49 protein-coding genes, 1 pseudogene and 1 riboswitch (2 of these 51 only partly in view) are annotated in these 57,671 nt (G+C 70.0%); of the genes and pseudogenes, 31 read left to right on the top strand and 19 right to left on the bottom strand.

Features of this window, described 5'->3' with window-relative positions; translation table 11 throughout:
- The 3 genes in view from OG729_RS10010 to OG729_RS10000 are tightly spaced (at most 47 nt apart) and all read right to left on the bottom strand, a layout consistent with a single transcriptional unit that may run on beyond the window.
- Positions 1-1,040, bottom strand: the 5' end (the start) of a protein-coding gene (locus tag OG729_RS10010) for a Swt1 family HEPN domain-containing protein (protein ID WP_405805606.1). The gene continues 2,350 nt to the left of window position 1, outside the view; 1,040 of the gene's 3,390 nt are visible here — the first part of the coding sequence; its start codon is at positions 1,038-1,040; its stop codon lies off the left edge, out of view.
- 47 nt (positions 1,041-1,087) lie between these two features.
- On the bottom strand, positions 1,088-3,889 hold the full coding sequence (locus OG729_RS10005; RefSeq protein WP_405805605.1) for a DUF1156 domain-containing protein: 2,802 nt from the start codon (positions 3,887-3,889) through the stop codon (positions 1,088-1,090).
- The gene (locus tag OG729_RS10000) at positions 3,886-7,401 is read right to left on the bottom strand and encodes a helicase-related protein (RefSeq protein WP_405805603.1); all 3,516 of its coding nucleotides are present in this window, start codon (positions 7,399-7,401) and stop codon (positions 3,886-3,888) included. Before OG729_RS10000 ends, OG729_RS10005 begins: the two co-directional genes overlap by 4 nt.
- Positions 7,402-7,928: 527 nt before the next feature.
- Here OG729_RS10000 and OG729_RS09995 point away from each other — a divergent pair.
- Complete coding sequence (locus OG729_RS09995; RefSeq protein ID WP_405805602.1) at positions 7,929-8,744, top strand: S1 family serine peptidase; 816 nt, start codon at positions 7,929-7,931, stop codon at positions 8,742-8,744.
- Positions 8,745-8,942: 198 nt separating this feature from the next.
- On the opposite strand, the gene OG729_RS09990 is transcribed toward OG729_RS09995, so the two are convergent.
- Positions 8,943-9,173: a hypothetical protein gene (locus OG729_RS09990; RefSeq protein WP_307660675.1), complete on the bottom strand. Its 231-nt coding sequence runs from the start codon at positions 9,171-9,173 to the stop codon at positions 8,943-8,945.
- Positions 9,174-9,606: 433 nt separating this feature from the next.
- On the opposite strand from OG729_RS09990, the gene OG729_RS09985 reads away from it, so the two are divergent.
- From OG729_RS09985 to OG729_RS09965, 5 genes are all read left to right on the top strand, one after another.
- Positions 9,607-11,724 (top strand): DNA topoisomerase IV subunit B, encoded by a 2,118-nt coding sequence (locus tag OG729_RS09985; RefSeq protein ID WP_360870118.1) that lies wholly within the window; start codon positions 9,607-9,609, stop codon positions 11,722-11,724.
- 150 nt (positions 11,725-11,874) lie between these two features.
- On the top strand, positions 11,875-13,035 hold the full coding sequence (locus OG729_RS09980) for a sensor histidine kinase (protein ID WP_405805600.1): 1,161 nt from the start codon (positions 11,875-11,877) through the stop codon (positions 13,033-13,035).
- A complete protein-coding gene (locus OG729_RS09975) occupies positions 13,032-13,706 on the top strand; it encodes a response regulator (protein ID WP_405805598.1) in 675 nt (224 codons plus the stop codon). The genes OG729_RS09980 and OG729_RS09975 overlap by 4 nt, the downstream gene beginning before the upstream one ends.
- A 96-nt stretch (positions 13,707-13,802) precedes the next feature.
- Positions 13,803-14,300 (top strand): DUF485 domain-containing protein, encoded by a 498-nt coding sequence (locus tag OG729_RS09970; protein ID WP_360870127.1) that lies wholly within the window; start codon positions 13,803-13,805, stop codon positions 14,298-14,300.
- Positions 14,297-15,889, top strand: coding sequence for a cation acetate symporter (locus OG729_RS09965; protein ID WP_360870130.1), 1,593 nt, complete (start codon positions 14,297-14,299; stop codon positions 15,887-15,889). The genes OG729_RS09970 and OG729_RS09965 overlap by 4 nt, the downstream gene beginning before the upstream one ends.
- A gap of 108 nt (positions 15,890-15,997) precedes the next feature.
- On the opposite strand, the gene OG729_RS09960 is transcribed toward OG729_RS09965, so the two are convergent.
- The 3 genes from OG729_RS09960 to OG729_RS09950 all read right to left on the bottom strand — a co-directional run bounded on the left by OG729_RS09960 (position 15,998) and on the right by OG729_RS09950 (position 19,700).
- Entirely contained in the window at positions 15,998-16,690 is a 693-nt protein-coding gene (locus OG729_RS09960; protein WP_360870509.1) for a response regulator, read from the bottom strand.
- Positions 16,691-16,722: 32 nt separating this feature from the next.
- On the bottom strand, positions 16,723-18,366 hold the full coding sequence (locus OG729_RS09955; protein WP_405805596.1) for an ATP-binding protein: 1,644 nt from the start codon (positions 18,364-18,366) through the stop codon (positions 16,723-16,725).
- Positions 18,367-18,470: 104 nt separating this feature from the next.
- Complete coding sequence (locus tag OG729_RS09950; protein WP_405805595.1) at positions 18,471-19,700, bottom strand: citrate/2-methylcitrate synthase; 1,230 nt, start codon at positions 19,698-19,700, stop codon at positions 18,471-18,473.
- Between the two features lie 90 nt (positions 19,701-19,790).
- Here OG729_RS09950 and OG729_RS09945 point away from each other — a divergent pair, with 90 nt between their 5' ends.
- Together OG729_RS09945 and OG729_RS09940 are read left to right on the top strand one after the other, a co-directional pair.
- Positions 19,791-20,951 (top strand): citrate synthase/methylcitrate synthase, encoded by a 1,161-nt coding sequence (locus OG729_RS09945; protein WP_405805593.1) that lies wholly within the window; start codon positions 19,791-19,793, stop codon positions 20,949-20,951.
- Positions 20,952-20,962: 11 nt separating this feature from the next.
- Positions 20,963-22,006: a CobW family GTP-binding protein gene (locus OG729_RS09940; protein ID WP_405805592.1), complete on the top strand. Its 1,044-nt coding sequence runs from the start codon at positions 20,963-20,965 to the stop codon at positions 22,004-22,006.
- A 24-nt stretch (positions 22,007-22,030) separates the two neighbouring features.
- Here OG729_RS09940 and OG729_RS09935 read toward each other — a convergent pair whose 3' ends face one another.
- On the bottom strand, positions 22,031-24,481 hold the full coding sequence (locus OG729_RS09935) for a DNA topoisomerase (ATP-hydrolyzing) subunit A (protein ID WP_405805591.1): 2,451 nt from the start codon (positions 24,479-24,481) through the stop codon (positions 22,031-22,033).
- A 167-nt stretch (positions 24,482-24,648) separates the two neighbouring features.
- On the opposite strand from OG729_RS09935, the gene OG729_RS09930 reads away from it, so the two are divergent.
- From OG729_RS09930 to OG729_RS09915, 4 genes are all read left to right on the top strand, one after another.
- Positions 24,649-25,989 (top strand): pitrilysin family protein, encoded by a 1,341-nt coding sequence (locus tag OG729_RS09930; protein WP_360870148.1) that lies wholly within the window; start codon positions 24,649-24,651, stop codon positions 25,987-25,989.
- Complete coding sequence (locus OG729_RS09925; protein WP_360870151.1) at positions 25,986-27,383, top strand: pitrilysin family protein; 1,398 nt, start codon at positions 25,986-25,988, stop codon at positions 27,381-27,383. The genes OG729_RS09930 and OG729_RS09925 overlap by 4 nt, the downstream gene beginning before the upstream one ends.
- Before the next feature lie 227 nt (positions 27,384-27,610).
- A riboswitch (cyclic di-AMP (ydaO/yuaA leader) is annotated at positions 27,611-27,773 on the top strand.
- Positions 27,774-27,785: 12 nt separating this feature from the next.
- Positions 27,786-28,544, top strand: coding sequence for a M23 family metallopeptidase (locus tag OG729_RS09920; RefSeq protein WP_405805589.1), 759 nt, complete (start codon positions 27,786-27,788; stop codon positions 28,542-28,544).
- Positions 28,545-28,732: 188 nt separating this feature from the next.
- Positions 28,733-29,410 carry a GntR family transcriptional regulator gene (locus tag OG729_RS09915; RefSeq protein ID WP_360870157.1) on the top strand — a complete coding sequence of 226 codons (678 nt, stop codon included), beginning with the start codon at positions 28,733-28,735 and terminating at the stop codon, positions 29,408-29,410.
- A gap of 219 nt (positions 29,411-29,629) precedes the next feature.
- Here OG729_RS09915 and OG729_RS09910 read toward each other — a convergent pair whose 3' ends face one another.
- Entirely contained in the window at positions 29,630-29,911 is a 282-nt protein-coding gene (locus OG729_RS09910; RefSeq protein WP_360870160.1) for an HPr family phosphocarrier protein, read from the bottom strand.
- A 97-nt stretch (positions 29,912-30,008) separates the two neighbouring features.
- Between OG729_RS09910 and OG729_RS09905 the strand changes: the two genes are divergently transcribed.
- From OG729_RS09905 to OG729_RS09890, 4 genes are read left to right on the top strand one after another with little or no spacing between them, the layout of a single operon-like run.
- The gene (locus OG729_RS09905; protein ID WP_405805588.1) at positions 30,009-32,873 is read left to right on the top strand and encodes a GNAT family N-acetyltransferase; all 2,865 of its coding nucleotides are present in this window, start codon (positions 30,009-30,011) and stop codon (positions 32,871-32,873) included.
- A gap of 37 nt (positions 32,874-32,910) precedes the next feature.
- On the top strand, positions 32,911-33,495 hold the full coding sequence (locus OG729_RS09900; RefSeq protein ID WP_328667560.1) for a DUF5998 family protein: 585 nt from the start codon (positions 32,911-32,913) through the stop codon (positions 33,493-33,495).
- A complete protein-coding gene (locus OG729_RS09895; protein WP_405805587.1) occupies positions 33,495-34,700 on the top strand; it encodes an alkaline phosphatase family protein in 1,206 nt (401 codons plus the stop codon). Before OG729_RS09900 ends, OG729_RS09895 begins: the two co-directional genes overlap by 1 nt.
- A 53-nt stretch (positions 34,701-34,753) precedes the next feature.
- Positions 34,754-35,422: a thymidine kinase gene (locus tag OG729_RS09890; protein WP_360870170.1), complete on the top strand. Its 669-nt coding sequence runs from the start codon at positions 34,754-34,756 to the stop codon at positions 35,420-35,422.
- Here the strand turns inward: OG729_RS09890 and OG729_RS09885 are convergent.
- Positions 35,397-36,167, bottom strand: a complete 771-nt coding sequence (locus tag OG729_RS09885) for a VOC family protein (protein WP_360870173.1) — start codon at positions 36,165-36,167, stop codon at positions 35,397-35,399. The genes OG729_RS09890 and OG729_RS09885 overlap by 26 nt on opposite strands.
- A 224-nt stretch (positions 36,168-36,391) precedes the next feature.
- Here OG729_RS09885 and OG729_RS09880 point away from each other — a divergent pair, with 224 nt between their 5' ends.
- Complete coding sequence (locus OG729_RS09880; RefSeq protein ID WP_405805586.1) at positions 36,392-37,219, top strand: sulfurtransferase; 828 nt, start codon at positions 36,392-36,394, stop codon at positions 37,217-37,219.
- Positions 37,220-37,449: 230 nt separating this feature from the next.
- Here OG729_RS09880 and sepH read toward each other — a convergent pair whose 3' ends face one another.
- The 3 genes from sepH to OG729_RS09865 all read right to left on the bottom strand — a co-directional run bounded on the left by sepH (position 37,450) and on the right by OG729_RS09865 (position 41,496).
- Positions 37,450-38,499, bottom strand: a complete 1,050-nt coding sequence (gene sepH, locus OG729_RS09875) for a septation protein SepH (protein ID WP_405805585.1) — start codon at positions 38,497-38,499, stop codon at positions 37,450-37,452.
- Between the two features lie 476 nt (positions 38,500-38,975).
- The gene (locus tag OG729_RS09870) at positions 38,976-40,295 is read right to left on the bottom strand and encodes a D-arabinono-1,4-lactone oxidase (protein ID WP_405805583.1); all 1,320 of its coding nucleotides are present in this window, start codon (positions 40,293-40,295) and stop codon (positions 38,976-38,978) included.
- A complete protein-coding gene (locus OG729_RS09865) occupies positions 40,255-41,496 on the bottom strand; it encodes an MFS transporter (RefSeq protein WP_405805582.1) in 1,242 nt (413 codons plus the stop codon). Before OG729_RS09865 ends, OG729_RS09870 begins: the two co-directional genes overlap by 41 nt.
- Positions 41,497-41,604: 108 nt before the next feature.
- Between OG729_RS09865 and OG729_RS09860 the strand changes: the two genes are divergently transcribed.
- Together OG729_RS09860 and OG729_RS09855 are read left to right on the top strand one after the other, a co-directional pair.
- Positions 41,605-42,732: a ferrochelatase gene (locus OG729_RS09860; RefSeq protein WP_405805581.1), complete on the top strand. Its 1,128-nt coding sequence runs from the start codon at positions 41,605-41,607 to the stop codon at positions 42,730-42,732.
- Between the two features lie 19 nt (positions 42,733-42,751).
- Positions 42,752-43,552, top strand: a complete 801-nt coding sequence (locus OG729_RS09855) for an inositol monophosphatase family protein (RefSeq protein WP_360870191.1) — start codon at positions 42,752-42,754, stop codon at positions 43,550-43,552.
- A gap of 111 nt (positions 43,553-43,663) precedes the next feature.
- On the opposite strand, the gene OG729_RS09850 is transcribed toward OG729_RS09855, so the two are convergent.
- Positions 43,664-43,831, bottom strand: coding sequence for a hypothetical protein (locus tag OG729_RS09850; protein WP_360870193.1), 168 nt, complete (start codon positions 43,829-43,831; stop codon positions 43,664-43,666).
- A gap of 310 nt (positions 43,832-44,141) precedes the next feature.
- Between OG729_RS09850 and OG729_RS09845 the strand changes: the two genes are divergently transcribed.
- From OG729_RS09845 to OG729_RS09830, 4 genes are all read left to right on the top strand, one after another.
- The gene (locus OG729_RS09845) at positions 44,142-44,795 is read left to right on the top strand and encodes a response regulator transcription factor (protein WP_142213241.1); all 654 of its coding nucleotides are present in this window, start codon (positions 44,142-44,144) and stop codon (positions 44,793-44,795) included.
- 5 nt (positions 44,796-44,800) lie between these two features.
- Positions 44,801-46,033, top strand: coding sequence for a HAMP domain-containing sensor histidine kinase (locus tag OG729_RS09840; protein WP_360870197.1), 1,233 nt, complete (start codon positions 44,801-44,803; stop codon positions 46,031-46,033).
- A 394-nt stretch (positions 46,034-46,427) separates the two neighbouring features.
- Complete coding sequence (locus OG729_RS09835) at positions 46,428-46,724, top strand: DUF4193 domain-containing protein (RefSeq protein ID WP_005310959.1); 297 nt, start codon at positions 46,428-46,430, stop codon at positions 46,722-46,724.
- 13 nt (positions 46,725-46,737) lie between these two features.
- The gene (locus tag OG729_RS09830) at positions 46,738-47,655 is read left to right on the top strand and encodes a hypothetical protein (RefSeq protein ID WP_405805579.1); all 918 of its coding nucleotides are present in this window, start codon (positions 46,738-46,740) and stop codon (positions 47,653-47,655) included.
- A 96-nt stretch (positions 47,656-47,751) separates the two neighbouring features.
- Here the strand turns inward: OG729_RS09830 and OG729_RS09825 are convergent, their stop codons facing one another.
- Positions 47,752-48,210: a DUF3093 domain-containing protein gene (locus OG729_RS09825; protein ID WP_405805577.1), complete on the bottom strand. Its 459-nt coding sequence runs from the start codon at positions 48,208-48,210 to the stop codon at positions 47,752-47,754.
- Between the two features lie 115 nt (positions 48,211-48,325).
- On the opposite strand from OG729_RS09825, the gene OG729_RS09820 reads away from it, so the two are divergent.
- From OG729_RS09820 to OG729_RS09795, 6 genes and pseudogenes are all read left to right on the top strand, one after another.
- Positions 48,326-48,889: a PaaI family thioesterase gene (locus OG729_RS09820; RefSeq protein ID WP_360870206.1), complete on the top strand. Its 564-nt coding sequence runs from the start codon at positions 48,326-48,328 to the stop codon at positions 48,887-48,889.
- Positions 48,889-49,401: a dUTP diphosphatase gene (dut, locus tag OG729_RS09815; protein WP_360870209.1), complete on the top strand. Its 513-nt coding sequence runs from the start codon at positions 48,889-48,891 to the stop codon at positions 49,399-49,401. Before OG729_RS09820 ends, dut begins: the two co-directional genes overlap by 1 nt.
- 1 nt (position 49,402) lies before the next feature.
- Entirely contained in the window at positions 49,403-50,176 is a 774-nt protein-coding gene (locus OG729_RS09810) for a DUF3710 domain-containing protein (RefSeq protein ID WP_360870212.1), read from the top strand.
- Between the two features lie 126 nt (positions 50,177-50,302).
- Positions 50,303-50,407: pseudogene (locus OG729_RS09805) on the top strand (winged helix-turn-helix domain-containing protein); the annotation flags it as partial.
- Positions 50,408-50,482: 75 nt separating this feature from the next.
- Positions 50,483-50,890 carry an OB-fold nucleic acid binding domain-containing protein gene (locus tag OG729_RS09800; RefSeq protein WP_360870215.1) on the top strand — a complete coding sequence of 136 codons (408 nt, stop codon included), beginning with the start codon at positions 50,483-50,485 and terminating at the stop codon, positions 50,888-50,890.
- 3 nt (positions 50,891-50,893) lie between these two features.
- Positions 50,894-51,700, top strand: coding sequence for a DUF3159 domain-containing protein (locus OG729_RS09795; RefSeq protein WP_360870218.1), 807 nt, complete (start codon positions 50,894-50,896; stop codon positions 51,698-51,700).
- 145 nt (positions 51,701-51,845) lie between these two features.
- On the opposite strand, the gene OG729_RS09790 is transcribed toward OG729_RS09795, so the two are convergent.
- Together OG729_RS09790 and OG729_RS09785 are read right to left on the bottom strand one after the other, a co-directional pair.
- Complete coding sequence (locus OG729_RS09790) at positions 51,846-52,523, bottom strand: TrkA family potassium uptake protein (protein ID WP_360870221.1); 678 nt, start codon at positions 52,521-52,523, stop codon at positions 51,846-51,848.
- Complete coding sequence (locus OG729_RS09785; RefSeq protein WP_405805574.1) at positions 52,523-53,191, bottom strand: potassium channel family protein; 669 nt, start codon at positions 53,189-53,191, stop codon at positions 52,523-52,525. Before OG729_RS09785 ends, OG729_RS09790 begins: the two co-directional genes overlap by 1 nt.
- Before the next feature lie 242 nt (positions 53,192-53,433).
- Here OG729_RS09785 and OG729_RS09780 point away from each other — a divergent pair, with 242 nt between their 5' ends.
- Together OG729_RS09780 and OG729_RS09775 are read left to right on the top strand one after the other, a co-directional pair.
- Complete coding sequence (locus tag OG729_RS09780) at positions 53,434-55,482, top strand: APC family permease (RefSeq protein ID WP_360870226.1); 2,049 nt, start codon at positions 53,434-53,436, stop codon at positions 55,480-55,482.
- 85 nt (positions 55,483-55,567) lie between these two features.
- Positions 55,568-56,896 (top strand): class I SAM-dependent RNA methyltransferase, encoded by a 1,329-nt coding sequence (locus OG729_RS09775; protein WP_405805573.1) that lies wholly within the window; start codon positions 55,568-55,570, stop codon positions 56,894-56,896.
- A gap of 419 nt (positions 56,897-57,315) precedes the next feature.
- Here OG729_RS09775 and rpsR read toward each other — a convergent pair whose 3' ends face one another.
- Together rpsR and OG729_RS09765 are read right to left on the bottom strand one after the other, a co-directional pair.
- Positions 57,316-57,564 carry a 30S ribosomal protein S18 gene (gene rpsR / locus OG729_RS09770; protein ID WP_405805572.1) on the bottom strand — a complete coding sequence of 83 codons (249 nt, stop codon included), beginning with the start codon at positions 57,562-57,564 and terminating at the stop codon, positions 57,316-57,318.
- Between the two features lie 48 nt (positions 57,565-57,612).
- Positions 57,613-57,671, bottom strand: the 3' end of a protein-coding gene (locus OG729_RS09765; protein WP_405805571.1) for a CobW family GTP-binding protein. It continues 1,096 nt past the right edge of the window; 59 of the gene's 1,155 nt are visible here — the last part of the coding sequence; its start codon lies off the right edge, out of view; it ends in the stop codon at positions 57,613-57,615.

The following is a 57,671-nucleotide window of genomic DNA, read 5'->3' as shown; positions in this document are numbered from 1 at the left end:
AGGGCGGTGCCGGGGCTGGTGCTGGTGCGGTCGGCTTCGGCAATGATGTCGTACGCCTGCCTGCCGCCGAGCCCCCAGGCGAGCTGGCCCCACATGGTGTTGACCGTGGTGCCGTCGGCCTTGACGTCGGCCTGCCCGATGCCCAGCTCGTTGCCGACCAGCACGGCCCGGTGCACCGGCCCGCCGGGCAGTCCGCCGCCCGGCGCGGCAGCGATCAGCTCCTGAAGGTCCTGCGGCAGCCGGTTCACCTTCAGACCCGGCGCATACAGGTGGTACAGCGCCATCATCGAGTGTGTCTTGCCGCCGCCGAAGTTGGTCTGGAGGTTGATGACGGGGGCGGCGTTCGGGTCACCGCTGATCCGGCGCAGCGACTTGGCGAGCAGTTCCTCAAGGCCCTCGGTGAGGTACGTCCGCTGGAAGAACTCCTCGGGTTCGGTGTACTCGGCGGCGCCCTCGCCGCGCGCCACCCGCCACAGGTCGGCGGCGAACTCGGAGGCGTTGAAGTCACCGCGCGCCACGTCCTTGTGCGGGGTGAGCACCTCACGCCAGGGCCGCAGCCCCTCGGCGGCCACGCTCGGCACGGCACGCGCCCGGCGGGCCGCCTTCTTCGTCTCCTCCTCCGTCACCTGCCGGTGCAGCGTCTGCCGGGACTCCCGGACCTGGTCGACGAGGGCGGTGTCCGCGTGCAAGGCCCGCAGCAGCCGCTCCGCCGTGTCCAGCGCGCGCAGGGTGTCGTCCGCGGTGAACGACTCGTGGTGCGCCCACCGGTTGCGTACGTCGTTCAGCTCGCTAGCGAACCCTCGGGCGCTGCCTGGCAGGAGGTGCCGGAAGTAGTTGCTCCAGTACCGCTGGAGCAGGTTCAGCAGGAACTGCGGATCATTCTTGCCGATCTGCCTCCCCTGTCCCTTGGCCTCGCTCTCCGCGTCCTCGAACCAGCCGTCGCCCTGCCGCTTGACCATCTCCCGTTCCAGGAAGGGCAGCAGCCCCTCCGCGAGGATGTCGATCATGCGGGTGACACGGTCTCGGTTGTTCACCGCCATGGTGCGGGTGTCCTGCCTTTCCGGGTGCCTGTGGGTGGGCCGGGCGTTCAGAAGAGGGGCTGGTGCTGGGGCTTGCGCGGGCCGCGCTTCTCGGCCGCGCGGGCCTCGGTCTGGAGATCGGACCAGGCACTGGCGAGGTTGTTGAACCGCTGACCGCTCTCCGACCAGCGACGCCGGTCACAGACGCTGTACAGCAGGTGGGCAAGGTCACGGATGGTGTCCTCGTCGAACTCCCCGCGCCGCCGGATCCCGGCGAGCAGCTCACCGGCCGGTCCTACGCCGGACTGCGCGCCCTTGCCCTCCAGCACCCGGGACAGGTGCATGGCGGCTTCCCACACGGAGATACGGGCATCGGTCTCCGGGTCGTACGACTCCGGCAGCTCGGCCGGCGCGACGAGCCACACCTTGCTGTCGCCGGACGCGGTGATGTGGGCGTCCTGGAGCCCCTTCACGGACACGTTGTACGCCTTCGCGAGCGTCTCGGCGTCCCCGAACGTGCCCTTGCCCCACTGGAACTGCTCGAACCAGCGGATCGCCCACCGGGTGTCCTGGTCGAACTCGCCCTCTTGTTCGTTGAGTACGTCCGCGAGTACGTCGTTGATGAGCCCGAGTGCGGTGCGTACGCGCATCGGTGAGCCGTCGGGCTCGGTGACCTTCGCGTAGCGGGAGAACACGGCGATGCCGGGGCCGATCGCGGACTGGGGGAGGTCGACGGGGGCGAGGTTGCCCTCCTGCAACTTCCGCAGCTTGTCCGGGAGTTCACTGCGGAGGGCGCGGAGGAAGCCTCGGCGGTCGGTGGAGCCGGCTGTTACGTGGCGAGGGCGGCAGGCGAGGACTACGGAGGAGGCGAGGGCGTTGGAGCCGATATCGCGGGACCGGCCGGTTCTCTCGGTACGGACCGGCCAGGTGCCGGTGACGGACCAACCGGCCTCGATCAGGCCGCTGAGTAGCGTCTCCCAGCCAGTCGAGGCTGTGCCGTCCTCGGCGTCGGTCTCCGCCTGCTTGAAGGCGTAGTACACGGTGAGCGGGTAGTCCGGGTGGTGGCCTGCCCGCATGTGCGAGAACGTCTCGACGAAACCCCGCTCGAAGTGCCTCTCGGCGGCCTCCCAGTTTCCGTTGTGGCGGAACGGGGTGGCGATGAGCTCAGGCTCCTTCGGGGTGAGGATCGTGCTCATCACCTCGGGGTAAATATCGCCGAGGGATCGGCGGAGCCAGACGTAGAAGAAGTCGGCGAGATCGGCGTAGCCGATGTTGTCGTAGTAGGGGGGGTCGGTGGCAACGACAGGATTGGCCGAGAGGTCAACAGTTCGGGCATCCGCCTGCTCCGCTAGCCCTGAGCCTGTTGCTGGCAGAGCGTCGATGGCCCGACCGATTGATACGACGGCTGTCTCCAAGTCGCCAGCTGCACCAGCGAAGGGGTTCGACTCGGCAAAGTCCCAGACCATGGGAAGAGCTTGGCGAGCGAAGGTGGAGCGGGTAGCACCCGTGCCGTGCGAGGAACGCCAAGAACAGATGGTGGACAAGTCGTCCGCCACAGCGCTCACGAGGAACCCGAGGTACAGCGCCACGGCCTTCCCGTACTCGGCCGCCTCCGCCTCTCCCATACCAGCGTCCCTGGCATCCCGCACAACCTTTTCACGGGCGTCGCCCACCAGATCACTGAAGGTTGTCAACCCAACCAGTTGCCGGTTAGTAAACAGGTCCGCATGCTTCCGCATGCCATAACCCTGCACCCTGAACCCCAGCGCCTGCTCAGGCAGTTCGGACTCGGGCACATCGACAGGCCGCCCCACGTCCGCCGCCCCCACATCCTCCGCCGTCGGCGCCAGATAGATCCGCTGTCGCTTCCCCTCCGCGACCACGGCCATCATCACCGCGCCCATCCGCCCGGCCACCCCCTCGGCGCGGACGTACTTCAGCGTGGCCCTGTTACCGCACACCAGGCACTCGGCGCCCTTGCCGTCAACAGTTCCCTCACGGGGCTCGCCCTCGGGGCCGCCGATCGTGAACGTCACCTGCCCGTCCAGCGACTCGGGGATGACGTAGGAGGACCGGTCCTTCTTCTTGCTCAGCCAGAACGATCGCACCAGCGGCATCTCCGTCCCACAAGCCGGGTCGGGACAAGCCACCGTCCGCGCCCACAGCCAAGCGATGACCGGCGCCTCTCTCCCGTCCTCCAGCTTGGCCTTCGGATAGTGGGTGCCGATGCGCGCGTACGCCTGCGCCCGCATCCACTTGCCGTACTGCCGCACGTCCTCCGCGAGACCACTCGCCCCCCGCCAACTGCCCTCATGGCGCAGTTCCGCCGTCGGCGACACCGGCTTGCGCCCCGCCCACCTCGGCGGGATCTCGATCAGCGCCTTGTTGATGACGACCGGAACCGGATTCAGGTCACTGGCGTAAGCCTGGAGCCCCAGCCGATGCGCCTCCAGTGGAATCGTGCCGCCGCCCGCGAAAGGGTCGAGCACGGGCGGAAGCGGGCCGTCGCCATGCGACTCGGCGATCTTCTCCCGAACCTTGCGCATGATCCGCTCATCGCGGGTGGCCTCCCAGGGGACCATCTCCTCGATGAGATCGAACAACTCCTGCCGCGCCGCCTTCTGCTCCTCCTCCCCCGGATAGAGATCGGGCCGCGCGGACGGGTCGTCGACAAGCTGGGCGAAGAGCATCGCGCGGGCAGCCGCCAGCGGGCGCCGGGCCCACCACAGGTGGAGGGTGGACGGGTGCCCGTGGCGGATGGACTTCTCCCGGGCGGACTCCCTGTTGATCGCCTCCAAGGGGAGGGAGACCTCGATGAGCTTGGTGCGGCGCTCCGGGGCTGGGGCCGTGTCTTCCGTTGCACCGCTCACTGCGGGGTTCCTCCCTTGTTCCAGGCATCCTGCCAGGACAGCAGGAGACCCTCGGTCTTCAGGTCGCCGAAATCGGTGTCGGCGAAGGCGTCGGTGAGGTATCGGATCTCGTCGTGGTCCGGGCCGAGCGGGCTCACGGAGGCCAGGGCGAGACGATGCTGCTCGCCCCGGTTCTTGGCGACGAGGACCTCGTTGCGGCTGACGTAGAAGTGCTCCGCTCCCTCCCGGCGGCCCTTCACCTCGATGTGCACGAGGTGACCGTCAAGACTAAGCGATCGGATGTCGTAGCCGGGGTTGTTGTGGGCCATCTCCTCGGGGACGCGGCCCAGGCGGCGCTCAGCACGAAGCACGGCAGCTACAGCTCGACGGTCGGTCTCGTAGCCGTCAGCCGCGTGCAGCGCATCAAGTACCGCCTTCTCAGCCGGGCTCTCGGCAGGGCCGAGACGGCGGACGATCCAGCCGACCGGGACGACGAGCGCGCAGCCGGCGACGACGGGCGGACGGGCCTGGAGAGACTGATCCTTGTCCAGGGTGGCGAGACGCTGCTCACGGCGCCGTTCCAGGTCCTCGGCCCAGGCGCGGGCGGTCTCGGGACGGTGGCGGACCTTCTTGCCCTCGGCCTGGTCGAGTTCGAGCTTTCCGGCCTGGGCGTACCAGAAGCTGATCTCCTGGCGCAGGCGCTGCTCGACCTGGGCGCGGGTGCGCTCGATGACGGGCAGGAGGCGTTCCCTTGTCCGGTTCAGGTGCTGAGGTACCGCTTCGCGGATCGCCCAGTCCATGGCGCGGGCGGGGCCACCATCGCGCAGCCAGTCCTCCTTGAGGAGGGTCTCCACCGCCTCGGTCTCACGCGGAGTCGGCGGGCGGTAGTCCAGGTAGGGGGCAGGCCCGGCATCGTGGGCCGTACCGTCGGGACGGAGTTCCACGAACGCGAAGGAACGGTCCACCGACCGCCCGTGCCCGTCGACGACCTCCTGGACCAGCGCGGTCAGCAGCCGGGGGCGGGTACCCGCGTCAGAGGCGTCGACCAGGACCGTGCCCCGGGTGAGCAGGTCCCCATGGCGGTGGACTGTCTCCTCCAGTACGGCGTCGAAGAGCGGGTGCCCAGGAGCGATCAGGTCGGCGCGGGCGGCCCCGGGGATCGTGACTCGTTCACGGTCGAAGCACACCCGCTCGTATCGCCGCTGCACGACCCCGCCGAGGCCCCGCCCGAAGCGGCCCGTGTCACGCAGGACAGCCGGGATGTGGGTGATCTCGTACCGGCCGCTCTCCCGCGCCCTGAGATGGCCGCCGAGGCGGTCGAAGGCGTCGCGGAAGAAGGCCCGTACGTAGTGTGGGTGGAGCCGCTTGGCCTGGGCCTCCTCCATGCGCAGCCGTACCGCCTCGACGTCCTCCAGGCCCATGACGTGGGCGTCGAGCGCGAGACCCTTGATCAACTCTACGGCCCGTTCGCCGACCCGGGCGTCGATGACCTGGTCGAGGCGGCTCTTGACCTCGGGCCGGTCGCCGTAGCGGATGGCCTCCAGGAGGAGGCCGCGCAACGGCTCGCCTTCGAAGAGCTCGCCCAGGACGTTGTAGACCTTGCCGTCGTACGCCTTCGACTGCTGCTCGATCTTGTCGAGGAGCCGTTGGAAGACCTGGCCCTCGCGGGTGTCGGCGGCGACCAGGTTCCACAGGTGGCAGACCTCGGTCTGGCCGATGCGGTGGATGCGGCCGAAGCGCTGCTCGATGCGGTTGGGGTTCCACGGGAGGTCGTAGTTGACCATGAGGTGGGCACGCTGGAGGTTCAGGCCTTCGCCCGCAGCGTCGGTTGCGACGAGGACTCGGACATCGGGGTCCTGGTTGAAGGCGTCGCGGATGTCACGGCGGTGTGGGCGCGGGGTGCCGCCGTGGATCGCGACGACCGCCTCCGGCCGGCCGATCAGGTTTCTGATGCGGCGGGACAGGTAGTCGAGGGTGTCACGGTGCTCGGTGAAGACGATCAGCTTGCGCGGCAGGCCCTTCTCGTCCCGCAGCAGCGGGTCGTCCTGGAGCAGGCCGGACAGTTCCCGCCACTTGCGGTCGTCGCCGGAGGCCAGGACCCGTGCGGCGAGCCGCTCCAGCTCGCTCAGCGCGGCGATTTCCAACTCCAGTTCCTGGAGGGTGCGGGCGGCGGTCGCGGCGTCGACGACCTGCTCCTCCAGCTCCTCCAGCTCGCCGCCGGTCAGGTCGTCCAGCTCGTCTTCAACGGGGACGGACGGCACGGACGCGACACCGGCGTTCGCCACGCTCTGGCCCGACAGCATCTCCTGGCGCCGGACCTCCAGCCTCAGCCTCCTGCGCTCCAGGGAACGGTGGATCGCCGCCGGGCTGGAGGCGAGGCGGCGCTGGAGGACGGTGAGCGCGAAACCGACCTGGTTGCCGCGCCGGCCGTCCAACCGCTCCGCCCGGTTCATCTCCTGGCGGACGTACTCGGTGACCTGCTCGTACAACTCCTGCTCGGCGAGCGACAGTTCGTACGGCACGGTGTAGGCGCGGCGCTCGGGAAAGAGCCTGCGGCCGTCGAAGGTGAGCAGGTCCTCCTTGATCATGCGGCGCATCAGGCCGGAGACGTCGTGCCGGTGGATGCCCGCCCGGTAGCGGCCACTGAACCGGTCGCTGTCCAGCAGCGTCATGAACAGCTGGAAGTCCTCCTCCTTGCCCGCGTGCGGGGTGGCGGTCATCAGGAGCAGGTGACGGGTGAGGCGGCCGAGGAGACGGCCCAGCTCGTAGCGCCTGGTGGTCTTCAGCTCCGTACCGAAGTAGCTGGCGCTCATCCGGTGGGCCTCGTCTACGACGACCAGGTCCCAGCCGCTCTCCCCGAGCAGCCGCCGCAGGTCCTCGGAACGGGCCAGGGCGTCCATGCGCGCGATGAGCCGGGGGTGCCGGTCGAAGACGTTGCCGTCGATCGTTGCGTCGGTCAGCTGCCGAGTAAGCAGGGTGAAGTCCAGGCCGAACTTCTCCAGCAGCTCGTCCTGCCACTGCTCGACCAGCCCGCCCGGCACGACGATCAGGCAGCGCTCCAGGTCACCGCGGAGCGCCAGCTCCTTGATGTAGAGCCCGGCCATGATGGTCTTGCCGGCGCCGGGGTCGTCAGCGAGGAGGAAACGCAGGGGGGTGCGCGGCAGCAGCTCGTTGTAGACGGCCTGGATCTGGTGGGGCAGCGGGTCGAGGAGGCTCGTGGACACGGCGAGCATCGCGTCACCGCGCGCCGCCATCCTGATCCGCAGCGCTTCGGCCGCCAGGCGGAACAGCCCCGGGTCCGCGTCGAAGCCGCCGCCCGCCGTGCTGGGGGTCACCTCGGCCAGCCGCTCGGCGTCCTCCTCGTAGAGGATCCGCTCCTCCACGGTGCCGTCGGGACGGCGGTACGTCACCTGGGCAGCGGCTGTTCCGAACATCTGCAACGCGACTATTGCGACGTCCACGCCGGGGGCGATGCCTGCCACCACGCGGCCAGGGGTGAGGTCTTCAAGCCGGAGGGGGCTTCGCCCAGACATCCTTAGCCTCCTGCTGACTGAAAACCCGTGGTCACGCGTATAGCGAAGTCCAATGATGCCCCAGCTGGAAGCTCCTGAGTCCCGAGATACAGATGTCTCGTCTATGACTCGCTTTCTCCCTGTGGCCGAGGCCTCCAAGCGGGATCGCTGAGAGAGCGTTTACTTCCCCGGCTTCTCGGCCGAGTAGGTGGAGGCGTCCGTGATGGTGCGTGATCCGGTCCCTCCGGGTCGCGACTGCTAGCGCGAACGTGTCCGCCTTGAACTCGGTCAAGGCCCAACCCAGGATATTTCCAGGCTCACGCTTCCAAACGACCTGCGCGTATGGACGCCAAGCACAGCGCTCACCCATCCATACTGCGCGACTACCTGGACTAGGCCGCAGCGATACGTCGAGGCCAGGGCCCGGATCCCGTCAGGGACCGGGCCCTGGCCCGTTTGCGGGACCCTTGCTTGGTTGCGCGGGTGCGGAGTGCGGCATGCTGGCTGACTCTGGGTGGACTCAATTCAACGCAGAGTCAGGAGGCCCAATGCGTCGTTCCCCCGCCCGAGCCCTGACCGGGGCGCTGGCCCTGATCACAGCGTCAGCCTTGGCGCCCTTGGCATCGCCCCATCCCGCCCTCGCCGACAGCGTGGTCGTCGGCGGCTATCCGGTGCGCGTGGACGAGAGCCCCTGGGTCGTCGCGCTGTCCAGCCGTGACCGGTTCGGAGTAGCGCGAGCCGGTCAGTTCTGCGGTGGCGTCGTGGTGGCGCCGACGAAGGTGATGACGGCCGCGCACTGCCTGAGCCGGACCGTACTCGGCCAGGAGGTGAGCGAGGTCCGGGATCTGCGGGTCATCTCCGGGCGCGCGGAGCTGACCGGTACGGGTGGCCAGGAGATCGCGGTCAGCGGCAGCTCGGTCGCGCCCGCGTACAACCCGCTGACGAACGGCTCGGACATGGCCGTGCTGACGCTGGCAGAGGCGCTGCCCGCCTCGCATGTGATCGAACTGGCGGGAGCCGGCGATCCGGCGTACCAGGCGGGGACGAGCGCCACCGTCTACGGCTGGGGCGACACGAGGGGCGACGGCAGTTATGCGTCCGCGCTCCATGCCGCGCAAGTGTCGGTGCTGTCGGACCAGGCGTGCGGACAGGCCTATCCAGGGGGTCTGAGCGGGCGGTACGTGGCTGCCACGATGCTCTGCGCCGGAGACCCCACGGGAGGGCGGGACGCCTGCCAGGGGGACAGTGGAGGGCCGCTGGTGGCCGGCGGGAAGCTTATCGGCCTGGTCTCCTGGGGCACCGGCTGCGGGCGGCCCGACAGCCCTGGGGTGTACACACGGGTCGGCGCGGTGGCCATGCCCTAGCGGGATCCCGGGGCCATGGCTGCCGATGGCTACGAGCGGCCGGGGTCCTTGGGCCGCCGTCGGCTTCGGGATTTCCGAGATCCTGACCGGAGTGCGGCGGTCACGGTACGAGAGCGGGCGGCCGCCCCTGGTGTTCAGGGGCGGCCGCCCGTCAGCCGGTCCAGGACCGGCCCTGTGGCTCGTCGTGGATGCGAGGTGTCAGTGTTCCTCTTCGCCGACAGCGGCCGGTACGGCCGTGAGTCGGTCGGTCTCATCCTGTATTTCCGCGGCGATCTTCTTGAGTTCCGGCTCGAACTTGCGCCCATGGTGGGCACAGAAGAGCAGTTCACCGCCGCTTGTCAGGACGACGCGCAGGTACGCCTGGGCGCCGCAGCGGTCGCAGCGGTCAGCGGCCGTCAGCGGGCTCGCGGGGGTCAGAACAGTAGTCACGTCGCCTCTTCTCTAGCTCGACGAGCTGTCGTACCAGGGTCAACATCCAACCAGGCCGAAAACGTTCCCGCTCGTGGCTTTTCCTTGAAACTTCTCTCAAGGTGGCTGTCTGCTGCCGGTTGGCGGCGAATGAGCCGTATTGCTTCGCTCTACGGATTTCGCATTACTTGTCTCGTTTGGCCCTCCCGGCTGGGTTGCCGGTTGTTCATGAGGACGTGCCCGGAGCCTAAATGGTTCATGCCTGGAAGGGAACGTGATGTGCACGTCACCCCAACGAGGGATCGAACATGTATGCGAGGCTGGACTAGCATGAGAAATCACGAGGGTGGCGTTACATCGGCTCTACCAGGCCTCTGTACCCTCTGACCGGTGACCGACGCCGGCCCTTTACCCCACCGGGCCATATTTGAAATTCAGCGAGGAGCGAACCCGCGTGACCGCCGAAACGTCCGTGCCGTCCAGTGCGGTGCTGACCGCAGACCGTGACGGCTCCAACTACACCGCGCGGCACCTGCTCGTACTGGAGGGGCTCGAGGCGGTCCGCAAGCGCCCGGGCATGTACATCGGGTCCACCGACAGCCGCGGCCTGATGCACTGCCTGTGGGAGATCATCGACAACTCCGTCGACGAAGCCCTCGGCGGACACTGCGACCACATCGAGGTGATCCTGCACGAGGACGGGTCCGTCGAGGTCAAGGACAACGGCCGGGGCATCCCGGTCGACGTCGAGCCCAAGACCGGACTGTCCGGCATCGAGGTCGTGATGACCAAGCTGCACGCCGGCGGCAAGTTCGGCGGCGGTTCGTACGCCGCGTCCGGCGGTCTGCACGGCGTGGGCGCCTCCGTCGTCAACGCTCTGTCGGCCCGCCTCGACGTCGAGGTGGACCGCAGCGGCGCCACCCACATGATCAGCTTCCGGCGCGGGGTCCCGGGCATCTTCACCGAGTCGGGCCCGGACGCCCCCTTCGACCCGGCGAACGGGCTGCTCAAGGGCAAGCGGGTGCCCAAGACCCGGACCGGCACGCGCGTACGGTACTGGGCGGACCGGCAGATCTTCCTCAAGGACGCCAAGCTCTCCCTGGAGCACCTGCACCAGCGCGCCCGCCAGACCGCCTTCCTGGTGCCCGGCCTGACCATCGTCGTCCGTGACGAGCGGGACCTGGCGGGAGAGGGCAAGAGCCAGGAGATCTTCCGCTTCGACGGCGGCATCAGCGAGTTCTGCGAGTACCTGGCGCAGGACAAGGGCGTCTGCGACGTGCTGCGGCTGACCGGGCAGGGCACCTTCAAAGAGACCGTCCCCGTTCTCGACGACCGCGGCCACATGACCCCCACCGAGGTCACGCGCGAGCTCGGCGTCGACATCGCACTGCGCTGGGGCACGGGATACGACACCTCCGTCAAGTCCTTCGTGAACATCATCGCCACCCCCAAGGGCGGCACCCATGTGACGGGCTTCGAGCGCTCGGTCACCAAGACGATGAACGAGGTGCTGCGCTCGGCGAAGCTGCTGCGCGTCGCCGAGGACGACATCGTCAAGGACGACGCTCTGGAGGGCCTGACCGCCGTCGTCACGGTGCGGCTTGCGGAGCCGCAGTTCGAGGGCCAGACCAAGGAGGTCCTCGGCACCTCCGCCGCCAACAGAATCGTCGCCAATGTCGTCGCCAAGGAGCTCAAGGCCTTCCTGACCTCCACCAAGAGGGACGCCAAGGCGCAGGCCCGCGCGGTGCTCGAGAAGGCGGTCGCCGCCGCCCGTACGCGTATCGCGGCGCGCCAGCACAAGGAGGCGCAGCGCCGGAAGACCGCGCTCGAGTCCTCCTCGCTGCCCGCCAAGCTCGCCGACTGCCGCAGCGACGACGTGGAGCGCAGCGAACTCTTCATCGTCGAGGGCGACTCCGCGCTCGGCACCGCCAAGCTCGCACGGAACAGCGAGTTCCAGGCGCTGTTGCCGATCCGCGGAAAGATCCTCAACGTACAGAAGTCGTCCGTCTCGGACATGCTCAAAAACGCCGAGTGCGGCGCGATCATCCAGGTCATAGGGGCCGGCTCGGGCCGGACCTTCGACATCGACGCCGCGCGCTACGGCAAGATTGTGCTTCTGGTCGATGCCGATGTCGACGGCGCCCACATCCGCTGTCTGCTGCTCACGCTCTTCCAGCGCTATATGCGGCCGATGGTGGAGGCGGGCCGGGTCTTCGCCGCCGTGCCGCCGCTGCACCGCATCGAGCTGGTCCAGCCCAAGAGGGGCCAGGACAAGTACGTGTACACCTACTCGGACAACGAACTGCGCTCGACCCTGCTGGAGTTCCAGCGCAAGGGGGTCCGCTTCAAGGACTCCATCCAGCGCTACAAGGGTCTGGGTGAGATGGACGCCGACCAGCTTGCGGAGACCACGATGGATCCGCGGCACCGCACCCTGCGCCGGATCAACATCGGCGACCTGGAGTCCTCCGAGCAGGTCTTCGACCTGCTGATGGGCAACGAGGTCGCGCCCCGGAAGGAGTTCATCACCAGCTCCGCGGCGACGCTGGACCGTTCGCGGATCGACGCCTGACGGCGCAACGCCCCCCGTGAGCCCCCAGTAAGCCCCCTGTGAGCCCACCCAGGGGGCCCCACCCAGGGGTGGAGCTGTCGGCTCCACCCCTGATCCGATCCCAGGTCAGGTCCTGCTCCGTAGCATCGAGGCGACGGAGGAGGACCTGAGGTGTTCAGCAGCCAGTGGACCGCATGGCCCACGCGCGAAGCGCTCTCCCGCCTCGGCGTACCGCGCGTCCGCGTCGCCATCGACATCGCTCTGCTCGTCGCGCTCTCGGGATGGGCGGTGTACAGCGCCTACGACTCGGACGCCTTCCGCGGCTGGCGTGTGGTGCTCCCGCCGTCGGGTCTGTTCTGCTGCGCCGCCGCGGTCCTCGGCTACCACCGGATGACGCTCGCCAACAGACTGCTGCCCTCGCTCGGTTTGCTCGTCGGCATCTCCGCCTGCGGAGCGGGCGCGTACGCCGCCGGGGCACCGATTCCCGCATCTGTGCTGTGGATCTGCGTCTCCGTCATGGCGATGGAGCGCCTCCCGCTCGTCTTCGGGCTGGGCACGGCCGCGCTGATGTTCGTGGGCTTCGCTCTGACCGACGACAGTGAGCTGGGGCCGGTGATCACAGCCGCGGCGGTGCTGCTCGGCGGATACACGCTGCGCCTCGACGGCCAGGCCAGGGGCGCCGGATTCCGGCTGCTCGCCCAGGAGCGGGCAGCCCGCGAGGCAGAGGCGTCATCGGCGGCCCTGGCCGAACGGGCCCGTATCGCACGCGAGATCCACGACGTCCTTGCGCACAGCCTCTCCGCGCAGCTGGTGCATCTGGAAGCGGCCAGGCTGCAGATCGAGAGGGGGCCGGAAGGGCCGTTCCGGGAACAGATCCTGGGGCGGGTGGTCGCGGCCCGGCTGATGGCCCGCGAGGGACTGGCCGAGACCCGGCAGGCGCTCTCCGCGCTGCGCGGCGAGATGGCTCCCGTCGAGGACTATCTGCAGGAACTGGCGCTCGCCGACGGAGCGGAGACGGAGGTGACGGGGGAGCGGCGGCAGCTGACCGCCGAGGCCTCGCAGGCGGTACGGCGCGTGGCACAGGAGGCGCTGACGAACGCGCGCAAGCACGCGCCCGGCGCCAAGGTGCGGTTGCTGCTCGCGTACGCGGAGGCTGAAGTGGCCCTGGAGGTACGGGATTCGGGCACCACCTCTCAGGCCGGTGAACTCGGGACTTCCGGTTCCGGGTACGGTCTGCTGGGGATGCGTGAGCGGGCCGAACTGCTCGGCGGCAGCCTGGAGGCGGGACCGGACGGAAAGGGCTTCGTGGTGCGGCTACGGGTGCCGGCATGACCGAACAGATCGCCAGAGTGATCGTTGCCGACGATCAGGCGGTGGTGCGCGAGGGCATTGTGATGCTCCTGGGACTGCTGCCGGGCATCGAGGTCATCGGCTCGGCGAAGGACGGTGAGGAGGCGGTCGCCCTCGTTGCCGAACTCGCCCCCGACGTCGTCCTGATGGACCTTCGGATGCCCCGCTGCGACGGGATCGAGGCGACCCGCCGTATTCGCAGCGAACACCCCGGCACCCAGATCGTCGTGCTCACCACCTATGCCGACGACGACTCGCTCTTTCCCGCGCTACGGGCGGGAGCGCGCGGCTATCTCACCAAGGACGCCAACGGCGACGAGATCGTACGGGCCGTGCAGGATGTCATGGCCGGTCGTGCCGGGCTCTCACCGGTCGTCCAGCGACGGCTCCTTGAGCAGGTCGCATCGGCGCCGGAACCGTCCGGGCCGAAGCTGCCCGACGGGCTGACCGCGCGCGAGGGCGAGGTGCTGGCCCTGATCGCGGAGGGCCTCACCAACGCGGAAATCGCCCGGGGACTGCACATCTCCACGGCCACCGTGAAGACCCACATCAACAACCTCTTCTCGAAGACGGGCATTCACGACCGCGCCCAGGCGGTGCGGTACGCCTACCGCGAAGGACTTACGCGGCCACCCGGGTCGAATATCACCTAATGGGGTGAAGACCGGCAGGAGAAGAGTCCGGGATCTTCCTGCTCTGTCCATCCTTGTGCACGCGGCCGAAACGGTTCGCTGACAAGGAGAGTTGCGGTGGAGAAGCAGGAAGGGCGGGATGCTGCGGCGGTGCGGCTCGACGACCCCTGGTACGACGCGCTGGCCTCCGGCTGGGGCGAGCTCGACGGTACGGGTGCCCCGGCGCCCGGCGTCCCGCCGCAGCCCACGGACCGGGAGCGCGCCGGGCTCGGCACCGCCGGCATCTATCTGGAAGTGCACCGCAGCGCCGCCTTCCAGGAGGTGCGCAGCCGCTACCGGAGGTTCGTCGTCCCCGCCGCTTTCGCCTTCCTCCTCTGGTACTTGGCCTATGTCGTCGCGGCCACCACGGCACCCGGGCTGATGGCACGGCCGGTGGCCGGCGCGGTGAACGTGGCGATGGTCGCCGGGCTTGGACAGTTCCTCACCACCTTCCTGCTGACCTGGGCGTATGCCCGGCATGCGCGACTGCGGCGGGACCGGGCCGCGCTCGATCTGCGCTGGCGGGTGTTCGACCGGGCGAGAATGCAGGAGACGAACCGGGGGTTCGGACATTGAGCGGCGACCACCAGACCCTGGCGCTGTTGCTGTTCAGCGCGTTCATCGCGGTCACCCTCGGGATCACCACCTGGGTGAGCCGCAACAGGCGTGGTTCAGCGGAGGAGTTCTACGCGGGCGGGCGGCTGTTCTCCCCTCTGGAGAACGGGTTCGCCATCGCCGGCGACTACATGTCCGCCGCCTCCTTCCTCGGCATCTCGGGACTCATCGCGCTGTACGGCTACGACGGAATGCTCTACTCCGTCGGCTTCCTGGTCGCCTGGCTGGTCGTCCTGCTGCTCGTCGCCGAACTCGTGCGCAACTGCGGCCGGTTCACGCTCGCCGACGTCGTCGCCTCCAGGATGAGCGAGCGCCCGGTCCGTATCGCTGCGGGAACTTCTTCGGTCGCCGTGTCCGTTCTCTATCTGGTGGCGCAGATGGTGGGGGCCGGCAGCCTCGTCGCGCTGCTTCTCGGCGGTACGAGCGAAGCCGCGCGCTCGTGGACCGTCATCGGAGTGGGTGCACTGATGGTCGTCTATGTGTCGTTGGGAGGGATGCGAGCCACCACCTGGATCCAGATCGTGAAGGCCGTGCTGCTGATGCTGGGCGCGATCGCCATGACCGTGCTCGTCCTCGTCCGCTTCCATGGCGACGTCAACCAGCTGCTCAACTCCGCCGCCGAACACAGCGGTCACGGCAGGGATTTCCTCTCGCCCGGCCTCAAGTACGGCGGGGACTGGACCGCGCGCTTCGACTTCATCAGCCTCGGCCTGGCGCTCGTCCTGGGCACGGCGGGGCTGCCGCACATTCTGTCCCGCTTCTACACCGTGCCGACCGCGCGGGCCGCCCGCCGCTCGGTCGTCTGGTCGATCGGTCTCATCGGCAGCTTCTATCTGATGACGATCGTGCTCGGCTTCGGCGCGGCCGCGGTGCTCGGCTCGGACGAGGTCCGGACGTCGAACGCCGCGGGGAACACCGCGGTTCCGCTGCTCGCGCTGGACCTGGGAGGAGGTGCGGGCACCACCGGCGGCACGGTGCTGTTCGCGGTGGTCGCCGCCGTGGCCTTCGCGACCATTCTCGCCGTCGTCGCCGGGATCACCCTCGCCTCCTCGGCTTCCGTCGCGCACGATCTGTACGCCTCTCTCAGGCGCCGTCGTGGCAAGCGGCACAGCGAGGTGGCGGTGGCCAGGGTCGCCGCGGCCGGCATCGGGGTTGCCGCCATCGGGCTCGGCCTGCTCGCCCGCGATCTGAACGTCGCCTTCCTGGTGGGGCTGGCCTTCGCGGTCGCCGCCTCCGCAAATCTGCCCGTACTGCTCTACTCGCTGTTCTGGCGGAACTTCACCACGCGCGGCGCGGTCTGGTCGGTGTACGGAGGGCTGATCCCCGCTGTCCTGCTGGTGGTGCTCTCGCCCGTCGTCTCGGGCAGCCCGGAGGCGCTCTTCGCGGGGGTGGACTTCCATGTCTTCCCACTGCAGAACCCGGGCCTGGTGTCCATCCCGCTGGGGTTCCTGGCGGGCTGGATCGGCACGACCACCTCTACGGAGCAGCCGGACGAGGCGAAGCATGCGGAGACGGAGGTGCGGGCGTTGACCGGGGCGGGCGCGGTGTGAGGGCCAGGGGCGTGGACGGAAGGCCGGGGGGCGCGGGCGGCAGGCCGGAGCGTGGACGGAAAGCCCGGAGCGTGGACGGAAGGCCCGGGCCGTCCGGGGGCTTTGTCGTCAATTGCCGGACGGGCTTGAAAATCCCCAGAGGTAGCGGTGTTCCGGGCGGCCCGTCTCGCCGTACTTCAGGCTCAGCCGCACCCGGCTCGTACGCTCCAGCAACTTCAGATAGCGCTGCGCCGTCTGCCTGCTCACGCCCGCGCGGTCCGCGATCTCCTGCGTGGACAGTGGCCCGTCCGCGGCCAGCAGCACCTGCCGCACCAGCTCGGCGGTGGTCGGCGAGTGCCCCTTGGGCAGGTCGGGGGCGACCGAGCCGGCCGACAGTGCCCCGAAGATCCGGTCCACCTCCGCCTGTTCCGCCTCGCCGCCGCTCTCCAGGGTGCGCCGCAGCGTCGCGTACGCCTCCAGCTTGGCGCGCAGCCCCGCGAAGTTGAACGGCTTCACCAGGTACTGGAGCGCGCCGTGCCGCATCGCGGCCTGCACGGTCGCCACGTCCCGCGCCGCCGTCACCATGATGACGTCGGTCTGGTGGCCGAGCCGGCGCAGCTCCCGTACGACCGCGAGACCGTTCCCGTCCGGCAGATAGTGGTCCAGGAGGATCAGATCCACCGGAGCGTCGGCGATCCGGGCGAGCGCCTCGGCGGCGGAGTGCGCCTTTGCGGAGACCCGGAAGCCCGGGACCTTGGAGACATAGGCCGCGTTGATGTCGGCGACGCGGACGTCGTCGTCCACCACCAGCACGTCGATCAGGTCCGTGGCCGCCTGTTCGGCATGTCCCTCGGTCATCGCGCCTCCCCGGCGGTGGCCAGCCCCGGTTCTGCCAGCGCCTCCGGGAGCACGACGGTGAACTCCGCGCCTCCGCCGGTCGCCTCGCGCACCCGCGCGCTGCCGCCCTGCCGTTCGGCGAGCCTGCGCACCAGCGCGAGACCCAGGCCGCGCTTGCCGTGGGCGGGGAGTTCCTTGGTGGACCAGCCCTCGGTGAAGATCAACTCGCGCTGTTCGGGCGCGACTCCGGGCCCGCTGTCCGCGATCCGCAGGACGACCGCGCGGCCCTCAGCGCGCAGCTCTACCTCGATCCGCGGCTGCGGTGAGCCGGCGGCCGCGTCCAGCGCGTTGTCCACGAGATTGCCGACGACGGTCACCAGACCGCGCGGGTCGACGAGCCGGTCGGGCAGCAGGGTCCCGGGCGCGATGAGCAGCGATACGCCGCGCTCCGCCGCGACCGTCGCCTTGCCCACCAGCAGCGCCGCCAGCAGTGGATCGTGGATCTTCTCGGTGACCTGTTCGGCCGTGGCCCGGTGCACCCCGACCACCTCGGTGACGAACTCCACCGCCTCCTCGTGCATCTCCAGCTCGAGGAGTCCGAGCAGGGTGTGCATCCGGTTGGCGTGCTCGTGGTCCTGGGCGCGCAGCGCGTCGATCAGCCCGCGGGTGGAGTCCAGCTCACGGCCGAGCTGCTCCAGCTCGGTCCGGTCACGAAGGGTGGCCACCGCGCCGCCGTCGTCGGTCGGCATACGGTTCGCGATCAGCACCCTGTTGCCGCGCACGGTCAGCAGATCCTCGCCGGTGACCCGGCCCGCCAGCACATCGGTGGTGCGGCCCTCGCCCAGTACCTCGTCGAGCGGCCGCCCCGTGGCCTCTTCGCCGAGGCCGAGCAGCCGCTGCGCCTCGTCGTTCATCAGCCGGACCCTGCCCGCCGCATCGAGCGCCACGACCCCCTCCCGGATGCCGTGCAGCATTGCCTCGCGCTCGGCCAGCAGCCCGGAGATGTCGGAGAAGGCCAGGTCGCGGGTCTGCCGCTGCAGCCTGCGGGAGATCAGATAGGCGGCCAGGGCTCCGACGGCCAGTGCCCCTCCGGCGTAGGCGAGCAGTCCGGGGATCGCCGCCAGCAGCCGGGCGCGCACGCTGTCGTACTCGATACCGACCGAGACCGCGCCGACGATCGTGCCGTCGTCGACGCGCAGTGGCACCTTTCCACGGGCTGAGCGGCCGAGCGTCCCGCTGTCGATCTCCATCACCTCATGGCCCGCGAGCGCCGCGCTGGGGTCGGTCGAGACGACCCGGCCTATCTCCTCGCGGGAGGGGTGGGACCAGCGCACCCCGCGCTTGTCCATGATCACGATGTACTCGGCGCCGGTCGCCCGCCGAATGCGCTCGGCCTCGGCCTGCACGGGACCGCCAGGGGTCGGCTGTGATCCGAGCAACTCGTCCGCCACCTCCGAGGAGGCGGTGGTCTCGGCGATGGCAAGCGCGCGGCGCATCGCCTGGTCGTCGAGCTGAGAGCTGAGCGGGGCGAGGAAGAGGCCGGTGGCAAGCACGGTGACACCGGTGGCGATGACCAGCTGCATCAGCAGGACCTGCGAGTAAACCCGATGCGGCCAGCCGAACCGCCGGCGTCGGGCGAGGGCGGTCGGTACGGGACTCATGTCTAGGCACGGTAGAGGGCGGGGGGCCCTTTCTGAAACCTCCGGTTCCACGCGCACCGCCTCGGCGGCCGACGGCCCCCATATCGCCGCAGGCCGTACCAGAACTATGGCAGCGGCCTGGGCGGGCGGGGCCCGTTGTACTGCCCGCGCGGGCGCATCCGCAGCGGGCGCTCCTCGTACTCCTCCAGCGCGTGAGCGATCCAGCCCGCGGTACGCGCCACGGCGAAGACGGTCTCGCCCGCTTCGGCAGGCATCCCACAGGCCACCGACAGCACCGCGAGCGCGAGGTCGACATTGGCGTGCAGCTGCACATGGCGAGCCGTCGTCGTCTCCACCTGGCGGGCCGCCTCCAGGGCGGGGCGGGCGGCGGGGATGTCGGCCAGTACGCCGAACAGCGCCTCTGCCCGCGGGTCCGGGCCGGGGTAGAGCCGGTGGCCGAGGCCCGGCACCCGTCGTCCGGCCCGCAGATGGTCCGCCACGACGGCCGCCGCGCTGCCGCGCTCCAGCACCTCGCTGAGCATCCGGTGCGCGAGACCGCTCGCGGCTCCGTGCAGCGGACCTTCCAGCGCGCCGAGACCGGCGGAGACGGCGGCGTACGGATGGGCACGTGCCGAGGCCGCAACGCGTACGGCGAGTGTCGAGGCGGCCAGATCGTGGTCGATCAGCAGCGAGAGCGCCATGTCCAGGGCTCGTACGGACTCCTCGTGCGGGCTCTCGGCGGTCAGCCGTGACCACAGCCGCCAGGCGATCCTGCCCGTGCCGCGGTGCCGCCGGCCGACTGTGGGGAGCGCGTCGACCAACGTGGGGATCAGCGTGCGTGCGCTGCCGAGCACCGCATCCCGGTCCAGGTCGAAGCGGAGCGGATCGGCGATCGCCGCGGCGATCGCGGCCACCCGCAGCCGGTCCGTCGACCCGGTCTCCGCGGGCAGGGCATCGACGGCACGGCGGGCGGCCGCGAGTGCGTCGTCGGGGGCGGTGAACCGGACGCCCGCCCGCAGGGTGCCGGTCCAGAGCCAGTCGGCGATCTCCTCGTAGTGGTAGCGGAGGGCGAGTTCGGTCGCGTCCACTCCGCGGAAGTAGTAGCGGTCCTTGTCGATCAGCGTAATGCCGGTACGGAAGACGAGGTCGCCGGAGGGCTGGGAATCCCGCCTGGTCCGGCGCGCCAGGGCGTCGACCTCCTGGGCGTCGAAGGTACTGCCGCGGCCGCCGGGACTGCGTCGGCTGGTGAGCTGGCCCCGGCTCACATACGCGTACACCGTCTCGGGTTTCACACCCAGCCGCTCGGCGGCCTCCCGAGTGGTGAGCCGGGGTCCGTCCGCCGCTTGATCCGTCATGAGGCCACCGTATCCATATTGATTCAATCAACATTGACAATGATCCAGTCCAGCATAGACAGTCAAGTCAAGGACGACTGGAGGAAAGACATGTCGATCACCGGAACCACCGCATCCCTCGACGTACCGCGCGGACTCGCGGGTGTCGTCGTCACCGACACCGCGCTCGGCGACGTACGAGGACGGGAGGGCTTCTACCACTACCGCCAGTACTCGGCCGTCGAGCTCGCGCAGAGCAGCGGCTTCGAGGACGTATGGCATCTGATGTTCCACGGCCGGCTGCCGGACGCCTCGGAGCGTGCGGCCTTCATGGCGCACACGGCGTCACTGCGCCGACTGCCGGACGACGTACGCGACGCACTGCCCGCCATCGCGCGCTCCTGCGCCCCCTCGGGCCCGCTCGCCGGACTGCGCACCGCGCTCTCCCTGCTCGGGGCGTCGGCAGGGCTGCGACCCGTCTACGACCTGGACGGCGACCGCCGAACGACGGACGCGCTCGCCGCCTGCGCGGCCGTTCCGACGCTGCTCACGGCGCTGTACCGGCTGGGCCAGGGACTTGAGCCCGTCGAGCCGCGCGACGATCTGCCCTGTGCCGCCAACTACCTGTACATGCTGACCGGTTCGGAGCCGGAGCCCGCCCGCGCCCGAGCGGTCGAGCAGTACCTGATCTCCACCGTCGACCACGGTTTCAACGCCTCGACGTTCACCGCTCGCGTCGTCGCCTCCACCGGCGCCGACATGGCCGCCTGCCTGGTCGCGGCGGTGGGCGCGCTGTCCGGCCCGCTGCACGGCGGGGCGCCGAGCCGCGCGCTGGACACGCTCGACGCGATCGGCACCCCGGACCGCATCGAGCCATGGATACGGGAACGGGTGCTGGCCGGTGACCGCATCATGGGCTTCGGACATCCCGTCTACCGCACCGAGGACCCCCGCTCGCGCATGCTGCGCGGCATCGCCGAGAGCTTCGGCGGACCGCTGGTGGAGTTCGCGGTCGAGGTCGAGCAGCGGGTCGAGGCCATCCTCGCCGAACTCAAGCCGGGCCGTGAGCTGCACACGAATGTGGAGTTCTACGCGGGCGTCGTCATGGAACTGTGCGGGCTGCCGCGGGAGATGTTCACCCCGACCTTCTGTGCGGCCCGGGTCGTCGGCTGGAGCGCCAATATCCTGGAGCAGGCGGCCGATTCGAAGATCATCCGCCCGGCGGCCCGCTATGTCGGACCCCCGCCGCCGCAACCCGTACCGCACATGTGAGGAAGGCCCCGTTGCCGTCGCCGAGCCAGCAGATCCCCGTCATCGTCCTCGCGGGCTTCCTCGGATCGGGCAAGACCACCTTGCTCAATCATCTGCTCAGAGCCAGCCGCGGCACCCGGATCGGCGCCGTCGTCAACGACTTCGGCTCCATCGAAATCGACGCCATGACGGTGGCCGGACAGCTGGGCGACTCCACGGTCTCACTCGGCAACGGCTGCCTGTGCTGTGCCGTAGACGCGAGCGAACTCGACCTCTACCTGGACAAGCTCACGGGGCCCTCCGCCCGCATCGATGTCATCGTCATCGAGGCGAGCGGGCTCGCCGAGCCCCAGGAGCTGGTGCGCATGCTCCTCGCGAGCGAGAACGAACGGATCGTGTACGGGGGACTGGTCGAGGTCATCGACGCGGCGGAGTACGAAGCCACGCGCGAGAAGCACCCCGAGATCGACCGGCATCTGACCGTCGCCGACCTGGTGGTGCTCAACAAGACGGACCGCGTATCCGCCACGGAGCTCGCCCGCATCCGCCAGAGCCTCGGTACCGCCGCCGCGGTGACCGAGGCCTCGTACGGCCGGATCGACCCGGACCTCCTCTTCGACCGCAAGCCGCTCACCGAGCGGGTCGGCCAGCTCTCCTTCGAGGATCTGTGCGCGGACGAGCACGATCACCGGCATGCGGACCATCTGCACGCCGCGTACGAGAGTGTCGACTTCGCGGCGCGGGCGCCCATGGACCCGCGCCGGCTGATGGACTTTCTCGACTCCAGGCCCGAAGGGCTCTACCGGATCAAGGGATTCGTCGACTTCGGCACGGCGGACCCGCGCAACCGGTACGCCGTGCACGCGGTCGGACGGTTTCTGCGCTTCTACCCGGAGCCCTGGCCGCGGGGCGCCGAGCGCCTCACACAGTTGGTGCTCATCGGCTCCGGCGTCGACGCCGACAAGCTGCGCACGGAGCTCGACGAGTGCCGGACGACCGGACCGCAGGACGCCCCCGCCGAGCACAGCATGTGGGGCGTCCTGCGGTACGTACAGTCCGAACCGGAGACCGACTAGTCCGGCAGATCCGACCGGACAGCCCTAGCTCGCCGGGCCCGCCAGCACCGCCACCGCCGAAGTCAGTGGCGTGCCCGAGCCGTCGCGGCGCGGGTCGGGCTCCGGCAGTTCGGCCGGTGAGCCGTTCTTCTGCGCCGCACGGGCCGGGGTAGCGCCCGCCCAGGCCAGCACGAGCACGTCCTCGCCCTTGAGGAAGCGCTGGCAGCGCACGCCACCCGTCGCCCGCCCCTTGCGCGGGTACTGGTCGAAGGGCGTGAGCTTCGCCGTCAGCACGGAGTCGTCCAGCGTGCCGTGCGAGCCCGCGACCGTGAACACCACCGCGTCCGCCGCCGGGTCCACCGCGGTGAACGAGATCACCTCGGCGCCCTCGGACAGCTTGATGCCTGCCATGCCGCCCGCCGCCCGGCCCTGCGGCCGCACCTGGCCTGCCGGGTAGCGCAGCAACTGGGCGTCGGAGGTGATGAAGACCAGGTCTTCCTCGCCCGTACGCAGCTCGGCAGCGCCGACGATCCGGTCACCCTCCTTGAGGGCGATGACCTCCAACTCGTCCTTGTTCGCCGGATAGTCCGGCACGACGCGCTTGACGACACCCTGCAGGGTGCCGACCGCCAGGCCGGGGGAGGACTCGTCGAGCGTGGTCAGACAGACGATCCGCTCGTCCGCCTCCAGGTTGAGGAACTCCGAAACCGGCGCTCCGCCCGCGAGGTTGGGCACGGACGCGGTGTGCGGCAGCTGTGGCAGATCGATCACCGCGAGCCGCAGCAGCCGCCCGGCAGAGGTCACCGCGCCCACATCGCCACGCGCGGTCGCCGGGACCGCCGAGACGATCACATCGTGCTTGGTGCGCCTGCCGCCTTCGTCGGACAGCGGCTCGCCGGTGACCGTACGCGCCAGCAGACCCGTCGAGGAGAGCAGCACCCGGCAGGGGTCGTCCGCGACCTCCAGAGCCACCGCGGCCACCGGCGTGCCCGCCGACTCCAGCAGCACCGTGCGCCGCTCGGTGCCGAACTTCTTCGCCACAGCCGCCAGTTCGGACGAGACCAGCTTGCGCAGCTCCGTGTCCGAGTCCAGGATCGCGGTCAGCTCCTCGATCTCGCGGTTCAGTCGGTCGCGCTCGCTCTCCAGCTCGATCCGGTCGAACTTGGTCAGCCGGCGCAGCGGGGTGTCCAGGATGTACTGCGTCTGGATCTCGCTCAGCGAGAAATGCTCGATCAGCCGCTGTTTCGCCTGCGCCGAATTGTCACTGGACCGGATGAGGCGGATGACCTCGTCGATGTCCAGCAGCGCGACGAGCAGGCCCTCCACCAGATGCAGCCGGTCGCGCCGCTTGGTCCGGCGGAACTCGCTGCGCCGGCGCACCACGTTGAAGCGGTGGTCGAGATAGACCTCGAGCAGCTCCTTGAGACCCAGCGTGAGCGGCTGGCCGTCCACCAGCGCCACATTGTTGATGCCGAAGGACTCCTCCATCGGCGTCAGCTTGTAGAGCTGCTCCAGGACGGCCTCCGGGACGAAGCCGTTCTTGATCTCGATGACCAGCCGCAGACCGTGGGAGCGGTCGGTGAGGTCCTTGACATCTGCGATGCCCTGGAGCTTCTTCGACGAGACCAGGTCCTTGATCTTCGCGATCACCTTCTCCGGCCCGACCGTGAAGGGCAGTTCGGTGACGACGAGGCCCTTTCGGCGTGCGGTGACATCCTCCACGGAGGCCGTCGCGCGGATCTTGAAGGTGCCGCGGCCCGACTCGTACGCGTCCTTGATGCCCGCCAGGCCCACGATGCGGCCGCCGGTCGGCAGGTCGGGCCCGGGGACGAAGCGCATCAGCGTCTCGAGATCCGCGCCCGGGTGCTTGATCAGATGGCGGGCGGCGGCGATGACCTCGCCCAGATTGTGCGGCGGCATGTTTGTCGCCATGCCGACCGCGATCCCGGACGCGCCGTTGACCAGCAGATTCGGGTACGCCGCGGGCAGCGCGACGGGCTCGCGCTCCTGTCCGTCGTAGTTCGGCGAGAAGTCGACAGTGTCCTCGTCGATCGACTCGGTCATCAGGCTGGTCGCGTCCGCCATCCGGCACTCGGTGTACCGCATGGCGGCGGGCGGGTCGTCATTGCCGAGCGAGCCGAAGTTGCCATGGCCGTCGACCAGCGGCAGGCGCATGGAGAACGGCTGTGCCATCCGCACCAGCGCGTCGTAGATCGACGCGTCGCCGTGCGGGTGCAACTTACCCATGACCTCGCCCACGACGCGGGCGCACTTCACATAGCCGCGGTCGGGGCGCAGGCCCATCTCGTTCATCTGGTACACGATCCGGCGGTGTACAGGCTTCATGCCGTCCCGTGCGTCCGGCAGGGCCCGGGAGTAGATCACCGAGTACGCGTACTCGAGGAAGGAGCCCTGCATTTCGTCCACGACGTCGATGTCGAGGATCTTCTCCTCGAAATCGTCCGGAGGCGGGGTCTTCGTGCTGCGGCGGGCCATCGCGGCTGCTGCTCCTTCACGTACCAGGTCTGGATCTGTCGCGGACCATTGTGGACCGTCCCACTGACAGCGCCGACCGCGACCCGGGAACTTCGCCAGGTGTCAGCGCGCTTGCATACAGTGGCAGGGCTGACAGAAAGAACAGCATCGCGATCGAAGGGACGTACATGCCCATGGGTCACACGGCCACAGCGCAGGCCGGTTCCGGCGGCCTGACAGCGACAGAGCACCGGCTGGCCAACGGCCTGCGTGTGGTGCTCTCCGAGGACCATCTGACCCCGGTGGCCGCGGTCTGCCTGTGGTACGACGTCGGCTCGCGCCACGAGGTCGAGGACCGTACCGGACTTGCCCACCTGTTTGAACACCTGATGTTCCAGGGCTCCGGCCAGGTGAAGGGGAACGGCCACTTCGAGCTGGTGCAAGGGGCGGGCGGCTCGCTGAACGGCACCACCAGCTTCGAGCGCACCAACTACTTCGAGACCATGCCCACCCACCAGCTGGAGCTCGCGCTCTGGCTGGAGGCCGACCGGATGGGCTCGCTGCTCGCCGCGCTCGACGACGAGTCGATGGAGAACCAGCGCGACGTCGTCAAGAACGAGCGCCGCCAGCGGTACGACAACGTCCCGTACGGCACGGCCTTCGAGCGGCTGACGGCCCTCGCCTACCCGGAGGGCCACCCGTACCACCACACGCCGATCGGCTCGATGGCCGACCTGGACGCGGCCACCCTCGAGGACGCCCGCGCCTTCTTCCGTACGTACTACGCGCCGAACAACGCCGTGCTGTCGGTCGTCGGCGACATCGACCCGGAGCAGACGCTCGCCTGGATCGAGAAGTACTTCGGATCCATCCCGGCTCATGACGGAAAGCAGCCGCCCCGTGACGGATCGCTGCCGGAGATCATCGGCGAGCAGCTGCGCGAGGAGGTTGTCGAGGAGGTGCCGGCCCGTGCGCTGATGGCCGCCTACCGGCTGCCGCACGACGGCACGCGCGAGTGCGACGCCGCGGATCTGGCGCTCACCGTCCTCGGCGGCGGCGAGTCCTCCCGGCTGCACAACCGTCTGGTGCGCCGGGACCAGACGGCCGTCGCCGCCGGTTTCGGGCTGCTGCGCCTGGCCGGCGCACCCTCGCTCGGCTGGCTGGACGTCAAGACGTCCGGCGGTGTCGAGGTCCCCGAGATCGAGGCCGCGGTCGACGAGGAGCTTGCGCGGTTCGCGGCCGAGGGCCCCACGCCCGAGGAGATGGAGCGGGCGCAGGCCCAGTTGGAGCGCGAGTGGCTGGACCGGCTCGGCACGGTCGCAGGCCGCGCCGACGAACTGTGCAGGTACGCCGTGCTGTTCGGCGACCCGCAGCTCGCACTGACCGCCGTGCAGCGGGTGCTGGACGTCACCGCCGAGGAGGTGCAGGCGGTCGCCAAGGCCCGGCTGCGCCCGGACAACAGGGCGGTGCTCGTCTACGAACCCGTCAACGCCGAGCAGAGCGACCAGGAAGAGGGAGCGGACCAGTGACCGACGCTGCCGCGTCTTTGACGACCATGGAGTTCCACCCGCAGCCGGCGGCCGGCCCGGCCCGGCCGTGGGCGTTCCCCGCCCCCGACCGGGGCACCCTGGACACCGGGCTCACCGTGCTGCGCTGCCACCGCCCCGGCCAGCAGGTGGTGGCGGTCGAGATCTCCCTCGACGCCCCGCTGGACGCCGAGCCCGAGGGCCTCGACGGGGTCGCCACGATCATGGCGCGCGCCCTGTCGGAGGGCACCGACAAGCGCAGCGCCGAGGAGTTCGCGGCCGAGCTTGAGCGCTGTGGTGCCACCCTCGACGCGCACGCCGACCATCCCGGCGTCCGCGTCTCCCTGGAGGTCCCGGTCTCCCGGCTGCCCAAGGCGCTCGGCCTGCTCGCCGAAGCGCTGCGCGCACCCGCCTTCGCCGACAGCGAGGTGCAGCGGCTCGTACGCAACCGTCTCGACGAGATCCCGCACGAGACGGCCAACCCGGCCCGCCGTGCCGCCAAGGAGCTCTCCAAGCAGCTCTTCCCGGCCGAGGCTCGCATCTCGCGCCCCCGCCAGGGCACCGAGGAGACCGTGGCACCGATCGACGCCGCGGCCGTACGGGCCTTCTACGAGGCGCATGTCCGGCCCGCCACCGCCACCGCGGTGATCGTCGGCGATCTGACCGGGGTCGACCTGGACGCGGTGCTGGCCGAGACCCTCGGCACCTGGACGGGCGACAAGGCAGAGCCCCGTCCCGTACCGCCGATCACCGCCGACGACACCGGCCGCGTGGTGATCGTGGACCGGCCGGGCGCCGTGCAGACGCAGCTGCTGATCGGCCGCATCGGTGCGGACCGGCACGACCGCGTGTGGCCCGCGCAGGTGCTCGGCGCGTACTGCCTGGGTGGCACCCTCACCTCCCGCCTCGACCGTGTGCTGCGCGAGGAGAAGGGCTATACGTACGGCGTACGGGCCTTCGGCCAGGTGCTGCGCTCCGCTCCCGACGGGTCGGGCGCCGCGATGCTCGCCATCAGCGGCTCGGTGGACACCCCGAACACCGGACCGGCGCTGGACGACCTCTGGAAGGTGCTGCGTACGCTCGCGGCAGAGGGGCTGACCGACGCCGAGCGGGATGTCGCCGTGCAGAACCTGGTGGGTGTCGCCCCGCTGAAGTTCGAGACGGCGGCGTCCGTCGCGGGCACGCTCGCCGACCAGGTCGAGCAGTTCCTCCCGGACGACTACCAGGCGCAGTTGTACGTCCGGCTGGCCGAGACGGGCACTGTCGAGGCGACGGCGGCAGCCGTAAGCGCCTTCCCGGTGAACCGCCTTGTCACCGTGCTCGTCGGCGACGCCGCGCAGATCGAGGAGCCGGTGCGGGCGCTTGGCATCGGTGAAGTGAGTGTTGTCACAGGCTGATTGACAAAGCCGGTGCTCCTCGGCCGGCAAACAACTCCTTACAAACAAACGGAACCCCGGCATCCATAGCGGCGCCGGGGTTCCGTGTTATGTCCGCTTTGTTGGAGAGGCTGCCTGTCTGCCCTGTGGCATGCGCTACAAAAAGGCCTGTCTGTTTGGTGATTGAAAGTGGCCCCGCCTAGCGTCGGTCCGGCTGTCCGCCAGAAGCCCGCCGCATCCGCGGCATCGGACAGTCATCGCCGAGTCCCCGTCAGGCGCGAGCCTGGGGAGCCGGGGACCCACTCAGTCCCTGGGGTGAATCGGACGCCTTCGCACCCGCGGAGGGGCCCGTAGGAGACCTTCCTGCTCCGAACCCGTCAGCTAACCCGGTAGGCGAGAAGGAAGGAAAGGACCAGCCACTTCATGGCGTTCACCCGTGCCACCGGGAAGCACCGTGCCCCGAGCCGCCTGTCGCGACGCAGCGCGAACATGGCGGGCGCAGCGGCCCTCGCCACGACCGGCGTCATCGGAACCCTCGCTTCCCCGGCGCTCGCCGCCAACACGAGCACGCCCGCGGTCGAGGACACCGGCCTGACCCAGGTGGTGACCGCCGAGACCCTTGCGGACCAGATCGCCGACCAGGCCGCCACCCAGAAGCAGGAGGCCGCCAGGGCGAAGGCCGCGGCCGAGGCGAAGCACAAGGCCGAGGCCCGTGCCAAGGCCGCCCGCGAGGCCAAGGAGCGCGCCGCCCGCGACGCCGAGCGCAAGCGCCTCAACTCCTTCGTGGCCCCGGTCTCCGGCTCGTACATCTCCACCGGCTACAAGGCCGGCGGCGCCATCTGGTCCTCCGGCAGTCACACGGGCATCGACTTCCACGCGGCGTCCGGCACGACCGTGCACGCGGTCGGCTCCGGCACCGTCGTCGAGGCCGGCTGGGCCGGCGCGTACGGGAACAACGTCGTGATCAAGATGAAGGACGGCTCGTACACGCAGTACGGCCACCTCTCGTCGATCAGTGTCTCGGTCGGCCAGAGCGTCACCCCGGGCGAGCGGATCGGTCTCTCCGGCGCGACCGGCAACACCACCGGGCCGCACCTGCACTTCGAGGCCCGGACCAGCCCCGAGTACGGCTCCGACATCAACCCGGTCGCGTACCTGCGTGCGCACGGTGTGAACGTCTGAGCGGACAGCTCGTACGGCTCGTAGAGAGGGCCCCGGCGTGCCGCCGGGGCCTTCTGCGTTTGGGGCGCTGGCCAAAAGATATCCATGGATTCCAGAGAGCCTTCGGAAAATCGTGCTCGCTGCAATAGAGTCGACCGAACAGACGTCAATCGGCTGCGTTTCGCGCGGATTAAAGCGGAGGTTCGGTCATGCGCATTCCCGCGCACTCGGTATGCACGGCGATCCGCGACGACATCGTCTCCGGTGTATTCGAGCGGGGCAGCCGGCTGACCGAGGAGCAGCTGGCGCGCCGCTACGGCGTCTCACGCGTCCCGGTGCGCGAGGCTCTGCGCACCCTTGAGTCCGAGGGTTTCGTCACCACCCGCCGGCACGCCGGTGCCTGCGTCGCCGAGCCGACCGAGCAGGAGGCCGCCGACCTGCTCGAGATCCGGATGCTGCTGGAGCCGCTGGGTGCCGCGCGCGCCGCCCAGCGCCGTACCGAGGCGCACCTCAAGGTGCTGCGTGGCCTGGTCAGACTGGGTCAGGAGCGGGCGCGCCGGGGCCAGGGCGAGGATCTGCGCTCACTGGGCGGCTGGTTCCACGAGACGCTCGCGCAGGCCTCCGGCAGCCCCGGCCTGACCGCCCTGCTCACCCAACTGCGGCACAAGATCGCCTGGATGTACGCCGTCGAGCAGCCGGCCAAGCCCGTCGACTCCTGGGCCGAGCACGGCGCGATCGTGGACGCCGTGGCGCGGGGCGACGTGGAGCGGGCCCGGGCGCTGACCAGCCTGCACGCCGAGCGTGCGGCAGCCGCGCACCGGCTGCGCCGTCCCGAGCGGGTGAGGACTTCGCAACATGCCGTAAACACCGAGAGCGTCCGCAATTAACAGTCACGCCGTATACAAAGGGAAGACAATTGAGGGCGCTGTAATTCTGCTGCCCGAATTCACGGTGCCCGGCCCCGAAATGAACGGAGCCGCGGTCTCCCGAATTCGGGATGCCGCGGCTCCGCGTTGAGCAAATTCGACTGTGGCCTCGGACTTCCGGGCTCGGACCGTTCGGTCCTGGATTCTGGGACGCAGACGGCTCGGCTCGGACTCTCGGGGTCAGACGGTCTCGGGAAGCTCCTCGAGACCTTCGGCAACCAGCCTGGCCAGCCGGTCCAGCGCAGCCTCGGCGCCGTCCGCCTCGGAAGCGAGCACGATCTCCTCGCCGCCCTGCGCGCCCAGGCCGAGCACCGCGAGCATGGAGGCCGCGTTGACCGGCTCGCCGCCGGCCTTGGCGATCGTCACCGGGACGCCGGAGGCAGTGGCGGCACGGACGAAGATGGAAGCGGGGCGGGCGTGAAGGCCCTCGGCCCAGCCGACGTTGACGCGGCGCTCAGCCATGGTGTTGCCCTTCAAGTCATAGCGGTTGTCTAGACCAGTCTCTCATGTGGTGCGGAGTGCTCGAACCGACCGCTGGGTGAGCCGTACGCTTTCTCCCATGCAGACCCAGCCGGACCATGCGTATCCCGATCACTGGGAAGCAGACGTGGTGCTGCGCGACGGCGCAACCGCGCGCATCAGGCCCATCACCACTGAGGACGCCGAGCGTCTGGTCAGCTTCTACGAACAGGTCTCGGACGAGTCGAAGTACTACCGCTTCTTCGCACCCTATCCCCGGCTCTCCGCCAAGGATGTGCACCGTTTCACCCATCACGACTATGTGGACCGGGTGGGTCTCGCGGTCACGGTCGGCGGCGAGTTCATCGCGACCGTCCGCTACGACCGGATCAACGCTGAGGGCCGTGCCGCGAGCGCCCCCGCCGACGAGGCCGAGGTCGCCTTCCTGGTGCAGGACGCGCACCAGGGGCGCGGTGTCGCATCCGCGCTGCTCGAACACATCGCGGCGGTGGCCCGCGAGCGGGGCATCCGGCGGTTCGCGGCGGAGGTGCTGCCCGCCAACAACAAGATGATCAAGGTGTTCCGGGACGCCGGCTACACCCAGAAGCGCAGCTTCGAGGACGGCTCAGTCCATCTGACCCTAGACCTGGAGCCGACCGCCGAGTCCCTCGCGGTCCAGCGCGGGCGCGAGCAGCGCGCCGAGGCCCGGTCCGTGCAGCGTCTCCTCGCACCCGGGTCGGTCGCTGTCGTCGGTACCGGCCGTGCGCCTGGCGGTGTCGGGCGCACGGTGCTGCGAAACCTCCTCGACGCGGGGTTCACGGGCCGTACGTACGCAGTGAACCGCGCACTGTCCGACGACCAGCGGGAGATCGAGGGGGTACCGGCCTTCCGCTCCGTCGGCGAGATCGTCGCCGAGACCGGGGAGCCGGTCGACCTCGCGGTCGTCGCCGTCCCCGCGGAGCGGGTGCCGGACGTGGTCGCCGACTGCGGCGAGCACGGCGTCCAGGGGCTGGTCGTGGTGACCGCCGGATACGCCGAGAGCGGCGCGGCCGGGCGGGAGCGCCAGCGCGAACTGGTGCGGCAGGCCCGCTCGTACGGCATGCGCATCATCGGCCCGAACTCCTTCGGCATCATCAGCACGGCGGAGGCCGTCCGGCTCAACGCCTCGCTGGCCCCGCACCCCCCGGCCGCGGGCCGTATCGGCCTGTTCACACAGTCCGGCGCGATCGGCATCGCACTGCTGTCGGGGCTGCACCGGCGTGGCGCGGGCCTGTCGGCCTTCATCTCGTCCGGCAACCGCGCCGACGTCTCCGGAAACGACTTCCTGCAGTACTGGTACGAGGACCCGGACACCGATGTCGTCCTGCTGTACCTCGAATCGCTCGGCAACCCACGGAAGTTCACGCGGCTCGCCCGGCGTACGGCGGCGGTGAAGCCGGTGGTCGTGGTGAAGGGCGCGCGGCACAGCGGCAGCGAGCCGCCGGGGCACGCGGTGCCGGTGACCCGGATCCCGGACGCGACGGTGGGCGCGCTGATGCGGCAGGCGGGCGTGATCCGTGTTGACACGTTCACCGAACTCGTCGACGCGGGTGTGCTGCTGGCAGGGCAGCCGCTGCCGGCGGGGCCGCGGGTGGCCATCCTCGGCAACTCCGAGTCGCTCGGTCTGCTGACGTACGACGCGTGCCTTGCGGAAGGCCTGCGTCCGATGCGGCCGCGCGACCTTACGACAGAGGCGACACCCGCGGACTTCCGGGCGGCGCTCGCCGAAGCGCTGGCGGACGACGCGTGCGACTCCGTCGTGGTGACGGCGATTCCGTGGGTCGGTGAGAACGGTGTGACGGAAGAGGGCCACGGGGAGATCCTGGCGACGGCGCTGCGGGATGCGGCGGCGAAGTCCGAGGCGAAGCCGGTGGCGGTGGTGCATGTGGAGCTGGGGGGCCTGGCGGAGGCACTGTCGGCGGCGACGAGCACGATGCCGGGGCCGACGACGGGCGTTTCTGCCCGCCCCCGCGCCGTCCTCAAGCCGGAGGCAGGCCCCCAGCCGCCCGTGTCGACGCCCGAGACCTCCGGTGCGGCCACCGCTGCCCCGCTCCACTACCGCATTCCCGCCTACCCCGCCGCCGAGCGGGCCGTCCGCGCGCTCTCCGAGGCGGTCAAGTACGCCCAGTGGCGCCGACACGCCGCCGATCCCGGCAGAGTCCCCGAGTACGAGGACATCGACGAGGCCGGCGCCGCCGCCCAGATCGAGCAGCTCCTCGGCGGGTACGACGACCCTCGCGGCTTCACCCTCGTCCCCGACGCGGCCCAGGCGCTCCTCGGCCGGTACGGCATCGACGTGCATCCCGCCCTCGCCGCCCCCGGTCCCGACGCCGCCGTCCGGGCCGCCGAACGGCTCGGCTACCCCGTCGCCCTCAAGACCACAGCCCCGCACCTCCGCCACCGCGCCGACCTCGGCGGCGTACGGCTCGATCTGGCCAATGAGGCCCAGCTGCGCCAGGCATTCAGCGAGTTGACCGACGTCCTGGGCAAGCCCGAGGAGCTGCAGCCCGTCGTCCAGGCGATGGCTCCCCGTGGTGTGGACACCGTCGTACGGGCCGCCATCGACCCCGCCGTCGGCGCCGTCCTGTCCTTCGGGCTCGCCGGCGCGGCCTCCGAGCTGCTCGGCGACACCGCGCACCGGCTCGTTCCCGCCACCGACCGTGACGCCGCCGAGCTGATCAGGACCATCCGGACCGCCCCCCTCCTCTTCGGCTGGCGCGGCTCTGCGCCCGTTGACACTCCGGCCCTCGAGGAACTGCTGCTCCGGGTGTCACGACTGGTCGACGACCATCCGGAAGTGGTCGGAATCAGCCTCGAGCCGGTCGTAGTCGCTCAGCGTGGCCTCTCCGTGCTCGGCGCCTCCGTACGCCTCGCCCCGCCCCCCGCCCGCACCGACCTGGGGCCCCGCCGACTCCCCAGCTACTGAGCGCTCACCGCCCCCACGGGCCCGTAGGATGGACCGCATGGCGAAGACCGGTACGACGACCCAGGGGCTGCGCGCGGCGATCGAGCGCAGCGGCTACTACCCGGCCCTCGTGGCCGAGGCGGTGGAGGCCGCTGTCGGTGGCGAGCAGATCGCGTCGTACCTGGTGCACCAGGAGACGACGTTCGACGCCAACGAGGTGCGCCGCCATGTCACCGTCCTCGTCCTGACGGCCAACCGCTTCATCGTCAGCCACACCGACGAGCAGGCCGCCGACTCCAGCTCCCCGACGCCGTACGCCACCACCTCCACCGAGTCGGTCAAGCTCGGCCGCATCTCGTCCGTCGTGGTCAGCCGCGTCGTCGCCAACCCCGAGTCGTACACCCCGGGCACCCTGCCCCGTGAGGTCGTCCTCACCATCGGCTGGGGCGCCGTCTCCCGCATCGACCTGGAGCCCGCCGCCTGCGGCGACCCCAACTGCGACGCGGACCACGGCTACACCGGCAACTCCACCGCCGACGACCTGAGCCTGCGCGTCAGCGAGGCCGGTGACGGCCCGGACGCCGTCCGTCAGACGCTGGCCTTCGCCCAGGCGCTCTCCGAAGCCACGGCAGCCACGCGCTGATGGTCCTGCCCACAGCGCAGTCCGCCACCTGGCCCGACGAACCCGTTCCGCTTGCCCTCGACACCGCGCCCGTCCCGGACTACGGCAGCGGATCACTCGCCGATCTGCTGCCCACGCTCGCCGCGGGCCAGGGCGTACCGGGACTGGTCCAGTCGATCCCCGAGCTCACCCCGGCCGACCGGAACTGCGTCTTCCTGATCGACGGCCTCGGCTGGGAGCAGATCAAGAACCACCCGGACGAGGCCCCGTATCTCACCTCGCTGCTCGGCACCTCGCGCGGCGGCACCGGGCTGCCCATCACGGTCGGCTTCCCCGCCACCACCGCCACCTCGCTCGCCTCCGTCGGCACCGGCCTGCCGCCCGGCTCGCACGGCCTGCCCGGTTACACGGCGCGCAACCCGGAGACCGGCGAGCTGATGAACCAGCTGCGCTGGAAGCCCTGGACCTCCCCGCTCGTCTGGCAGCCGTACCCCACCGTCTTCCAGCTCGCCGACGAGGCGGGCGTGCACACCGCGCAGGTGTCGTCCCCGGCCTTCCAGGACACCCCCCTCACCAAGATCGCGCTCAGCGGCGGCAGCTTCCTGGGCCGGCTCTCCGGCGAGGAGCGCATGGACCTCGCGGCCGAGCAACTGGCCATGGGGGATCGCTCGTTGGTGTACACGTACTACAGCGAAGTGGACGGCAAGGGCCACCGCTTCGGCGTCGACTCCGACGCCTGGCGCGGCCAGCTGATGTACGTGGACCGGCTGGTGCAGCGCCTCGCCGAGCAACTCCCGCCCCGCTCCGCCCTGTACGTCACCGCCGACCACGGCATGATCGACATCCCCTTCGACGAGCAGTCGCGCATCGACTTCGACGAGGACTGGGAGCTGCGCGCCGGAGTGGCCCTGCTGGGCGGCGAGGGCCGGGCCCGCCATGTCTACGCCGTACCCGGCGCCGAGTCCGATGTGCTGGCCGTCTGGCGCGAGGTGCTCGGCGAGCAGTTCTGGGTGGCCAGCCGGGACGAGGCGATCGCGGCGGGCTGGTTCGGCGCCCGGGTCGACGAGCGGGTGTACGGGCGTATCGGCGACGTTGTCGCGGCGGCCCACGACGATGTGGTGATCACCGCGTCGATCAACGAGCCCCATGAGTCGGCGATGGTCGGCATGCACGGCTCCATGACCCCCGTCGAGCAGCTCGTCCCGCTCATCGAAGTACGCTCGTAACCTCCTTAGCGGCCCCGGACGCGCCCCCAGACCCGAAAGGTCGTCAACTCCCCATGCCCGAGCTGGTGTTCTTCTCCGGAACGATGGACTGCGGAAAGAGCACCCTCGCTCTTCAGATCGAGCACAACCGGTCCGCGCGCGGACTCCAGGGCATGATCTTCACGCGAGACGATCGCGCGGGCGAGGGCAAGCTGTCCTCCCGGCTCGGCCTGGTCACCGACGCGGTCGAGGCCGCGGAGGGCTTCGACTTCTACGCGTATCTCGTCGACCGTCTCTCCAAGGGCGGCCGCTGCGACTACGTGATCGCGGACGAGGCGCAGTTCCTGGCGCCCGAGCAGATCGACCAGCTGGCCCGCGTCGTCGACGACCTCGACCTGGATGTCTTCGCCTTCGGCATCACCACCGACTTCCGCTCCAAGCTCTTCCCGGGCTCACAGCGGCTCGTCGAACTCGCCGACCGGGTCGAGGTGCTGCAGGTCGAGGCGCTGTGCTGGTGCGGGGCGCGGGCCACGCACAACGCCCGTACCGTCGGCGGGGTGATGGTCGTCGAAGGCGCCCAGGTCGTCGTCGGGGACGTCAACCAGTCGCCGGACGAGATCGGCTACGAGGTGCTGTGCCGGCGCCACCACCGGCGGCGGATGACCGCCGCCACGGCCCGCGCGGCCGCCCTCTCCCCGGACGTGCTGCCCGTGGACGTCAACGGTTCGACCGTACGATCGTGAAGACCGCGCCCTCCGGGTCCGCGACGGTCGCGAGCCGGCCGCTGGATGCCTCCCGGGGCGGGTACAGCACATGTCCGCCGAGTTCGGCCACCTTGCGCGCGGCGTCGTCGGTGTCCTCGACCTCGAAGTAGGTCATCCAGTGCGAGCCGCGGTCGCGCGGCAGGGCGTTGCCGACGCCGTGCAGGGAGGCGACGGGGCGGCCCTCCAGGTGCAGGGTCACATAGTCGTAGTCGGCCGAGACGATGCTCTCGAGCTCGTAACCGAAGACCGCCTGGTAGAACTTGCCGACCGCTGAGGTCTCGGCGGTCAGCAGTTCGTTCCAGACCGGTGTGCCATGCGTGCCGTACACCGCCGTGCCGCTGTGGGCCGTGGGCTGCCAGACGCCGAAGACCGCGCCCGCCGGGTCGGTCACGACGGCCAGCCGGCCGGCGTCCTCGGCGTCCAGCGGGCCGACCCCGACCGTGCCGCCGCAGCTCCTGATCGTCTCGACGGTCACATCCGCGTCGTCGGTCGCCATGTACGGCGTCCAGGCGATCGGCAGTTGCCGTTCGGCCGGGAGCCGGCCGATGCCCGCGACCTCTTTGCCGTCGATCAGCGCGCGGACGTACGGGCCGAGCTGCCGGGGGCCGGGGGAGAAGTCCCAGCCGAACAGCCCTCCGTAGAAGTCCTGGGTCGCGTCAAGGCCGTGCACCATCAAACTCACCCAGCAGGGCGTGCCGGGGGTGCGCCGAGTCGCCTCGGTCATTGTCACTCTCTCCTCGGACCATGTGGTGGCCGTACGGGGACCTGATGCGCGCCGTCGTGCGGAACGGCTGCGCGCCCCGTGCAGATGCTTGCACCACCCGGCGCCCGACGCGCCCCGGCCGCGCCGCTTTTGGCGGGTTCCCGCTGGAGGATGCCCTTTTTGGCATTACTCATCCGCCTTGGCGGCGTTACGCCGCGGCCGGGTGCTGCGCAAGGATGGCCCTTATGAAACCCATCATCTCCGCGACCGAACTCGCGAGCGAGCTGGCCGGAACCCGTCCTCCGGTCCTGCTGGACATCCGCTATCAGCTGGGCGGACCGCACGGGCGGGCGGACTACGAGGCCGGTCACATTCCCGGCGCGGTCTTTGTCGACCTGGACGCGGAACTGGCCGCTCAGCCGGGGGCCGGCGGCCGCCATCCACTGCCGGACGTGGCCGCTTTCGGCGAGGTGATGCGCCGGGCCGGGGTCTCGGCGGACTCCCCGGTGGTCGTCTACGACGCCGACAAGGGGTGGGCGGCGGCGCGGGCGTGGTGGTTGCTGCGGTGGACGGGCCACGCGGATGTACGGGTGCTGGACGGCGGTCTCGCGACGTGGACGGGCGAGCTGTCGAAGGAGAGCCCCAGCCCCGCCCCCGGTGACTTCGCCCCCGTGCCGGGAGCGCTCCCGCTGCTGGACGCGGACGGGGCGGCCGACCAGGCCCGCAAGGGCCTCCTCCTCGACGCACGCGCGGCGGAACGCTACCGGGGCGAGGTCGAGCCGATCGACCCGGTGGCCGGCCACATCCCGGGCGCGATCTCGGCCCCGACCACGGAAAACGTGTCCGAGGACGGCCGCTTCCTGGCCCCCGAGGCGCTGGCCTCCCGCTTCCTCGCCCTGGGGGCCACGGACACCGCGCCGGTCGGCGTCTACTGCGGCTCGGGAGTCTCGGCGGCCCAGGAGGCGGTGGCCCTGGAACTCGCGGGCTTCACCCCTGCGTTGTACGCGGGCTCATGGTCGGAATGGTCCGCCGACCCGACCCACCCGATCGCCACGGGCCCCGAACCGGGCTGAGCGCAGGCCGCGCCAGCCGGCCCCGCCGGGGCGTGGGGCCCGCCGTGTCGACCGCCTTCCCGGGGGCGTGCGTGCGCATACCCCTTTGCGGCGCGAAGCTGCCGCTTCCCCGCCGGGGGCGTTGGGGGTACCCCGTACCCCCAACTCTCAGGGCGGGCGGGTGGCGAGAGACCGACCGGGCGCACCAAAAGGCCCGGCGCTGTCAATCGCGCCGGGCCCCTTGCGTACCGCTAGTCCTGCTTCTTGCGGCGCGTGCCGAAGACGATCTCGTCCCAGCTCGGGACCGCCGCCCGGCGGCCCGGGCGAACCCCGTCCGCCTCCGCCTGGCGGTCCGTCGTGCCCGTCAGGCGGTCGCGGTGGCCCGCCACCGAACGGGGCATCAGGACGTCCGCGTACGCGGAGCCCGCGCCCGCCGAGGCCGCCGGAGCAACCGGTTCCTCCTCCGGCGCCGCGGCCGGTTCGGTCGTCGCAGGCTCCGGAGGCGCGGGCCGCTCGGGCACGACCATGTCGCCCCGGAAGCTCGGCACCGCCTCCAGCAGGCTGGTCAGCGAGTCCCGCTCCCCACCGCTCTCCTCCGGATCGGTCGACTGCGCCGGTACGGTCGGACGCTCCAACTGGCGGTCGAGCGACCGGTCCAGCGGCCGGTCCCGCGGCAGCCGTGCGATGCGCGGCACGAACGGAAAGCTCGGCTCCTGCGCCGTGATCGTGTCGTCGGTCTCCCCGATCAGCGCACGTGCCTCGTCGTCAACTGCCTGCACCAGCCGCCGCGGTGGGTCGTACGTCCAGCTCGCCGAGTGCGGCTCGCCCGCCACCCGGTAGACCAGCAGCACCTCCCAGGTGCCGTCGTCCCGGCGCCAGGAGTCCCACTGCACCGTGTCCTTCTCGGCGCCGCGCAGCGTCAACCGTTCCTGCACCGCCTCGCCGAGCTGCGGCCCGGTGTTCTCACCGGGACGGCGAACGGGAGTCTTGCGCGCCCGCTCCGCCATGAACGCGCGCTCCGCGAGCACCGGGCCCTCGAAGCGCCGCACCCGGTCGACCGGGATTCCGGCGAGCTGCGCGACCTCCTCCGCGGAGGCTCCGGCGCGTATACGTGCCTGGATGTCTCGAGGACGGAGATGGCTCTCGACCTCGATCTCGATCTGGCCGAGGCGGGCGCGGTCATTGCGCACGGCAGCGCGCAGCCGCTCATCAATCGGAAGCGTGTATTCCGTGCTGTCCGCAGCCTTGAGCACCAGTCGTGTGCCGTCGTTGGAGACGGCCACGACACGCAGTTCGGGCATGGGGACCTCCCGGGTGGTGCCTGCCGACGTCACGTGCGTCGCTGCTTCCGCTAGTCGAGTGTGGCCTGCCCGGGTGCAGCCTGCCACAACCTTGCCGAGTTGCCCGGCGTGTCGGGCACAGGCCCTGGATCGCCGTTATGGCACGGTTACCTGTTTGCGACTCTGAGTGACTGGCCTGTCACTCTCCGCATCGGGTACCCGTGCGGTGCCGCGGCGCCGCCGGATCGAGCGCCGCTTTCGGCCCCCTACCTGGGGTCCGGACGCCCAAGAGGGAGGCCGGGCCCAGGGCTCGCCACAGTACTCCATTCGGGCCACCTGGGTGGACCGCCGCGCCGTCGAACTTCTCTCCGGGGGCGGGAGTTGGGCGTCAGGGACATGGGTGACCAGGTGTCCTGATTCACAGAATCTTCCCAAAAGGAACTATTCACTTCGCTCGCCTGTCCTCAGAAGGAACGGCGGCTCGATCTGATTCGCCCTCAGTCGCCCAGCACCCGCCGCAGATAGTCGTTGCCGAACAGCCGTTCCGGATCCAACCGGTCACGCAGCGCCGTGAATTCGCCGAACCGCGGATATACCTCGGCGAAGTACGCCGCGTCCCGCGTGTGCACCTTGCCCCAGTGCGGCCGCCCACCGTGCGCGGTCATGATCCGCTCCACCGCGGTGAAGTACGACTGGTACGGCGTGCCCCGGTACAGATGCACCGCGATGTACGCACTTTCCCGGCCCGATGCCGTGGAGAGCGCGATGTCGTCGGCCGGGGCCGTCCGCACCTCCACCGGGAAGCTGACCCGCAGCGGTGAGCGCTCGATCATCGCCTTCACCTCGCGCAGCGCCCCCACCGCCGCCTCCCGCGGCAGCGCGTATTCCATCTCGACGAACCGCACCCGCCGCGGAGATGTGAAGACTTTGTAGGGAATGTCCGTGTAACTGCGGGCGGAGAGCGCGCGACTGGAGATCTTGGCGATTGTCGGGACGGCCGCGGGGACGGCCCGGCCGAGCGAACAGGCCAGTTGGAAAACGCCGTTGGACAGCAGCTCGTCCTCGATCCAGCCGCCGATCCGTCCGGGCGGTGCGGCGGGGCCGGCGCTGCGGTTGTTGCGCTTGGTGTTGCAGTTGCCGGTGTGCGGGAACCAGTAGAACTCGAAGTGCTCGTTCTCCGCGAAGAGCGCGTCGAATTCGGCCGTCACCTTGTCGAAGGCCATCGGCTCCTCGCGGGCCGAGAGCAGGAAGACCGGCTCCACGGCGAGGGTGATCGCGGTGACGACACCCAGCGCGCCGAGCCCGATCCGGGCCGCCGCGAAGACGTCCGGATTCTCCTTCTCGGAGCAGGTCAACACTGAACCGTCCGCCGTGACCAGCTCAAGTGCCCTGATCTGCGCGGCGATCGAAGCCGAGTCGCGGCCCGTGCCGTGCGTGCCGGTGGAGGTCGCGCCCGCGACCGTCTGCTCCATGATGTCGCCCATGTTCGTGAGCGAGAGACCCTCACGGGCCAGGGCCGCGTTCAGCCGCTTGAGCGGGGTGCCCGCCTCGACGGTCACGGTCATCGCCGTACGGTCGATCTCCCGGATTCCGGTCAGCAGATCGGGCCGTATCAGCACACCGTCGGTGGCCGCGCTGGCGGTGAAGGAGTGGCCGGTGCCGACGGCCTTCACCTTCAGGCCGTCCTCGGCCGCCTTCCGTACCGCGTCGGCGAGTTCTTCGGTGGAGGCGGGCGAGACCTCCCGTGCCGGACGGGCGGTGACATTCCCCGCCCAGTTACGCCACGTGCTGCGCCCCGTCGTCGTAGTCCCGCTCACGCTGCCCCTCCCGCGTCGGCACCGGCCTGCGCAGCCGGCGGTACCCCAGGACCGCCACCGCGGCCGCGACCGCCCCCGCCGCCGCGGGCACCACGTACCCCGCGTCCGCTCCGGCCGCGTCGACCACCCAGCCCGCGGCCGAGGAGCCGAGCGCCACTCCGACCGCGAGCCCGGTACTGGTCCAGGTCATGCCCTCGGTCAGATTGGAGCGCGGTACGTGCGCTTCGATCAGGGCCATGGTGGTCACCATCGTTGGAGCGATGGACAGGCCCGCGACGAAGAGCGCCACGGCCAGGAAGGGGAGGTTCCCGGCCAGTTGGAGGGGGATCATACTCACGGCCATCGCACACACTCCCACCAGCCACCTGCGGGAGGCCGAGCCCTTGAGGTGGAGCAGTCCGAAGACCGCCCCGGCGAGGCAGGAGCCCAGCGCGTACACGGCGAGGACCAGGCTCGCGGCGGCCTTGTGCCCCTGCTCGTCGGCGAAGGCCACCGTGACAACGTCGACCGCACCGAAGATCGCGCCCGTCGCCACAAAGGTGACCACCAGGACCTGCAGCCCGGGGGAGCGCAGCGCGGAGCCGCCGCCGTGGTGCTCGCGCGGATGCGGCACGGGCTCGGTGGCCCGCTGCGAGGTCAGCCAGAAGACGCCGATCACCAGGAACGCGGCGGCGAGCAGCGGACCCGCCTCGGGGAACCAGGCGGTGGAGAGTCCGATGGAGACGATCGGGCCGACGATGAAGCACACCTCGTCGGCGATCGACTCCCATGAGTACGCGGTGTGCAACTCGCGCGGCGAGCCCCGGTAGATCTCGGCCCAGCGGGCCCGGGTCATCGAACCCACGCTCGGCACACAGCCCGCGGCCGCGCAGAACACGAACAGCGTCCAGTCCGGGGCCTTCTGCATGGCACAGAGCAGCAGACCCATGACCGCGGCGAGAGCGGCGAGGGTGGCCGGGCGCAGCACCCGGGCCTGCCCGTGCCGGTCGACCAGCCGGGATATCTGCGGACCGAGCACGGCGGCCGACATCGCAAGGGTCGCGGAGAGCGCGCCTGCGAGTCCGTAGCGCCCCGTGAGCTGGGAAATCATGGTCACGATGCCGATGCCCATCATGGACAGCGGCAGTCGGCCGACGAAGCCTGCGGCGGAGAACGACCTGCTGCCGGGGGCGGCGAAGATGGCGCGGTACGGACTCGGCAAGGGGTGCTCTCCGGTAAGGCGTGTCAAAGGCTTTGACAGATTACGCCCGTAACGCGCCGCGTGCACCGCGGTTTTTCCGCTGTCAGAGGCTGGTGGCAGGATCGGACCATGCCCGATCAGCGCGACCCAGCCCCTTACGACGCCCTGCTGCTGCTGTCCTTCGGCGGCCCCGAGGGCCCGGACGACGTCGTCCCGTTCCTGGAGAACGTGACGCGCGGCCGCGGCATCCCCAAGGAACGGCTCAAGGAGGTGGGTCAGCACTACTTCCTGTTCGGCGGGGTCAGCCCGATCAACGACCAGAACCGCGCCCTGCTGGACGTCCTGCGCAAGGACTTCGCCGAGCACGGTCTGGACCTGCCGGTCCACTGGGGCAACCGGAACTGGGCACCGTATCTGACCGACACCCTGCGTGAGATGGTCGCCGCCGGTCACCGGCGCATCGCCGTCCTCGCCACCAGCGCGTACGCCTCCTACTCGGGCTGCCGCCAGTACCGCGAGAACCTCGCGGACGCGCTGGCCACGCTGGAGGCGGAGGGGCTCGAACTGCCGCGCGTGGACAAGCTGCGGCACTACTTCAACCACCCCGGTTTCGTACGCCCCATGATCGACGGCGTACTGAAGTCCCTGGCGGATCTCCCCCAAGAGGTGCGTGCGGGGGCCCATCTCGCCTTCACCACGCACTCCATCCCCACCTCCGCGGCGGACGCGTCGGGACCGGCCTCAGAGCACGGTGAGGGCGGCGCGTATGTGCGCCAGCACCTGGACGTGGCCCGGTTGATCGCCGACGCCGTGCGCGAGGACACGGGCGTCGAGCACCCCTGGCAACTCGTCTACCAGTCCCGCAGCGGCGCGCCGCACATCCCCTGGCTGGAGCCGGACATCTGCGACCACCTGGAGGACCTGCACGCCTCCGGCGCTCCCGCGGTGGTGATGGTCCCCATCGGCTTCGTCTCGGACCACATGGAGGTGTTGTACGACCTCGACACCGAGGCCACCGCGAAGGCCGCCGAGCTGGGGCTGCCCGTGCGGCGTTCGGCGACGGTGGGCGCCGATGCGCGGTTCGCCGCGGCGGTGCGCGACCTCGTCCTGGAGCGCGCCGCGGCCGAGCGGGCACTGCCAGCCGAGCGCTGCGCGCTGGGGGCGCTCGGCCCCTCCCACGACCTCTGCCCGGTCGGCTGCTGTCCGGCCCGGGCGCCCAGGCCCGCAGCGGCCGGTGCCGACAGCCCCTACGCCTGAGGAAGCCCGAGGAAGCCCTGTGACCGACCCTCTCGTCTCCGAACTGCTCGACCTCGCGCTGGAGGCCGCCCGCCGGGCGGGAGAGCTGCTGCGCGACGGCCGCCCCGCCGATCTCGGCGTCGCGGCCACCAAGTCCAGCCCCATCGACGTCGTCACGGAGATGGACATCGCCGCCGAGAAGCTGATCACCGGCTTTCTGTCCGAGCGCCGCCCCGAGGACGGCTTCCTCGGCGAGGAGGGCGCGTCCACGTCCGGCACCAGCGGCGTGCGCTGGGTCATCGACCCGCTCGACGGCACCGTGAACTACCTCTACGGTCTGCCGACCTGGGCGGTCTCCATCGCCGCCGAGCGGGACGGCGAGGCGGTCGTCGGTGTCGTCGGGGCCCCGATGCGCGGCGAGACGTACCGGGCGGTGCTGGGAGGGGGCGCGTTTGCGAACGACAAGCCCGTCCGCTGCCGTCCGGCGGCCCCGCTGGACCAGTCCCTGGTCTCCACCGGCTTCAACTATGTGGCGACCGTACGCAGCCATCAGGCGGACGTCGCCCAGCGGCTGATCCCCCGGCTGAGAGACATCCGGCGCAGCGGCTCGGCGGCCGTGGATCTCTGCGACGTCGCCGCGGGCCGCCTCGACGGCTACTACGAGCGCGGCCTCCACCCCTGGGACCTGGCGGCCGGCGATCTGATCGCCCGGGAGGCGGGCGCGCTCACCGGCGGCCGCCCCGGGCAGCGCCCTTCGTACGATCTGACGGTGGCGGCGAGCCCGGGCGTCTTCGAGCCGCTGCAGAGCCTCCTGGACGAGTTCGGCGCCTGGCACGACTAGAAGCGGGCTGCACGACTGGAAGCCGCAGGCACGACCGGATCAGCCCGGCTCCGCACAGCGAAGGGCCCCGGCACCGTACCGCGGTGCCGGGGCCCTCCTTGCAGCTCGGCGCTATGCCGCGCTGACCTCCACGCCGTGCTCGGCGGCCAGGCGGTGCAGATCATCCAGCTCTGCCTGCTCGACATCCGCAAGGAAGTCGTCGCCCGTCTCGCGAGCCAAGGTGAGGTCCGTCTCCGCGGCCTTTATGCGCTGCATCAGTCCTGCGGTGAATGCGTCCATGGTGCGCCCCCTCGTCGTGGGTCGGTGGCACGGGGGTGTGCCGACGGTGGGTGATCAACCCTGGAACAGGTAGTGGTGTGCCACATACAGGGCGTGATCGCGGGTGTTTAGTCGTCCTCCCCCGGGCTCACCTCAGAGAAACCTCAACTGAGAGGAGAATCCGGTGAATTCCTTCCGGCGCAGGTCGGCCGCCCGGCGGTCGCTCCGCCTTACAGCCGGTTTACGCGCGTAACGGGCAGGATGGATGCGCACAGCCAGTGCACACGCCTGCCCTGATCATGGGTGACGGGCCCGGAGAGAGGATCACGACGTGCGCGTACTCGTCGTCGAGGACGAGCAACTGCTCGCCGATGCGGTGGCCACCGGACTGCGCCGGGAGGCCATGGCCGTCGACGTCGTGTACGACGGGGCGGCCGCCCTCGAGCGCATCGGGGTCAATGACTACGACGTGGTCGTGCTGGACCGGGACCTCCCGCTCGTCCACGGCGACGACGTGTGCCGCAAGATCGTCGAGCTCGGCATGCCGACCCGGGTGTTGATGCTGACCGCGTCCGGCGACGTCAGTGACCGCGTGGAGGGCCTTGAGCTCGGCGCGGACGACTACCTCCCCAAGCCCTTCGCGTTCAGCGAGCTCACCGCCCGCGTACGGGCACTGGGCCGCCGTACGACGGTGCCGCTCCCGCCCGTCCTGGAGCGCGCCGGCATCAAACTCGACCCGAACCGCCGCGAGGTCTTCCGCGACGGCAAGGAGATCCAGCTCGCGCCCAAGGAGTTCGCGGTCCTGGAGGTACTGATGCGCAGCGAGGGCGCGGTCGTCTCGGCCGAGCAGCTGCTGGAGAAGGCCTGGGACGAGAACACCGACCCGTTCACCAATGTCGTGCGTGTGACCGTGATGACCCTGCGCCGCAAGCTCGGTGAGCCGCCGGTGATCGTCACCGTGCCCGGCTCCGGCTACCGGATCTGAGTCGGGTGGCCGCCACCCCGGCGCCGCCCGAGGCGCCTCCGAAACCGACCTGGGACCCGCGCGACCCGGTGCGCCCACTGCTGCGTCCGACGATCCGGATACGGCTCACGCTGCTGTACGGCGGGATGTTCCTGATCGCGGGCATCCTGCTGCTGTCGATCATCTATCTGCTCACAGCGCAGGCACTCGGCGCGAACGGCAAGCTGCCCTTCGAGATCGTCACCGCCAGTGTGAAGCGGACCACCGACTGGTGCCAGCTGCCCAACCAGTCGACCGGACCGGAGTTCAACCAGGCCGTGAGCGACTGCCTGCAGCACCAGCGCCAGATGGCTCTGGACGACCTGCTGCGCCGCTCGCTCTTCGCCCTGCTCGGCCTGAGCATCATCGCCTTCGCCTTCGGCTACGCGATGGCGGGACGGGTCCTCTCGCCGCTGGGCAAGATCACCCGCACCGCCCGCCAGGTGGCCGGCTCGGACCTGTCCCGGCGCATCAAGCTCGACGGACCGGACGACGAGCTCAAGGAGCTCTCCGACACCTTCGACGAGATGCTGGACCGCCTGGAGCGCGCCTTCACGGCCCAGCAGCGGTTCGTCGCGAACGCCTCGCACGAGCTGCGTACGCCGCTCGCGATCAACCGCACGCTGCTGGAGGTCCACCTCTCCGACCCCGGCGTGCCCCCGGAGCTCCACCAGCTCGGCAAGACCCTGCTGGCCACCAACGAGCGCAGCGAGCAGCTGGTCGAGGGTCTGCTGCTGCTTGCCCGCAGCAGCAACGAAATCGTCGAGCGCAAGCCGGTGGACCTGGCCGAGGTCGCCACGCGCGCGGTCGACCAGGCCCGCACCGAGGCCGAGGCGAAGGGTGTGGAGTTCCGCGGCCGGCGGGCGCCCGCGGTCGTCCAGGGCAATGGCGTCCTGCTGGAGCGGATCGCCCTCAACCTGGTGCAGAATGCGGTGCGCTACAACATTCCGGAGGGCGGCTGGGTGCATGTCACCACCGAGACCGAGCACGGCCAGGCGGTCCTCGTGGTCTCGAACACGGGGCCAGTGGTTCCCGCGTACGAGATCGACAACATCTTCGAGCCGTTCCGGCGGCTGCGTCAGGAGCGCACGGGCAGCGACAAGGGCGTCGGCCTGGGACTTTCGATCGCCCGCTCGGTTGCGCGCGCCCACGGAGGCCGTATCATCGCGGAGCCTCGTGAGGGCGGGGGCCTCGTGATGCGTGTCACCCTGCCGGTCTGAGATGCTGAACGACGCCACACGCTTTGTTCGCTTTGCGCGGAATTTTCGGGACTCGTACCCGAAAGAACCGTGTGGGATCGATCACATAGGCGAATTTCAGGCCATCTACTCTCTGTGATCAAGACTCTTGCCGGAAAGCCGGGAAAAGTCCGGGTTTCCGGGGGTCGAGATCACGGGAAGTACACGGGGTGGCGCCCGTGAAGTGCGACATTCGGACCGTGTACGGTCCCGATCGCCATCCAACACGATCACTCTCGGGGGATCCGGTTGGGTGTCGATCGAGTAACAGACCTTGATGTGAGGCAAAATCTCCGCCTCGGGTCGGGCACAAGTCCGGCCTCTCACGCGTTACGTGCGCTGGAGACACCGCAACCACCCAGAGGGGGAGAGCGACATGGCAACGGACTACGACACCCCACGCAAGACCGATGACGACGTCGATTCGGACAGCCTTGAAGAGCTGAAGGCCCGCCGGAACGACAAGTCGACCTCGACCGTCGACGTCGACGAGTTCGAGGCCGCAGAGGGCATGGAACTGCCCGGCGCCGACCTGTCCAACGAGGAGCTGGCCGTTCGGGTCCTGCCCAAGCAGGCCGACGAGTTCACCTGCATGAGCTGCTTCCTCGTACACCACCGCAGCCAGCTGGCGCGCGAGAAGAACGGTCAGCCGATCTGCCGCGACTGCGACTGAGGTCCGGTCGGCCGTGGCAGGCGAGACACCGCCCAGGAAGAGGCGTTTCCGGCGTCACAAGCCGCCGGAGGCGCACCGGGGCGGTACGGGACCGGCAGAAGGCGACACTGCGTCTGCCGGGCACTCGGCCGCCCACCTGCCCCACGGCGCAGGAGGCGACGCCGAGCGAGGCCTGCCGGCCTCGCTCGAAGCGGCAGACCGGACGGGGCCCCCGACCAGGGCCCCACACCTGGCATCGGTGCGCCAGGGCGTCCGCAGGGGCGGTGAGAGCGCCAAGGCCGGCCTGGCGTACATCGCCGACCGGCTCATCGAGAACGCACCGCGCGTGCCGGTGCGCGATCTCGCGACGCTGCGCAGGCAGTTCCCAGGCCTCGCTCCCGAGCAGCTTGCCGACAAGCTGGTCGCGGGCGCGGCGAACGGCACCTCCACGGTCGGCGCCGGCATCGGCGCGGCAGCGATGCTTCCCGTGCCGCCCGCGATGCCGGCCGAGCTGGCCGCGGAAATCGTCGGCGTCGCCGCGATCGAGCTGAAGCTCATCGCCGAGCTCCACGAGGTCTACGGCCTGCGGCCGCCGGGCGGCCTCACGGAGCGCAGCATCGCGTATCTGGCCTCCTGGTCGCAGGAGCGCGGGATCGACGTGACCAAGCCGTCGACTGTCAACGCCGCACTGGGCGGCCAGTTCAAGCGCCAGCTGCGGCAGCAGATCATGAAGCGCACGGTCCGCAATCTGCCGACCCTGATCCCGTTCATGGTCGGCGCGACCGTCGGCGCCGCAATGAACCGCTGGGACACCAAGAAGCTCGCGAAACGTATCCGCAGAGACCTGCGCGCCAAGCAGATCCCGTGGGACGCGCTGGCCGGGCTTCCGCCGCTGGAGCAGCCCAAGGACCCTCTGGAGACGATCCGGGCCCCGCGCGAGCTGGGGCGCTGAGGACGCCCGGATCCGTCAGCCCGATCCGGTCAGCCCGATCCGATCACCCCGATCCGGTCGGTGCCGGGCCGGACATTCCCCTGAGAACCGGTCCCGTCAGCCCGCGCGCACCGCACCCAGCGCGGCAGCCAGCGCCTTCGGATTCCGCGTCGACAGATACACGTACGGAGTCGGGTCGGCCGGGTCGGTGACCTCGATCCGCAGCGCCGTCGGCACGTAGCTGCGCAGCAGCATGAAGGCCCGGGTGTCCGCCTTGTACGAGCGCCAGGCGCGCGCCTCCTCCGCGTCCAGCACCTCGGCCTCGCCGAGTGCCGTCAGCGGGATCCTGGCGTCGCCCGCGACCAGCGAGCCGGCCACGACGCGAATGCGGACCGAGCCGTACGAACTCACCACGACCGCAGCCACCGCGGCCGCGCCGATCAGGCCGCCGATCATCGGCATGGGACCGAGCGGCAGCAGCATCAGACCGCCTGCGACGCCGACCAGAGCGGCGATGAACCACCACGAAGCAGGCGCGGTCAGACGTTCTTCATAGTGCGGGGCGGAAGGCTGCATGAGGCCAAGCTTGGCACGGTGCGACCAGTGGGTAGCCGCGCGGGTAAGGTCTGAGCCTGTGAGTAATGCGAAATCCCGGGGGGCGGCCTCCGGATCCTCGGCCCGGGCGGCGGCTATGACCCCTCCGGCCGACGCCATACCGCCGGTACGGCATCCCGATGCCCCGGCCCCCGGTGAGCTCCTCGGCGCGCACTACGAGCACTGTTTCGGCTGCGGCGGGGGACAGCCCCACGGGCTGCACCTCCAGGCCCGGGCGGGCGAGGGCGTGAGCCTGACCGCCGAGTTCACCGTCAAGCCGGCCCACCAGGGCGCGCCGGGCCTCGCGCACGGCGGCGTGCTCGCCACGGCGCTGGACGAGACGCTTGGCTCGCTGAACTGGCTGTTGCGGACCATCGCGGTCACCGGCCGGCTCGAGACCGACTTCGTACGCCCCGTGCCCGTCGACACAGTGCTCCATCTGCAGGCCGAGGTCACCGCGGTCGCCGGGCGCAAGATCTACTCGGCCGCCGTGGGCCGGATCGGCGGCCCCGAAGGACCCGTCGCCGTCCGCGCCAACGCTCTCTTCATCGAGGTCAAGGTCGACCACTTCATCGACAACGGCCGCCCCGAGGAGATCCAGGCAGCCATGGCCGACCCCGACCAGATCAGGCGCGCCCGCGCCTTCGAGGTGAACCCCTGATGCGTAACCCTGTCGATGTGCTGATCCGCCGCGTGGACCCCGAGGTGCCGCTCCCGGCGTACGCACACCCCGGCGACGCCGGGGCCGATCTCGTGACCACCGAGGCGGCCGAACTTGCCCCCGGCGAGCGGGCCGTTCTGCCCACCGGGGTGTCCATCGCCCTGCCCGACGGGTACGCGGCCTTCGTGCACCCGCGCTCCGGTCTGGCCGCCCGCTGCGGCGTAGCCCTGGTGAATGCCCCGGGGACGGTGGATGCCGGGTACCGTGGGGAGATCAAGGTGATCGTGGTCAATCTCGACCCGCGCGAGAGTGTGCGGTTCGATCGTTTCGACCGGATTGCCCAACTGGTCGTCCAGCAGGTCGAGAAGGTGCGCTTCCACGAGGTGGCGGAGCTTCCCGGCTCGGCGCGGGCCGAGGGGGGCTTCGGGTCCACCGGCGGTCATGCCGTCGTGGGCGGCTCAACGGGTGGGAATCGATACGCTTCGGTCGTATCCGACCGGGAAGGACAGTGACGTGTTCGGACGTCGCAAGAAGAGTGGTTCCGCCGAGGACGCGGCGGACGCAGCGGGCGAGGCCGAGCAGGTCGTCGACGAGCGTGACACGGAGTACGCCGACGAGGAGGCGCCCCGCCGGGTGAACCTTCCGCCGGCGCCCCGGCCCGACGGCCCCTGGGACGTCTCCGAGGTATCCAAGCCCGGCGAGGGCCGGGTCGATCTGGGCGGTCTTTTTGTGCCCGGAGTCGAGGGAATGGAGCTGCGCGTCGAGGTCGCGGGCGACGCGATCGTCGCCGCCACCGTCGTACTGGGCGACAGCGCCGTGCAGCTGCAGGCCTTCGCGGCACCCAAGAAGGAAGGCATCTGGGGCGAGGTCCGCGAGGAGATCGCCTCCGGTATCACGCAGCAGGGCGGCATCATCGACGAGGTCGAGGGCCCGCTCGGCTGGGAGCTGCGGGCCCAGGTGCCCGTACAGCTGCCGGACGGGACCGGCGGTGTGCAGCTGGTGCGCTTCGTGGGCGTGGACGGGCCGCGCTGGTTCCTGCGCGGAGTGATCTCCGGGCAGGGCGCGGTGCAGCCGCAGGCCGCCGGTCTGCTCGAGCAGATCTTCCGGGACACCGTCGTCGTACGCGGCGAAGGACCGATGGCGCCGCGCGACCCCATCGTCCTCAAGCTGCCGGACGACGCGCAGATGGTTCCCGAGGGTGTCCAGCAGGAGGAGCAGGAGGGCTCGCGCTTCTCCGGCGGTATGGGGCAGCTGCAGCGCGGTCCCGAGATCACAGAAGTGCGCTGACACGGCGTCAACCTGCTTGCGGCCCGCTGCGGTTCCGGCTCTCCGGACCGCCGCGGGCCGATTCCGTACGCCCTCCCGTCGTTCGGCCCGAACCGGAGGCCGCCGGGCGCGTCGGGGTGCCGGTCTCTAGGGGTCTACATGGCCCAGCTGCGGCGCAAACTGGAGGCCGACCTCTCGCACCCGAAGCACTTTGTGACCGAGCCGGGCACGGGATACCGCTTCGAACACTGATGCCACGGTGCTGGAGCTCGGGAGCAGGTACCCGGGCGTTGAAGGGGTGCCGACGGTGGCCGGTAGGCTTTCTGTATGAGTGCTGTACCCCGTTCGGAGAATGCGGCAAAGCCGGCCGGCCGCTTCCGCCGTATGCTCGACCGGCTGTCCACCTCCCAGCAGGAGCTCGAGTCCGAGGAGCTGCAGGAGGACACTGAGGCCTCGGGGTGTACCCGCATCGCCGAGTGCGGTGACCGCCAGATAGTCAGGGTGGCTGGTACGTTGCGCACGGTCACCCTGCGTCCTCGGGCCGGGGTGCCCGCGCTGGAGGCGGAGCTCTTCGACGGTACGGCCCCACTGGACGTCGTCTGGCTGGGCCGCCGCTCCATCGCGGGCATCGAACCGGGCCGCAGGCTCATCGCCTCGGGCAGGATCTCGATGAGCCACGGCCGCCGGGTGCTGTTCAACCCCAAATACGAACTCCGACCGCTCGGACAGGAGTAGCCGGTGACGTCTCTCGACAAGCCGACCACCACGACGAACGACCAGCAGCAGGACAGCGACGCCAAAGCAGTGACGGAGGCGGCGCTCTTCGAGGCCTTCGGCGGCGTGCGCGGCATGGTGGAGACGGTCCTGCCCGGACTGCTGTTCGTCACGATCTTCACGGTCAACAAGAACCTGCACATCTCGGCGATCGCGGCCCTGGCGGTCTCGCTGCTGCTCGTCGCCGTCCGGCTGATCCGCAGGGACACCGTCAAGCACGCGTTCAGTGGTGTCTTCGGGGTGGCCTTCGGTGTCGTCTTCGCGATGATGACCGGCAATGCGAAGGACTTCTATCTGCCGGGCATGCTCTACACGCTCGGCCTGGCGCTGGCGTACATCGTGACGGCGATCGCGGGCGTACCGTTGATCGGCCTGATCCTCGGCCCGGTCTTCAAGGAGAACCTCTCCTGGCGGAAGCGGAACCCGGGCCGCAAGAAGGCATACACGAAGGCGAGCTGGGCGTGGGGCCTGATTCTGCTCGCCAAGTGCGCGATCCTCTTCCCGCTCTACTGGTGGGCGGACACCGAGCAGCTGGGCTGGGTCCTGGTGGCCCTGAAGATTCCGCCGTTCCTGCTCGCGGTGTACCTGACCTGGGTCTTTCTCGCCAAGGCGCCGCCGCCGATCGACGTCTTCGCGGAGATGGAGGCGGAGGAAGCCGCCGAGAAGGAGCGCAAGCGCACCGCTGAGCGGTTCGGCGAAGCGATGGAGCCACTCGTCGACGAGGCGGTTCAGCGTCTCGCGGACGGCCCGGCGAAGCACCGCAAGCCGTAGCGCATCGCCGCCCGTCGACGGGGCCCGGGACCGGAGCCGGTCCCGGGCCCCGCGCGCGTTGCACCGGCCAGGTGTCCCTGACGGCAAAGTGGCCCGGGGAACCATCTGGTTCCCCGGGCCACCGCGGTCGTACTCGCCCCTGGCGTCAGCTCGGCGCGTCCTCGCGGCGCACCGAGAGCAGGTCCTCCAGCTGCTCCTCGCGCGCCTGCGCCGCCACGAACAGCAGCTCGTCGCCCGCCTCCAGCGTCTCCTCCGCGCCCGGCGTCAGCACCCGTGAGCCGCGGATGATCGTGACCAGTGAGGTGTCCTCCGGCCACTCCACATCGCTGACCTGCGTGCCCGCCAGAGCCGACTCGGGCGGCAGCGTCAGTTCGACCAGGTTCGCGTCGCCATGGCTGAAGCGCAGCAGCCGTACGAGATCGCCGACGCTCACCGCCTCCTCCACGAGCGCCGACATCAGACGCGGCGTGGAGACCGCGACATCGACGCCCCACGCCTCGTTGAAGAGCCACTCGTTCTTGGGGTTGTTGACGCGGGCGACCACCCGCGGCACCCCGTACTCGGTCTTCGCCAGCAGCGAGACGACCAGATTGACCTTGTCGTCACCGGTCGCCGCGATCACCACATTGCACCGCTGCAGCGCCGCCTCGTCCAGCGACGTGATCTCGCACGCGTCGGCCAGCAGCCACTCCGCCTGCGGCACCCGCTCCACCGAGATCGCCGTCGGCGCCTTGTCGATCAGGAGTACCTCGTGCCCGTTCTCCAGCAGCTCACCCGCGATGGAACGACCCACCGCGCCGGCGCCCGCAATAGCGACCCGCATCAGTGACCGCCCTCCTCAGGGCCCTCGGCGAAGGCCGCCTCGACCTTCTCGATCTCGTCCGTACGCATCATCACGTGGACCAGGTCGCCCTCCTGCAGCACCGTCTGCGACGACGGCAGAATCGCCTCACCCAGCCGGGTGATGAACGCGACGCGCACGCCGGTCTCGTCCTGCATCCTGCTCACCTTGTGCCCGATCCAGGCGTCGGAGGTGTGCACCTCGGCGAGCTGCACTCCGCCGCTCGGGTCGCGCCACAGTGGCTCCGCGCCGGACGGCAGCAGTCGCCGCATCATCTGGTCGGCCGTCCAGCGGACCGTGGCGACGGTCGGGATGCCGAGCCGCTGATACACCTCGGCGCGTCGAGGGTCGTAGATACGGGCCGCGACGTTCTCGATGCCGAACATCTCGCGGGCCACCCGCGCGGCAATGATGTTGGAGTTGTCGCCGCTGCTGACCGCGGCGAAGGCGCCGGCTTCCTCGATCCCCGCCTCGCGCAGGGTGTCCTGGTCGAAACCGACCCCGGTGACGCGGCGGCCGCCGAACCCGGAACCGAGACGGCGGAAAGCCGTCGGGTCCTGGTCCACGACGGCGACAGTGTGCCCCTGCTGCTCCAGGGTCTGCGCGAGAGCGGCTCCCACTCGCCCGCACCCCATGATGACGACGTGCATCGCCCCGTTACCCCGCACTCCTGGTCATCCCGCTGACCTGCAGAAACACTGAGCTCACATCTTCCTTCTCGGCTCGCCGGGCAACTACGGGGCAACGGCAAGCGGCGTTGCCCGGTGATGAGCTTATGCCGCGACCGCGCCATTGCGTTCATCAGAGGGAGGACTGGCCTCTCGGCCTGTCCCCGAGTTGCAGGGGGTGGCGGGTGGGCGAGGCATTGGCCGAAGCCTTACGCTTACGTGTTGTGTCCAAACTGACCGACGTGCCCAAACGGATTCTCATCGGGCGCGCCCTGCGCAGCGACAAGCTGGGAGAAACGCTCCTCCCCAAGCGCATCGCACTCCCCGTCTTCGCTTCCGACCCGCTGTCCTCCGTGGCGTACGCACCGGGCGAAGTCCTCCTGGTGCTCTCCATCGCGGGTGTGTCGGCCTATCACTACAGCCCGTGGATCGCGGTCGCCGTCGTGGTGCTGATGTTCACGGTGGTGGCCTCCTACCGGCAGAACGTCCACGCCTACCCGAGCGGCGGCGGTGACTACGAGGTCGCCACCACCAACCTCGGCCCCAAGGCCGGTCTGACCGTCGCCAGCGCCCTGCTCGTCGACTACGTGCTCACGGTGGCCGTGTCGATCGCCTCCGGAGTCGAGAACCTCGGCTCCGCGATCCCCTTCGTCGTGGAGCACAAGGTCTTCTGCGCCGTCGCGATCATCATCCTGCTGACGCTGATGAACCTGCGCGGCGTGAAGGAGTCGGGCAAGCTCTTCGCCATCCCGACCTATGTCTTCGTCGCGGGCGTCTTCATCATGATTGCCTGGGGCGCGTTCAGGGGGTTCGTCCTCGACGAGACCATGAAGGCCCCGACCGCCGACTTCGAGATCAAGGCCGAGCACCAGGGGCTGGCCGGCTTCGCCCTGGTATTCCTGCTGCTGCGGGCCTTCTCCTCCGGTTGTGCCGCGCTCACCGGCGTCGAGGCGATCAGCAACGGCGTCCCCGCCTTCCGCAAGCCGAAGAGCAAGAACGCGGCCTCCACACTGGCCCTCATGGGCGGTCTGGCCGTCACCATGTTCTGCGGCATCATCGGCCTGGCCATGGCCACCGATGTGAAGATGGCCGAGCAGCCCGCGCAAGACCTGCTCCAGAACGGCACCCCGGTTGGCAGCGGCTACGTCCAGAATCCCGTGATCTCCCAGGTCGCGGCCGCCGTCTTCGGCAACGACACGTTCTTCTTCGTACTGCTCGCCGCGGCCACCGCGCTGGTCCTGTTCCTGGCCGCCAACACCGCGTACAACGGCTTCCCGTTGCTCGGCTCGATCCTTGCGCAGGACCGCTATCTGCCCCGCCAGCTGCACACCCGCGGCGACCGGCTCGCCTTCTCCAACGGCATCGTGCTGCTGGCCGGAGCGGCCATCCTGCTGGTCTGGCTCTACGGGGCCGACTCGACCAAGCTCATCCAGCTCTACATCGTCGGCGTGTTCGTCTCGTTCACCCTCAGCCAGACCGGCATGGTCCGGCACTGGAACCGTCATCTGAAGACGGAGAGGGACCCGGCCAAGCGCCGTCACATGATCCGCTCCCGGGCGATCAACACCTTCGGCGCCTTCTTCACCGGCCTGGTACTGGTCGTCGTGCTCGCCACCAAGTTCATGCACGGTGCCTGGGTGGCGCTGCTCGGCATGGTGATCTTCTACGGGACGATGACCGCGATCCGCAGGCACTACGACCGGGTGTCTGACGAGATCGCCGCTGAGGAGGAGCGCCCCGACGACTATGTGCGCCCCTCGCGCGTGCACTCCATCGTTCTGGTCTCCAAGATTCACAAGCCGACGCTGCGCGCCCTCGCGTACGCCAAGCTGATGCGCTCCGACAAGCTCGAAGCCGTCAGCATCAGCGTCGACACGGCCGAGACGAAGGCGCTCAAGGAGGAGTGGGAGCGGCGCGGCATCAATGTGCCGCTGAAGATCCTCGACTCCCCGTACCGAGAGATCACGCGGCCGGTCATCGACTACGTCAAGGGGCTGCGGCGCGAGAGCCCGCGGGACGTGGTCAGCGTCATCATCCCCGAGTACGTGGTGGGGCACTGGTACGAGCATCTGCTGCACAACCAGAGCGCGCTGCGGCTCAAGGGGCGGCTGCTGTTCACACCCGGCGTGATGGTGACGTCGGTGCCGTACCAGCTGGTGTCCTCCGAGGCGGCGAAGAAGCGGGCGCGCAAGCGCCAGGAGTGGAACGCTCCGGGTTCGGTGCGCCGGGGGCCCGTGGACCAGCGCCCCAAGGAGCCCAGCGGCAAGAGCTGAGGGGTCCGCGCACCCACGTAGACTGGGGGGCTGTCGTCCGCAGACGGACGGCGGCCCCCTCTCTCATCCCTGGAGTCACCCCGTCATGCAGAACGCATCCGAGTCGTCGCTGGTCGGGGAGGAGTACGAGGTCGAGGTCGGCCCCGTCGCGCACGGCGGCCACTGCATCGCCCGCACCGAGGAGGGACGGGTGCTGTTCGTACGGCACACGCTGCCCGGCGAGAAGGTCGTCGCCCGCATCACCGAGGGCGAAGAGGACTCGCGCTTCCTGCGCGCCGACGCCGTACGGATCATCGAGGCGTCCAAGGACCGGGTCGAGGCTCCCTGCCCGTACTCCGGCCCGGGCAAGTGCGGCGGCTGCGACTGGCAGCACGCCAAGCCGGGCGCACAGCGCCGCTTCAAGGGCGAGGTGATCGCCGAACAACTGCAGCGGCTCGCGGGCCTCACGCCCGAAGAGGCCGGCTGGGACGGCACCGTGATGCCGGCGCCGGGGGACAAGCTGCCCGCGGGCGAGGTGCCCGCGTGGCGCACGCGTGTGCAGTACGCCGTGGACGCGGACGGCCGCGTGGGGCTGCGCAAGCACCGCTCGCACGACGTCCAGCCGATCGACCACTGCATGATCGCTGCCCCGGGGGTCACCGAACTCGGCATCGAGAAGCAGGACTGGCCGCAGATGGCCTCGGTCGAGGCGATCGCGGCGACCGGATCCAGCGACCGCCAGGTCATCCTCACCCCGCGCCCGGGCGGCCGACTGCCGCTGGTGGAACTGGACAAGCCGGTCTCGGTGCTGCGCGTGGAGGAGCGCGACGGCGGAGTGCACCGGGTGCACGGCCGCGCCTTCGTACGGGAGCGCGCCGACGACCGGACGTACCGCGTGGGCATGGGCGGCTTCTGGCAGGTCCACCCGCAGGCCGCCGACATCCTTGTGAAGGCGGTCATGCAGGGCCTGTTGCCGCGCAAGGGCGACATGGCGCTCGATCTGTACTGCGGCGTGGGCCTGTTCGCGGGCGCGATCGCCGACCGCGTGGGGGAGAAGGGCGCGGTGCTCGGCATCGAGTCGGGCAAGCGCGCCGTCGAGGACGCCCGCCACAACCTCCAGGACTTCGAGCGCGTACGCATCGAACAGGGCAAGGTCGACCAACTCCTGCCGCGCACCGGGATCACCGAGGTGGATCTGATCGTGCTCGACCCGCCGCGCGCGGGGGCGGGCAAGCAGACGGTGAAGCACCTGGCGGGCCTGGGCGCGCGGCGCATCGCGTACGTGGCGTGCGACCCGGCGGCGCTGGCGCGGGACTTGGCGTACTTCGCGGACGCGGGCTACAAGCCGAGGACGCTGCGGGCGTTCGACCTGTTTCCGATGACGCATCATGTGGAGTGCGTCGCGATCCTTGAGCCTGCTGCAAAGGGCTCCTGACCTGCCGTTTTAGGCGGTGTGCGTTATGTGCACTGTGGGCGTTACGGGCGATATCTTGACGCATATTCGACGCAAGTGATGCACATTTGACGCACGTTCTGAGGGGTCGTCACCACGCTGATCCTGTAGCTCACGCAGGATGGATGGCCCGACTCCCGAGGTCCGGCATTACGGAAACGTGACTGGTCGCTGCCATGGACGCCCATGCCCATGGCCCCTCCCGCCCCTTGCCGTTCTCCGCCCTGCCACCCTCCGGGCGGCGACGCAGCTCGTCTGCTGTCCGAGGGCATTCCGGCGGACGAGACGGCGAGCGTTCGACTGATCGGAAGCGACGGCGAGTTCAAGGATGACGCCGACGACCTCTAACAAGAGCTGCGTTCCGCTGTGGCAAGACCGCCCTGCCGTGCAGCATCGTCGGCTTACGGCGCGCCGACGCGGGCAGCGAACGGCAGAAGTGCCATCTCCCGGGCGTTCTTGATCGCTGCAGCTATCTGCCGCTGCTGCTGGGCGGTGACGCGAGTGACGCGCCGGCTGCGGATCTTCCCGCGGTCGGAGATGAACTTCCGCAGCAGGTCGGTGTCCTTGTAGTCGATGTACGTGATCCCGGCCGCGTCCAGGGGGTTGGGGCGGGATTTGAGCGGCTTGCGGGGGTCGTGGCGGCGGGGCATGAGTGTTCCTTCGTCGGTCTGATTTCGGATGGGTGTCTGATGCCGGGGTTACGGAACGGGGTCGAGGAGGGAGTCGAACGCGGGCGGCAGGTGCTTCCACGCCTCGG

Source organism: Streptomyces sp. NBC_00210, from assembly GCF_045160975.1.
Taxonomy (GTDB): Bacteria; Actinomycetota; Actinomycetes; order Streptomycetales; family Streptomycetaceae; genus Streptomyces.
The sequence above is the reverse complement of the archived record's forward strand: the minus strand, read 5'-3'. Positions and strand labels throughout refer to the sequence as shown.

Bases quoted from the DNA above. Each gene is read 5' to 3' on its own strand.
- OG729_RS10000 (WP_405805603.1), bottom strand. From the start codon at position 7,401: ATGTCTGGGCGAAGCCCCCTCCGGCTTGAAGACCTCACCCCTGGCCGC.
- OG729_RS09995 (WP_405805602.1), top strand. From the start codon at position 7,929: ATGCGTCGTTCCCCCGCCCGAGCCCTGACCGGGGCGCTGGCCCTGATC.
- OG729_RS09975 (WP_405805598.1), top strand. From the start codon at position 13,032: ATGACCGAACAGATCGCCAGAGTGATCGTTGCCGACGATCAGGCGGTG.
- OG729_RS09955 (WP_405805596.1), bottom strand. From the start codon at position 18,366: ATGAGTCCCGTACCGACCGCCCTCGCCCGACGCCGGCGGTTCGGCTGG.
- OG729_RS09950 (WP_405805595.1), bottom strand. From the start codon at position 19,700: ATGACGGATCAAGCGGCGGACGGACCCCGGCTCACCACTCGGGAGGCC.
- OG729_RS09945 (WP_405805593.1), top strand. From the start codon at position 19,791: ATGTCGATCACCGGAACCACCGCATCCCTCGACGTACCGCGCGGACTC.
- OG729_RS09935 (WP_405805591.1), bottom strand. From the start codon at position 24,481: ATGGCCCGCCGCAGCACGAAGACCCCGCCTCCGGACGATTTCGAGGAG.
- OG729_RS09930 (WP_360870148.1), top strand. From the start codon at position 24,649: ATGCCCATGGGTCACACGGCCACAGCGCAGGCCGGTTCCGGCGGCCTG.
- OG729_RS09920 (WP_405805589.1), top strand. From the start codon at position 27,786: ATGGCGTTCACCCGTGCCACCGGGAAGCACCGTGCCCCGAGCCGCCTG.
- OG729_RS09915 (WP_360870157.1), top strand. From the start codon at position 28,733: ATGCGCATTCCCGCGCACTCGGTATGCACGGCGATCCGCGACGACATC.
- OG729_RS09910 (WP_360870160.1), bottom strand. From the start codon at position 29,911: ATGGCTGAGCGCCGCGTCAACGTCGGCTGGGCCGAGGGCCTTCACGCC.
- OG729_RS09905 (WP_405805588.1), top strand. From the start codon at position 30,009: ATGCAGACCCAGCCGGACCATGCGTATCCCGATCACTGGGAAGCAGAC.
- OG729_RS09900 (WP_328667560.1), top strand. From the start codon at position 32,911: ATGGCGAAGACCGGTACGACGACCCAGGGGCTGCGCGCGGCGATCGAG.
- OG729_RS09895 (WP_405805587.1), top strand. From the start codon at position 33,495: ATGGTCCTGCCCACAGCGCAGTCCGCCACCTGGCCCGACGAACCCGTT.
- OG729_RS09890 (WP_360870170.1), top strand. From the start codon at position 34,754: ATGCCCGAGCTGGTGTTCTTCTCCGGAACGATGGACTGCGGAAAGAGC.
- OG729_RS09885 (WP_360870173.1), bottom strand. From the start codon at position 36,167: ATGACCGAGGCGACTCGGCGCACCCCCGGCACGCCCTGCTGGGTGAGT.
- OG729_RS09880 (WP_405805586.1), top strand. From the start codon at position 36,392: ATGAAACCCATCATCTCCGCGACCGAACTCGCGAGCGAGCTGGCCGGA.
- sepH (WP_405805585.1), bottom strand. From the start codon at position 38,499: ATGCCCGAACTGCGTGTCGTGGCCGTCTCCAACGACGGCACACGACTG.
- OG729_RS09860 (WP_405805581.1), top strand. From the start codon at position 41,605: ATGCCCGATCAGCGCGACCCAGCCCCTTACGACGCCCTGCTGCTGCTG.
- OG729_RS09850 (WP_360870193.1), bottom strand. From the start codon at position 43,831: ATGGACGCATTCACCGCAGGACTGATGCAGCGCATAAAGGCCGCGGAG.
- OG729_RS09835 (WP_005310959.1), top strand. From the start codon at position 46,428: ATGGCAACGGACTACGACACCCCACGCAAGACCGATGACGACGTCGAT.
- OG729_RS09825 (WP_405805577.1), bottom strand. From the start codon at position 48,210: ATGCAGCCTTCCGCCCCGCACTATGAAGAACGTCTGACCGCGCCTGCT.
- OG729_RS09820 (WP_360870206.1), top strand. From the start codon at position 48,326: ATGACCCCTCCGGCCGACGCCATACCGCCGGTACGGCATCCCGATGCC.
- dut (WP_360870209.1), top strand. From the start codon at position 48,889: ATGCGTAACCCTGTCGATGTGCTGATCCGCCGCGTGGACCCCGAGGTG.
- OG729_RS09800 (WP_360870215.1), top strand. From the start codon at position 50,483: ATGAGTGCTGTACCCCGTTCGGAGAATGCGGCAAAGCCGGCCGGCCGC.
- OG729_RS09790 (WP_360870221.1), bottom strand. From the start codon at position 52,523: ATGCGGGTCGCTATTGCGGGCGCCGGCGCGGTGGGTCGTTCCATCGCG.
- OG729_RS09785 (WP_405805574.1), bottom strand. From the start codon at position 53,191: ATGCACGTCGTCATCATGGGGTGCGGGCGAGTGGGAGCCGCTCTCGCG.
- OG729_RS09775 (WP_405805573.1), top strand. From the start codon at position 55,568: ATGCAGAACGCATCCGAGTCGTCGCTGGTCGGGGAGGAGTACGAGGTC.
- rpsR (WP_405805572.1), bottom strand. From the start codon at position 57,564: ATGCCCCGCCGCCACGACCCCCGCAAGCCGCTCAAATCCCGCCCCAAC.